Annotated in this window: 52 protein-coding genes (1 of these 52 running past the window's edge); 16 read left to right on the forward strand and 36 right to left on the reverse strand. The window is 50.5% G+C overall.

Annotated elements, in window-relative coordinates; genetic code table 11:
• On the forward strand, window positions 1–209 hold a 209-nt coding region (locus EKM99_RS16000; protein WP_225419838.1), incomplete at its 5' end, for a hypothetical protein.
• Here the strand turns inward: EKM99_RS16000 and apf are convergent.
• Together apf and adhE are read right to left on the reverse strand one after the other, a co-directional pair.
• A complete protein-coding gene (gene apf, locus EKM99_RS10745) occupies window positions 206–784 on the reverse strand; it encodes an aggregation-promoting factor (protein ID WP_125583422.1) in 579 nt (192 codons plus the stop codon). The two genes, EKM99_RS16000 and apf, sit on opposite strands and share 4 nt — an antisense overlap.
• Window positions 785–1,774: 990 nt before the next feature.
• On the reverse strand, window positions 1,775–4,393 hold the full coding sequence (gene adhE, locus EKM99_RS10750; protein ID WP_125583423.1) for a bifunctional acetaldehyde-CoA/alcohol dehydrogenase: 2,619 nt from the start codon (window positions 4,391–4,393) through the stop codon (window positions 1,775–1,777).
• A 1,141-nt stretch (window positions 4,394–5,534) separates the two neighbouring features.
• On the opposite strand from adhE, the gene EKM99_RS10755 reads away from it, so the two are divergent.
• Window positions 5,535–7,328 carry a glycerophosphoryl diester phosphodiesterase membrane domain-containing protein gene (locus EKM99_RS10755; protein WP_125583424.1) on the forward strand — a complete coding sequence of 598 codons (1,794 nt, stop codon included), beginning with the start codon at window positions 5,535–5,537 and terminating at the stop codon, window positions 7,326–7,328.
• A 156-nt stretch (window positions 7,329–7,484) separates the two neighbouring features.
• Entirely contained in the window at window positions 7,485–7,760 is a 276-nt protein-coding gene (locus tag EKM99_RS10760) for a YlcI/YnfO family protein (protein ID WP_125583425.1), read from the forward strand.
• Between the two features lie 68 nt (window positions 7,761–7,828).
• On the opposite strand, the gene EKM99_RS10765 is transcribed toward EKM99_RS10760, so the two are convergent.
• Together EKM99_RS10765 and EKM99_RS10770 are read right to left on the reverse strand one after the other, a co-directional pair.
• Window positions 7,829–8,353, reverse strand: a complete 525-nt coding sequence (locus tag EKM99_RS10765; RefSeq protein ID WP_125583426.1) for a DUF1836 domain-containing protein — start codon at window positions 8,351–8,353, stop codon at window positions 7,829–7,831.
• Between the two features lie 89 nt (window positions 8,354–8,442).
• On the reverse strand, window positions 8,443–10,788 hold the full coding sequence (locus EKM99_RS10770; protein WP_125583427.1) for a cation-translocating P-type ATPase: 2,346 nt from the start codon (window positions 10,786–10,788) through the stop codon (window positions 8,443–8,445).
• 693 nt (window positions 10,789–11,481) lie between these two features.
• Between EKM99_RS10770 and EKM99_RS15845 the strand changes: the two genes are divergently transcribed.
• A complete protein-coding gene (locus EKM99_RS15845) occupies window positions 11,482–11,643 on the forward strand; it encodes a hypothetical protein (RefSeq protein ID WP_164511591.1) in 162 nt (53 codons plus the stop codon).
• A 199-nt stretch (window positions 11,644–11,842) separates the two neighbouring features.
• A complete protein-coding gene (locus EKM99_RS10775; protein WP_125583428.1) occupies window positions 11,843–12,691 on the forward strand; it encodes an aldo/keto reductase in 849 nt (282 codons plus the stop codon).
• Window positions 12,692–13,626: 935 nt separating this feature from the next.
• Here EKM99_RS10775 and yjeM read toward each other — a convergent pair.
• From yjeM to EKM99_RS10850, 15 genes are all read right to left on the reverse strand, one after another.
• The gene (yjeM, locus tag EKM99_RS10780; RefSeq protein WP_125583429.1) at window positions 13,627–15,120 is read right to left on the reverse strand and encodes a glutamate/gamma-aminobutyrate family transporter YjeM; all 1,494 of its coding nucleotides are present in this window, start codon (window positions 15,118–15,120) and stop codon (window positions 13,627–13,629) included.
• A 256-nt stretch (window positions 15,121–15,376) separates the two neighbouring features.
• Window positions 15,377–15,802, reverse strand: coding sequence for an Hsp20/alpha crystallin family protein (locus EKM99_RS10785; RefSeq protein ID WP_125583430.1), 426 nt, complete (start codon window positions 15,800–15,802; stop codon window positions 15,377–15,379).
• 314 nt (window positions 15,803–16,116) lie between these two features.
• Window positions 16,117–16,452, reverse strand: a complete 336-nt coding sequence (locus EKM99_RS10790) for a type II toxin-antitoxin system Phd/YefM family antitoxin (RefSeq protein ID WP_125583431.1) — start codon at window positions 16,450–16,452, stop codon at window positions 16,117–16,119.
• A 266-nt stretch (window positions 16,453–16,718) separates the two neighbouring features.
• Window positions 16,719–18,443 (reverse strand): hypothetical protein, encoded by a 1,725-nt coding sequence (locus EKM99_RS10795; protein WP_125583432.1) that lies wholly within the window; start codon window positions 18,441–18,443, stop codon window positions 16,719–16,721.
• Between the two features lie 76 nt (window positions 18,444–18,519).
• The gene (locus EKM99_RS10800) at window positions 18,520–19,086 is read right to left on the reverse strand and encodes a hypothetical protein (protein WP_225419839.1); all 567 of its coding nucleotides are present in this window, start codon (window positions 19,084–19,086) and stop codon (window positions 18,520–18,522) included.
• A 19-nt stretch (window positions 19,087–19,105) separates the two neighbouring features.
• The gene (locus EKM99_RS10805) at window positions 19,106–19,987 is read right to left on the reverse strand and encodes a hypothetical protein (protein ID WP_125583434.1); all 882 of its coding nucleotides are present in this window, start codon (window positions 19,985–19,987) and stop codon (window positions 19,106–19,108) included.
• 12 nt (window positions 19,988–19,999) lie between these two features.
• Window positions 20,000–20,569, reverse strand: coding sequence for a hypothetical protein (locus EKM99_RS10810; RefSeq protein ID WP_125583435.1), 570 nt, complete (start codon window positions 20,567–20,569; stop codon window positions 20,000–20,002).
• Between the two features lie 73 nt (window positions 20,570–20,642).
• Complete coding sequence (locus EKM99_RS10815; protein ID WP_125583436.1) at window positions 20,643–21,008, reverse strand: hypothetical protein; 366 nt, start codon at window positions 21,006–21,008, stop codon at window positions 20,643–20,645.
• 58 nt (window positions 21,009–21,066) lie between these two features.
• Window positions 21,067–21,432 carry a hypothetical protein gene (locus EKM99_RS10820; RefSeq protein ID WP_125583437.1) on the reverse strand — a complete coding sequence of 122 codons (366 nt, stop codon included), beginning with the start codon at window positions 21,430–21,432 and terminating at the stop codon, window positions 21,067–21,069.
• Between the two features lie 109 nt (window positions 21,433–21,541).
• Window positions 21,542–22,015 (reverse strand): hypothetical protein, encoded by a 474-nt coding sequence (locus tag EKM99_RS10825; protein WP_125583438.1) that lies wholly within the window; start codon window positions 22,013–22,015, stop codon window positions 21,542–21,544.
• Window positions 22,016–22,128: 113 nt separating this feature from the next.
• Window positions 22,129–22,644, reverse strand: coding sequence for a hypothetical protein (locus EKM99_RS10830; RefSeq protein ID WP_125583439.1), 516 nt, complete (start codon window positions 22,642–22,644; stop codon window positions 22,129–22,131).
• 11 nt (window positions 22,645–22,655) lie between these two features.
• Window positions 22,656–23,102 carry a hypothetical protein gene (locus EKM99_RS10835; RefSeq protein ID WP_125583440.1) on the reverse strand — a complete coding sequence of 149 codons (447 nt, stop codon included), beginning with the start codon at window positions 23,100–23,102 and terminating at the stop codon, window positions 22,656–22,658.
• Between the two features lie 19 nt (window positions 23,103–23,121).
• The gene (locus EKM99_RS10840) at window positions 23,122–23,943 is read right to left on the reverse strand and encodes a hypothetical protein (RefSeq protein ID WP_125583441.1); all 822 of its coding nucleotides are present in this window, start codon (window positions 23,941–23,943) and stop codon (window positions 23,122–23,124) included.
• A gap of 81 nt (window positions 23,944–24,024) precedes the next feature.
• Window positions 24,025–27,561: an SEC10/PgrA surface exclusion domain-containing protein gene (locus EKM99_RS10845; RefSeq protein ID WP_125583442.1), complete on the reverse strand. Its 3,537-nt coding sequence runs from the start codon at window positions 27,559–27,561 to the stop codon at window positions 24,025–24,027.
• Between the two features lie 161 nt (window positions 27,562–27,722).
• A complete protein-coding gene (locus tag EKM99_RS10850) occupies window positions 27,723–28,160 on the reverse strand; it encodes a hypothetical protein (protein ID WP_125583443.1) in 438 nt (145 codons plus the stop codon).
• A 376-nt stretch (window positions 28,161–28,536) separates the two neighbouring features.
• Between EKM99_RS10850 and EKM99_RS10855 the strand changes: the two genes are divergently transcribed.
• Complete coding sequence (locus EKM99_RS10855; protein WP_125583444.1) at window positions 28,537–28,719, forward strand: YlcI/YnfO family protein; 183 nt, start codon at window positions 28,537–28,539, stop codon at window positions 28,717–28,719.
• 592 nt (window positions 28,720–29,311) lie between these two features.
• On the opposite strand, the gene EKM99_RS10860 is transcribed toward EKM99_RS10855, so the two are convergent.
• Complete coding sequence (locus EKM99_RS10860) at window positions 29,312–29,674, reverse strand: hypothetical protein (RefSeq protein WP_125583445.1); 363 nt, start codon at window positions 29,672–29,674, stop codon at window positions 29,312–29,314.
• A 560-nt stretch (window positions 29,675–30,234) separates the two neighbouring features.
• Here EKM99_RS10860 and EKM99_RS10865 point away from each other — a divergent pair.
• Both EKM99_RS10865 and EKM99_RS10870 read left to right on the forward strand, forming a co-directional pair.
• Window positions 30,235–31,641 (forward strand): hemolysin family protein, encoded by a 1,407-nt coding sequence (locus EKM99_RS10865; protein ID WP_125583446.1) that lies wholly within the window; start codon window positions 30,235–30,237, stop codon window positions 31,639–31,641.
• A gap of 110 nt (window positions 31,642–31,751) precedes the next feature.
• A complete protein-coding gene (locus EKM99_RS10870; RefSeq protein WP_125583447.1) occupies window positions 31,752–32,750 on the forward strand; it encodes a LacI family DNA-binding transcriptional regulator in 999 nt (332 codons plus the stop codon).
• 125 nt (window positions 32,751–32,875) lie between these two features.
• Here the strand turns inward: EKM99_RS10870 and EKM99_RS10875 are convergent, their stop codons facing one another.
• Together EKM99_RS10875 and EKM99_RS10885 are read right to left on the reverse strand one after the other, a co-directional pair.
• Window positions 32,876–33,649 (reverse strand): SDR family NAD(P)-dependent oxidoreductase, encoded by a 774-nt coding sequence (locus EKM99_RS10875; protein ID WP_125583448.1) that lies wholly within the window; start codon window positions 33,647–33,649, stop codon window positions 32,876–32,878.
• 406 nt (window positions 33,650–34,055) lie between these two features.
• The gene (locus EKM99_RS10885; protein WP_125583450.1) at window positions 34,056–34,253 is read right to left on the reverse strand and encodes a hypothetical protein; all 198 of its coding nucleotides are present in this window, start codon (window positions 34,251–34,253) and stop codon (window positions 34,056–34,058) included.
• 628 nt (window positions 34,254–34,881) lie between these two features.
• Here EKM99_RS10885 and EKM99_RS10890 point away from each other — a divergent pair.
• Window positions 34,882–35,811: an AEC family transporter gene (locus EKM99_RS10890; protein ID WP_125583451.1), complete on the forward strand. Its 930-nt coding sequence runs from the start codon at window positions 34,882–34,884 to the stop codon at window positions 35,809–35,811.
• Window positions 35,812–36,004: 193 nt separating this feature from the next.
• Here EKM99_RS10890 and EKM99_RS10895 read toward each other — a convergent pair whose 3' ends face one another.
• Together EKM99_RS10895 and EKM99_RS10900 are read right to left on the reverse strand one after the other, a co-directional pair.
• Window positions 36,005–37,438: a DHA2 family efflux MFS transporter permease subunit gene (locus EKM99_RS10895; RefSeq protein WP_125583452.1), complete on the reverse strand. Its 1,434-nt coding sequence runs from the start codon at window positions 37,436–37,438 to the stop codon at window positions 36,005–36,007.
• A 132-nt stretch (window positions 37,439–37,570) separates the two neighbouring features.
• Entirely contained in the window at window positions 37,571–39,088 is a 1,518-nt protein-coding gene (locus EKM99_RS10900; RefSeq protein ID WP_125583453.1) for an ABC-F family ATP-binding cassette domain-containing protein, read from the reverse strand.
• A gap of 578 nt (window positions 39,089–39,666) precedes the next feature.
• On the opposite strand from EKM99_RS10900, the gene nrdI reads away from it, so the two are divergent.
• A complete protein-coding gene (nrdI, locus tag EKM99_RS10905; RefSeq protein ID WP_125583454.1) occupies window positions 39,667–40,137 on the forward strand; it encodes a class Ib ribonucleoside-diphosphate reductase assembly flavoprotein NrdI in 471 nt (156 codons plus the stop codon).
• Window positions 40,134–40,892, forward strand: coding sequence for an NADPH-dependent oxidoreductase (locus EKM99_RS10910; RefSeq protein WP_404819781.1), 759 nt, complete (start codon window positions 40,134–40,136; stop codon window positions 40,890–40,892). The genes nrdI and EKM99_RS10910 overlap by 4 nt, the downstream gene beginning before the upstream one ends.
• A 57-nt stretch (window positions 40,893–40,949) precedes the next feature.
• On the opposite strand, the gene EKM99_RS10915 is transcribed toward EKM99_RS10910, so the two are convergent.
• A complete protein-coding gene (locus EKM99_RS10915) occupies window positions 40,950–42,050 on the reverse strand; it encodes an AAA family ATPase (RefSeq protein ID WP_125583455.1) in 1,101 nt (366 codons plus the stop codon).
• A gap of 259 nt (window positions 42,051–42,309) precedes the next feature.
• On the opposite strand from EKM99_RS10915, the gene EKM99_RS10920 reads away from it, so the two are divergent.
• On the forward strand, window positions 42,310–42,669 hold the full coding sequence (locus EKM99_RS10920) for a hypothetical protein (RefSeq protein WP_225419840.1): 360 nt from the start codon (window positions 42,310–42,312) through the stop codon (window positions 42,667–42,669).
• Window positions 42,670–42,681: 12 nt separating this feature from the next.
• The gene (locus EKM99_RS10925; protein WP_125583456.1) at window positions 42,682–43,104 is read left to right on the forward strand and encodes a helix-turn-helix domain-containing protein; all 423 of its coding nucleotides are present in this window, start codon (window positions 42,682–42,684) and stop codon (window positions 43,102–43,104) included.
• Between the two features lie 40 nt (window positions 43,105–43,144).
• On the opposite strand, the gene EKM99_RS10930 is transcribed toward EKM99_RS10925, so the two are convergent.
• Entirely contained in the window at window positions 43,145–44,311 is a 1,167-nt protein-coding gene (locus EKM99_RS10930) for an MDR family MFS transporter (RefSeq protein WP_125583457.1), read from the reverse strand.
• 268 nt (window positions 44,312–44,579) lie between these two features.
• On the opposite strand from EKM99_RS10930, the gene EKM99_RS10935 reads away from it, so the two are divergent.
• Window positions 44,580–44,807, forward strand: coding sequence for a heavy-metal-associated domain-containing protein (locus EKM99_RS10935; RefSeq protein WP_125583458.1), 228 nt, complete (start codon window positions 44,580–44,582; stop codon window positions 44,805–44,807).
• A 35-nt stretch (window positions 44,808–44,842) separates the two neighbouring features.
• Window positions 44,843–45,394 (forward strand): ferritin-like domain-containing protein, encoded by a 552-nt coding sequence (locus EKM99_RS10940; protein ID WP_125583459.1) that lies wholly within the window; start codon window positions 44,843–44,845, stop codon window positions 45,392–45,394.
• Window positions 45,395–45,980: 586 nt separating this feature from the next.
• Here the strand turns inward: EKM99_RS10940 and citG are convergent.
• The 8 genes from citG to EKM99_RS10980 all read right to left on the reverse strand — a co-directional run bounded on the left by citG (window position 45,981) and on the right by EKM99_RS10980 (window position 53,761).
• Complete coding sequence (gene citG, locus EKM99_RS10945) at window positions 45,981–46,847, reverse strand: triphosphoribosyl-dephospho-CoA synthase CitG (protein WP_125583475.1); 867 nt, start codon at window positions 46,845–46,847, stop codon at window positions 45,981–45,983.
• Window positions 46,837–47,406 carry a citrate lyase holo-[acyl-carrier protein] synthase gene (citX, locus tag EKM99_RS10950; protein ID WP_125583460.1) on the reverse strand — a complete coding sequence of 190 codons (570 nt, stop codon included), beginning with the start codon at window positions 47,404–47,406 and terminating at the stop codon, window positions 46,837–46,839. Before citX ends, citG begins: the two co-directional genes overlap by 11 nt.
• Before the next feature lie 285 nt (window positions 47,407–47,691).
• The gene (gene citF / locus EKM99_RS10955; protein WP_125583461.1) at window positions 47,692–49,230 is read right to left on the reverse strand and encodes a citrate lyase subunit alpha; all 1,539 of its coding nucleotides are present in this window, start codon (window positions 49,228–49,230) and stop codon (window positions 47,692–47,694) included.
• Window positions 49,220–50,134: a citrate (pro-3S)-lyase subunit beta gene (gene citE / locus EKM99_RS10960; RefSeq protein WP_125583462.1), complete on the reverse strand. Its 915-nt coding sequence runs from the start codon at window positions 50,132–50,134 to the stop codon at window positions 49,220–49,222. The genes citF and citE overlap by 11 nt, the downstream gene beginning before the upstream one ends.
• A complete protein-coding gene (gene citD, locus EKM99_RS10965) occupies window positions 50,134–50,427 on the reverse strand; it encodes a citrate lyase acyl carrier protein (RefSeq protein WP_125583463.1) in 294 nt (97 codons plus the stop codon). The genes citE and citD overlap by 1 nt, the downstream gene beginning before the upstream one ends.
• A complete protein-coding gene (citC, locus tag EKM99_RS10970) occupies window positions 50,417–51,487 on the reverse strand; it encodes a [citrate (pro-3S)-lyase] ligase (RefSeq protein ID WP_125583476.1) in 1,071 nt (356 codons plus the stop codon). The genes citD and citC overlap by 11 nt, the downstream gene beginning before the upstream one ends.
• A 124-nt stretch (window positions 51,488–51,611) precedes the next feature.
• Window positions 51,612–52,592, reverse strand: a complete 981-nt coding sequence (locus EKM99_RS10975; RefSeq protein ID WP_125583464.1) for an AEC family transporter — start codon at window positions 52,590–52,592, stop codon at window positions 51,612–51,614.
• 26 nt (window positions 52,593–52,618) lie between these two features.
• Complete coding sequence (locus tag EKM99_RS10980) at window positions 52,619–53,761, reverse strand: NAD(P)-dependent malic enzyme (protein ID WP_125583465.1); 1,143 nt, start codon at window positions 53,759–53,761, stop codon at window positions 52,619–52,621.
• A gap of 617 nt (window positions 53,762–54,378) precedes the next feature.
• Here EKM99_RS10980 and EKM99_RS10985 point away from each other — a divergent pair.
• Window positions 54,379–55,332, forward strand: a complete 954-nt coding sequence (locus EKM99_RS10985) for a sugar-binding transcriptional regulator (protein WP_125583466.1) — start codon at window positions 54,379–54,381, stop codon at window positions 55,330–55,332.
• A gap of 78 nt (window positions 55,333–55,410) precedes the next feature.
• Here EKM99_RS10985 and EKM99_RS10990 read toward each other — a convergent pair whose 3' ends face one another.
• Window positions 55,411–56,193 carry an alpha/beta fold hydrolase gene (locus tag EKM99_RS10990; RefSeq protein WP_125583467.1) on the reverse strand — a complete coding sequence of 261 codons (783 nt, stop codon included), beginning with the start codon at window positions 56,191–56,193 and terminating at the stop codon, window positions 55,411–55,413.
• Between the two features lie 398 nt (window positions 56,194–56,591).
• On the reverse strand, window positions 56,592–57,671 hold the final stretch of the coding sequence (locus EKM99_RS10995) for a DEAD/DEAH box helicase (protein ID WP_125583468.1). It continues 1,695 nt past the right edge of the window; 1,080 of the gene's 2,775 nt are visible here — the last part of the coding sequence; the start codon falls outside the window, past its right edge; its stop codon occupies window positions 56,592–56,594.

The raw sequence follows: 57,671 nt of genomic DNA on the forward strand, positions 1-57,671 counted from the left end.
CATTCTTTGATTATACAAAAATATCCGTTGCCAGTAATCAAATTCATTTGATTACCAACAACAGATATTTTAGAACCGTTAATGCTCAGGACCTAAGCGGCTCGCTCCGCACTCTTTTACCACAAAAAACGCCCCCAGACCTGCATCCGGGAGCGTTACTTGATTTTAAACGTAAATTAGTTGGCTTATCTAAGCTATTTCTAGTTTAGTACCAGCCGTTTGCTTGCCAGAAGGCTTGGGCTGCTGTCCATGAGCCGTAACGGGAAGCAACGTATGAGTTGGCTACCTTTTCTTGGTTGGCAGCTGAGTAGTCGCCGTTCAAGTAGGAAGAGCTCAATTGGTACTTGCCAATGTATTGGCCATTAGTTGCTGAGTATGAACCGCCAGATTCCTTGTTAGCGATCCAAGCCTTAGCACTTGCGTCTGAACCAGACACGCCAGTTGAAGCAGTCGTGCTGCTTGATTGGGTCTTGTTGGTCGTTGCTTGGCTAGTTTGGTTGTAGCTCTTAGTAGAAACGCTTGCTGAACTCGTGGTTGCGGCTTGCGTACTGTTAGGCACGTTCAAGGTTTGACCCACGTAGATCAAGCTGGAGTTGCTGAGGCTGTTAGCCTTTTCGATAGCACTAACGGATGAATCGTACTTGTTAGCTAATGACCAAACAGAATCCCCCTGCTTGACCGTAACGTTTGAATCGGCGTTGGCCGTTTCGTTAGTGGCGAAGATACCGGCGCCGACAACAGCAACCGTTCCTAATGTCGTAACTAAAGCTTTTTTGATATTCATAATAGATGAATGTCCTCCTTTGTTTGCTTAACGGCTTTTAGAATAACCGATGGTTGTGTCATTTAGGTTGGCGTTACGTTACGCCAGTATTAAGAAAAATATTACAGTATGACATTTCGTAATATTTGTAACCCTGCTGTCATATAAAGCGCTTTTTCGGCCCCTTTTTTGCCCATTTTGGTCGAAACGGGGCTGGTTTTTAAGTGCTTCTTGCACTGAATTTCCCCAAAAATTTGTCATATTTCATGAAAATTCGATGAAATTCTGACTTTTTTACGACGATTTTCATGGTTCTGCTTATTAACAGTTAAGTAAAATCGGTCGATTCACCTCCAAATTCCGTCGCCAAATCCGGAAAATTTTAGACAATTCTGGCCGCAAAAATAAAAGCAATACTCACCAGCCATCAGTGAGGTAGAAAATAAATTTCGTTATATTATAGTAGAAACTGATCAATTACCTTGCCCTTAACCCAACAATTAACCGCTCCCAACTACCGCAAAGACGCCTGCCCTAAGTAGCCAACTAAGCTCTCGCACTGTCTCAGACGCTAATTTAAGCTGGAACGCTGTGGGTACTCTAAATTGGCCTCACTGACCCCCACCTAGACCGTGCCTCATTTTAATAGACAAACGTTGCCAGTCCAGCGATGGTTAGGGCAATATCATGGTAAAAACCAGTTGTAACCGGAGGAGGCCAGAGATGCAGGCAGCTGTGACGACGGCGTTAGCTGAGTGATCTGCTCAGGTTACGCCGTGGGACGCGTTTGGAGACCGGTGCTCTTTACCGGGCTTCAAACCGAGCCGGAGGACCGCTCCTCAGGCCGCAGGCGGTCCCCACAGCAGCCGGAATCTCTGGCAGCCGCAGGTGGCAAATTTCGCCTAATTTTATGGCTTGAATCTCTGTTAGCTGGGCCGTGCAACTTCTTTGGGATTTTACGTAAAAAAGCTAGCCGGCAGTGATGCACCGGCTAGCTTCACAGGTCAGACGTTATTTTTCAACGTTCTTCCCGTCATATTCATCAATCATGATTTGCTTCAATTCGGAAACGAGTGGTTCGCGTGGGTTAGCGGTCGTGCATTGGTCTTCGAAGGCCAGTTCGGCTAATTTGTCGACGGCTTTATCGAAGTGGGCCTTGTCTACGCCGTTCGCCTTCAAGCTCAAGGTAACGTCAACTGAGTGAGCCAAGTCGATAATCTTGTTGACTAAGGCTTCCTTCAGTTCTTCCTTGGTCGTTCCTGGCAAGCCGAGGTAGCGCGCGATTTGCGCGTAGTCTTCGTCAGCCCGGAAGTATTCGTACTTAGGCCACATGGTCAGCTTCGTTGGTTCCTTGAAGTTGTAACGGATCACGTGTGGCAAAGTGATGGCAATGGCTAAACCATGAGGCAAGCCAAATTCCCCACCCAGTTTGTGGGCGATTGAGTGGTCAACCCCGAGGAAGGCGTTGGCAAATGCCATCCCGGCCAGCGTTGACGCGTTGTGCATTTCTTCTCTGGCAGTGATGTCGCCGTTGTAAGAGTTGGTCAGGTTGTCCATCACTAATTTAATAGCTTGCAGAGACCATGGCCGCGTGTAATCTGACGCCATGTTTGACACGTAGGATTCGATGGCGTGGGTCAAGACGTCCAGTCCAGAGTAAGCAACGGTCTTCTTAGGAACCGTTTCGATAAACTGGGAGTCCACGATTGCCACGTCAGGGGTCAACGCGTAGTCGGCCAGTGGGTATTTCACGTGGGTCTTGGAGTCGGTGATCACGGAGAATGGCGTGACTTCAGAACCAGTCCCAGAGGTCGTTGGAATCGCAACGAATTGGGCCTTGTGTGGCTTGTTAAACTTGTAAGCCCGCTTCCGGATGTCCAAGAATTTCTGCTTGGCGCCGAAGAAACTTGCTTCTGGGTCTTCGTAGAATAACCACATGTTCTTGGCGGCATCCATGGCGGAGCCCCCACCTAAAGCAACGATCGTGTCAGGCTTGAACATCCGCATCTGTGTGACCCCACGGTTAACCGTGTCGGTCGTTGGGTCGGGTTCAACGTCGGAGAACAGGGAGTATTCGATGCCGTCTGGTTGGCGCTTCAGTTCGTTCAGCACCGTATCGATGTAGCCCAATTCAACCATCGCTGGGTCGGTCACCAGGAAGACACGCTTGATGCCAGGCATGTCGTCGAGGTAACGGACGGACGTCTTTTCAAAGTAAACTCGAGGTAATTTAATCCACTGCATATTATTTCGCCGCTTTGCAATCGTTTTGATGTTCAACAGGTCAAATGAGGAAACGTTATGGGACACGGAGTTCTTACCCCATGAACCGGTACCTAAGGTCAATGAAGGCACCATTTCGTTGTAGAGGTTCCCAATCCCACCAATGGCGGATGGCGTGTTGACCAGTACCCGGCTAGCCTTCATCTTGATACCAAATTCGGTAGCTAAATCGTCGTCCATGGTGTGGATGGCAGCCGTATGGCCCAGCCCACCGAAGTGTAGCAGTTGGTCACAGAGGTCAAAGGCATTTTCCTTGCTGGTCGCCTTGTAAACGGAGATCATTGGGCATAACTTTTCTTGAGACAGTGGGAACTTAGGACCAACGCCGGTGATTTCAGCAGCGAGCACCTTGGTGTCAGCTGGAATCTTGATGCCGGCCATGTCAGCGATTTTCTGAGCGGACATCCCGGGAACGGGGCCCTTAACGCCGCCTTCTGGCTTGAACATGGCTTCGGCTAAGGCCTTTTCGTCACTCTTCTTAATGAAGAAGACGCCGCGGTCTTGCATTTCTTTCTTGGTTTCCGCGTAAATTTCGTGGTCGATGATGGCACTGTTTTCAGAAGCACAGACCATCCCGTTATCAAACGTCTTGGATAAGACGATGTCGTAAACGGCCCGCTTGATGTTGGCCGTCTTTTCAATGTAGGCTGGACCGTTACCAGGACCGACCCCTAAGGCTGGCTTCCCGGTTGAGTAAGCGGCCTTGACCATGCCAGGACCACCGGTAGCCAAGACGCTGGCAACCATGGGGTGGTTCATCAAAGCAGTAGTGGCTTCGATGCTGGGCGTTTCAATCCAGGAAATAACGCCTTCAGGTGCACCAGCGGCGATGGCAGCGTCGCGAACAACTTTGGCAGCCATGACGGATGACTTCTGGGCTTGTGGGTGAAAGGCGAAGATGATTGGGTTCCGCGTCTTCACAGCAATCAGCGACTTGAACAACGTGGTTGACGTTGGGTTGGTAACGGGGGTAACCCCAGCTAAGATCCCCAGTGGTTCAGCAACGGTAATCAGTTGACGTTCGTGGTCATCCTTGATGATGCCGACCGTCTTATCTTTCTTGATTGAGTGCCAAATTTCTTCGGTCGCAAACATGTTCTTGATGGCTTTGTCTTCCATAACACCCCGACCAGTTTCGTCGAAGGCCGCCTTGGCCAACTCCATGTGGTGGTCCAGCCCAGCAATCGCCATTTGATGAACGATGTGGTCAACCTTTTCTTGGTCGAAGCTGTCCATCGCACATAAAGCGTCGTGGGCTTTAGCAGTGAGGCGGTCGATCATTTGGTCCACCGTTTCATTGCTTTCTACTTTTTTAATTTTTGAATTTTCTTTCACGTCTTTTAACATTCTTATGCCTCCATTTTTGAAAACACCTTGTTAACTTCTTCACGAGATATATCATATCATGATTTTGAAATTCCGCAAGCCCTTTTTGTTAAAATTATCACAATTAATTCGTTCGCCTGCTTAACCCTATCGCAGCAGTACTTACAGCTGTCTGAAATGTAAGCGCATACATGCTCGTCAAAACTTTTTCACGGTAAATAAGGCTGTGAATTAAATCACGACCCAACCTTTTCATTTTCATAGTTAGCCGTAAAAACAGGCTAACCACAAGAAATTTTATGCAGCGGTTCCGGCAGTTAACGAAGCAGAAGCAAACATTCAGCTATTTTCTTGCCTGGCATCCCCAGGATTATGCTAAAGTAGTAGTTATGGAAGCCCTTTATTCTTTCAGGCATAAGTATAGAAAGTTTAAGGCGGCGAGGAACATGGTAACCTGCAAATCACATTACTCAGTGGTACGAAGCAAGCTTGAAGCCCGCCTTAGGTTCCGGGCGGCCACCACAGCCTGACGACCAACACAACTACCATAACCATCCCCACCAACCAAGGACCAACGGCAGAAAACGTTCAGAAACAAATATCCGCCACGGTATCATCAACGGATCCGTGTCAGCCGCAGGGGTGTTGAAAATAGGTTAAGCCGTGGGAGTTATCTTAGCGGCGGGGGCTTGGCCGCTTAGATAACTGGTAGCTTTGTGACACGCCCCTAAGTGGCACAAAGCTAAGCCTGAAGACCGCCTTCCAAGCTTCGGGCGCCCGCCCACAGCGTTCCGACCTATTTTCAACGCCCCGGAGGCGGAAGCCGCCATCAACCAAACACACCACCCTAAGGACCAACGGCAGAAAACGTTCAGGAACAAATATCCCCCGCGGTATCAGCAATGATCCGTGTCAGCCGCAGGGGTGTTGAAAATAGGTTAAGCCGTGGGAGTTATCTTAGCGGCGGGGGCTTGGCCGCTTAGATAACTGGTAGCTTTGTGACACGCCCCTAAGTGGCACAAAGCTAAGCCCGAAGACCGCCTTCCAGGCTTCAGGCGTCCGCCCACAGCGTTCCAACCTATTTTCAACACCCCGGAGGCGGAAGCCGCCATCAACATAACCAAAATACATAAATATTTGTTACTGAAAGGAGTTGAGGACTGTGCAGGCATGGCAGTTCTGGCGGGACGCAACCCGTCACTTTTTCCGACACTGGGGCAGCTACGTCACCCTGGTCTTCGTCACCAATCTAGTCATAAGCTACTTAGCGGTACCCGCCTTCACCTGGCTGACGGCGGCGCTGATGCAGTGGCAAAACGTGCCCTACGTGTCGTACACCAACATCGGCGCGATTGCTCTGAACCATCCCATCGCCATCATTGGCTTATTACTAATTTTATTAGCGGTCGTCACCCTGATCTACTGGCAATTTGCCTACCTATTGCTGGGGATCATTAACATTCGGAACGGCCGGCCAGAAACGACCCGGGCCGTGCTGGGCGACACCGTGCGCAGTATCGCCGGCGCTTCACCGAGCACGTTCCTCTTCTTTATTGGCTACTTCATTATTATCATTCCGTTTGGGAGTGAATTGTTTACGACGCCGCTCCTCAACAAGGCAAAAATTCCGGCGTTCATCGTCAGCTACCTGATGGCCAATCCCATCTGGGCGGTGCTCATGGCCATTTTTTACGTGGTTGCGGCCTACCTGGGGATTCGACTCATTGCCGTGTTACCGTTGATGATGATCGACCACTACCACAGCCGCGAGGCCATTCGCCTGAGTTGGCAGCGGACCCGCCGCAATTTTTGGAACTACTTTAGCAAAATTATTGTGACGTTGGTGCTGGTCAGTATCGCCGTCTTTATCATCTACGCGGCGCTGTACCTGGGGCAGTTGCTGTTTGATAAGACCCACTTCGGCCTGATTGCGGCGACCGCCAACCTTTTCTTAATGGAAGTTATTACGGAATTTATCGTCTGCTACTCAACGGTGCTGTTCATGATGGTCATCCTCAGCAGTCACGACGCCCACCAACGGACGCCACTCTCCCTGTTTAGTTTCCGCGAGCCAGCGAAGACCAAGCTGCGGACCCGACTCCTGATTACGAGCGGACTGGTCATCATCAGTGCCGCGTTGGTTGGGTTTAACCTGATTTATCTAAATGGCCTCGCCATGAGTAAGCCCCTGACGATTGCGCACCGGGGCGTCGACAACGGCAACGGCGTGCAGAACACGATTCCGGCCATGGTCAAGACCAGCAAGGAAAAGCCAGACTACGTGGAAATGGATATCCGGATGACCAAGGATCACCAGTTTGTGGTCATGCACGATGCCAATTTGAAAGCCCTGGCCAACATCAATAAGTCCGTGTCCAAAATGACGCTGAAGCAGCTGACCCAGGTGACCGTCACCGAAAACGGCTACCAGGCCAAGGTTCCCAGCTTCAACCACTACCTGAACACGGCAATCAAGCACCACCAGAAATTACTGATTGAAATCAAAACGGGCGGTGCGGATACCAAGGACCTGCCCGAGCGCTTCTACCGGCAGTTTGGGAGCCGGATCATGGCCAACGGCGAGCAGGTGCACACGCTCAGTTATAAAATTATGAATAAACTGAAAAAAGAGCACCCGCAGCTGTTTGTCAGCTACATCATGCCCTACAACCTGACGTTCCCGCAAACCCGGGCCAACGCCTATACCATGGAATCCACGACCTTGAACGACACCTTTATCGATCAGGCCGACCGCGAGCATAAGAAGGTTTATGCTTGGGATATTGATACCGTCACCAATTTGGACCAAATGATGTTCATGGGTGTCAACGGCGTCATCACCAACAACCTGTCCGTGATTCAACAAGAAATCAAGGACAACACGGATCATCCGAGCTACGCCAACTTACTTTTGACGTTTATGAATGATTTGTCGTTGGAGACGCAGACGCAATAAGCACAGTCATATAAGCGCGTAACGACTTGAAATGCGGGTCGTTGCGCGCTTTTGGATTGCTCGGCAGTAATTGTCTCGTGGTAAGCGCAGGCTATTCCTTCGACAATGCCTGGCCAAGCCAGTATGCTTAGCTTATTTATAGGAGGAGGTTTCAGGATGACACCCAAGACGCGCACAATTTCAGTTAGAGTTACCGCCGATCTCAAGGAACGGGCCCAAAAACAGTTAGCCAGGCAAGGACTCACCCTATCAGCGTTCATTCGTCAATCCTTGATTGTGGCGGCTAACAATGAAGTGGTTAGCTCTGATTTTTACGACTCACCCACAGCCCTAGCAGCCAAAGCGGAAGCCGAGGCCGGTGAAACTGAAACTATCGGCTCTCTGCAAGACTTAGGCGACTGGCTGGCAAGTCTTGATGACGCACACGACTAGCCACACTTTAACCTCACAGGCCCCGTCATGCAAAAAACACCACTCCCCAATCAGGAATGGTGTTTTCATTATTTCTTCTCAATTTTACGAATCGGCCGCTTGATCAAGCGTAACAGCTTTTCCGATTGCAGGCGGGAGACAACGGCGTCCACCGCGACCTGCATTAATTTTTCGTTCAAATCCTTGGCCGCTGGCTGAACCTGGTCCTCGCCTAAATGGTGGAGGCGGTCCTCCAAGCTGTCGATGAAGTTGTCGTAGGCCTGCTTGGGATAATCGCCGGCCGTAATCTGGTCAATCCCCGAGCGAACCGTATCCGTCTGAAACATGGGCTTCAGGAGGCTGATCATTAAAATATCGGTCAGCTGCATGGTCTGATACTTCTTCTTCACTGGTGCCAAAATGACGTTGTGTTTCACGTAATTGTTGATCATCGCTGGCGTAATCGTGTCGACACCCAGCGGTCCCAACACGTCGTTGATCAGCGCCGTCACTTGGTCCATATACAGGTCAAACTTCGGCAAATCGTCCCACCGAGGTAACTTAACGCCGTGCATCTGGTGTTCCCACCGGGTATATTGATTGAAATCAGCCATGTCTTTTCCCTACCTTCCCGTTTCTACTTTCGATTATAACATATAATCTAGTCCTAGCGACTAGCTAAAACATAAAACCGGCAATTGACCTAGCGCCAACGTATGCGACTGAGAATGCGATGGCCCAAACCGTCCTGAACCAGGACAAAGACCGGCACGACGCTGGCCATTAGTGGCAAATATAACAGAGCTAATTTCCAATTTAACAGGCCGACCAGTGAGAAAATTGGCCCAAAGAAGATGAAAATCACGGCGAACAATCCCGCCATGAGGGCCACCAAGCCCACTTTGAAACGGTTGAGCGGCCGCGCCACCATCACCAGGGCGTTGAGACTGATCAATCCCGTCATCAGGACGCTCAACGTAGACGTGGTCGCGAAGCTCAGGTTGAATTGGGTGCCGAACGCCATGATGACGAGGATGTAGCCCACGACACAGACGGCGGCCGGTGCGGCAATTTCCATAACTTGTTTCATAAACCGCCCGGCAATCCGCGCATAGTTGGGCTGTAGCGCCAGGAAGAACGTGGGGATTCCGACCATCAGGGAGGAGATTGGCGTGAGCTGAATCGGTTCAAACGGGTAACTGCGACTCATGAAAATGAAGATCAACGTGAGCGCCACGGAATACATGGTTTTGATTAGGAAGAGTGACGCCACCCGCTCGATGTTGTTGATGACCCGGCGGCCTTCGTTGAGGACGTTGATCATCGCGTCAAAGTTGGAGTTGACCAGCACGAAATCGGCCAAACTCTTGGTGGCTTCACTCCCGGAGGCCATCGCGATACTGCAGTCGGCCTGGCGCAGCGCCAACAGATCGTTGACCCCGTCCCCGGTCATGGCCACCGTGTGCCCCGCCGTTTGGTAAGCCTTGAACAGCTGCTCCTTTTGTTGCGGCGTGACCCGGCCGAATACGTTGTAGTCCGCTACCAGTTGGCCGTAGTCCGGATGCTCGCCCACCTGGCTCATATCGACCAGCTGTTGGGCACCAGCGATCCCCGCCCGGTCGGCAATGCTGGCTACCGTAACGGGATTATCTCCAGAAATGACCTTTAACGCCACGTCCTGGTTGGCAAAGAAGCCAAAGGTATCCTTCGCCCGCGGCCGCAGTTCATCGGTAATCAAAATCAGGCCGCAAGCCCGGGGATTGGTCGGCCGTGGGGAGGTTAGCGTGTCGGCCGTCGCCAGCAAGAGCACCCGGTAGCCCTGTGCCGCCAGCGCTTGAATCCGTTGTTTCACATCCGTTGGGACCGTTTCAAAAATGAATTCTGGCGCACCCATAATCGTGGGCTGGCCGTCCAGAATGGCGCCACTCCATTTACGACCCGAGGAGAATGGCAAGACGTCACTGGCCGTCACCGTGGGCGTCCCGTAGGCGTTCTGCACTGCTTGGGCCGTTTCGTTATCGTCACCCGTGGCGGCGACCAATTCGGCGAGGCGCGTCTGCAGCGTTGCCTCAGCGGTGCCATCGAGGGATTCCACCCGGTCGAGTTGGAGCTGGCCGTTGGTGATGGTCCCCGTTTTGTCTAAACACAACACGTCGACTCTGGCGAGCGCTTCAATTGCGGGCAGCTCCCGGACTAAGACGTTGTGCCGTCCCAGGGTGAAGGCGCCGGCCGCCAACGCCACGGACGTCAGGAGGACCAGGCCCTCCGGAATCATGCCGACCATCGAGGCCACCGTTCCCAAAATAGCACGGTTCTGGCTCTGTCCCCGTAGCATGGAGGAGATGAAGAGCGCGGCACCCAGCGGGATAATGGCAAACGTCAAAACTTTAATAATCCGATTAATAATGTGGAGTAGCTGACTGGCGCTCCGCCGTTTTTGCTTGGCCGAGTGCGCCAACTGTTTTACAAAACTGCCGTGGCCCACCGTGGTGGCTTGCACCAGGGCCCGGCCACCGAGAATCACGCTCCCGGAAATCAGGTCATCGCCGGTCGCCTTTAAAATGGGCGTGGCTTCCCCGGTAATTTGGGATTCATCGACTTCTAAGCCCGCAGTATCGCGGATACAACCGTCAACCGGCAACTGATTGCCGCGGTGTAACTCCAGGAGGTCATCTTGGACAATTTCATCTTGATGGCGCGCCGCCACCTGGCCTTCCCGCAACACATCGATGGTGCCTTCGGACAGGAGGGCGAGCTTATCCACCTGGCGTTTGGACCGGACTTCTTGGAAGATCCCAATCCCGGTGTTGACCACCACGACGCCTAGAAACAAAAGGTTTTTATAGCTCCCGGTGAACAAAACCAATCCACCCAGGAGGACGTTGATTAAATTAAATAAGGTTAATAAATTGTCCCGAAATATTTGTTTGACACTGCGAGTCAGCGGGGGTAAGGGGTCATTCTGTTGGCCAGCTGCCACCCGTTGCGCAACTTCAGCCGCCGTTAATCCCTGGTCTGCCGGCGTTTCATAACGTTCTGTTGTGGTCATCTTCCCCGTTACCTCCATTTCCTTTGATTTGTTCTTGTGGGTTAAAACCGTCCGCCTCCGGGAGGGTGAAAATAGGATCGGATCGCTGTGGGCGACCCGAAGCCTAAACTGATTGTGCTGACCGTTCCCGGCGGCGAGTTCAAGGTGCCCTGCTGTGGGGCCCGGCTCCAGCCTGGGGTGCGGTCTTCCACCTCGACTTGAAGTCTCACTGAGAACCGTGAGTCTCCAAGGTCGTCCCATGGCCTAAGCTGAGAAAATCACTCAGCTAATGCCATCGACACAGCTGGGCACCTTGACTCGCCTCTGGTCACTCACAGGGATCATGCCAATTTTTGTCGAGGTAACTGGCGCTGATCCTATTTTCACCTGCCCTGCGGCTCACGCTTATTTACCCCCCAACGACGCCAAGTATGTGTCTATCTTCAGCTTTTTCTGTCCGTAAATTGTGACAGCTCGCAGCCTCGCAAGCGACACGTGAACAGAACACTTCACTCCCACGTGATTACACCCCTATTGTACTAGAAAACCAGGTGTCCCGGCCCCTAATTCGTTCAGTTCTGGGCAATCTTTTAGAGAAACGCAAGTATTTTTGCTGCGGGCATCAGTAACCCTTTGGGCGCTAGAAGACTACAATGGACCTGAGAGGTACCTGCTTAACTGATTTATTTCAAATTCTTCAAAGGGAGTAATATTTTGAATCACAAATCATCAGCAGTCATTCTATTTATCCTTTACCTGATTCTTCTCGGCTGCATGCTGGCCAAGCAAAACATGTTGGCGATGTGGCTCATGACGTTTGGCATGTTGCTGGAGGCCAGCATCAACCTCTACGACCAATTCCACCAGCATCGGTAAGCGTTGTCATTTGCGGCTGAATAGCCTAATATAGTAGATATACGCTGGTTGCGGGTTTCGTCGCCACCTGGACCCTTTTGGTGGCTAAATCTATGTGATACCGCAACTATTCGCGACGACATTTTCCACTAATCAGACCATCATTCACCTACACAAATGCTATGACGGCGGCCCCGGTCGCCAAGAAGGAGAGTTTTTAATGACACCCACCAAGATTACGAATACGATCAAACTGGCCGATGGCAACCGCATGCCGGTCATGGGCTTTGGCACTTATAAAATTGGTGATCAAGCAACCATGAACACCACGATTGACGCGGCCTGGAACGCTGGCTACCGCATGTTTGATACGGCCATGATGTACCGCAACGAAGACATTCTCGGCCCCGCTTTGCAACAGGTCGGCATCCCCCGCGAAGGCGTCTTTCTAACCAGCAAGGTTGCCGAAGTGGTCCAGGGTTACGACCGGACCATGAAGGCCGTGGAAGGCTCGCTCAAACGCCTGCAGACCAACTATTTGGATTTACTATTGGTGCACTGGCCCGTCCGCGAGTACTTTTTCGACACCTGGAAGGCCATGGAACAGCTGAAGGCCGATGGGCTGGTCAAATCGATTGGCGTGTCCAACTATACCATCGCCCACTTGGAATTGTTGGCGACGCAGGCCAAAGAAATGCCGGTCGTCAACCAAGTGGAATACCACCCCTACCTGAACCAGCAGGCGCTAAATGATTACGATAAAGAAAAAAACATCGTCACTGAAGCCTGGAGTCCACTGGGTCGCCGGGCCGTCCTGGACGATCCAATGATTGCCAAAATGGCCAAGCACCACCAGAAATCCGTGGCGCAAATCATCCTGCGGTGGGAACTGCAACACGATTTGATCACCATCCCCAAGTCCACTCATCCCGAACGCATCACCGAAAACGCCGAGATCTTTGACTTCGACTTGAGCATTGATGAAATGACCATGATTGATATTTTAAACAAGAACGAGCGGACTGGGAACGAACCCGAAATCGTGTACGAAACCGGGAAACAGTACTAATCGTTGCCGTGGAGATTAAACTAGTCGTTGATGGCGCCTCCGGGCTGGTGAAAATGAGACCGTAACGCTGTGGGCGAACTGAAACCCAAGTTGGGCGGTCATTGCCGTTCCCGACGGCGAGTTCAAGGTGCCCTGCTGTGGGGCCCGGCTCCAGCCTGGGGTACGGTCTTCCGCCTCGACTTGCTGGGCACCTTGACTCGCCTCTGGTCACTCACATGGGTGGCTTGAGTTTCTTTGAGCTGATAGAGGAGCGGTTCTCATTTTCACCAGCTCTGCGGCTCTCACTTGTTTAATCTGGGGCAACGCTAACTACTGTCAGTCAAAGTAAATTCGATACCAATTAAAAATAGTCATCAACCTTTCCGCAACAGGAGAGGTTGATGACTATTTGTTTACATATCATTTTATAAATCTCGTCATGTCGGCTAGACGCAATCCCACTTGTCCAACCACACCACGGTGCAATCCGCCAACTCAAACAAGTGCTGCCACCAACGCACAGTCATAGCCGCAGGAAGCCAGGGACGGAGCCAGCTGTGTCGAGGGTGTTAGACCGAGCGATATTCTCGGCCTTACAGCCTGGGGCAACCTTTGAGACGTGGTTTGTGGCTCAAAGTTGAGATGGAAGCTCGCCTCTCAGGCTGGAACCGACCTCACAGCAGGCGGAGTCCCTGGAAGCCGGAACCTCAGCAACCCCCACTTCAGGAACAGCTATTGCGTTCACCACAAGCTGCCAGACTAGCACAACATCAGCCGTGAGGGCGAGAAAAATGGACTCAGCCGGGGGATTCTGCGAGTGTTCTGCTTGCAGAATGGCGACTTTGAGACGTGCTTTTCGGCTCAAAGCGAGCTGGAAGACCGCTTCTCAGGCTTTCAGCGTCCTACCCCCAGCGTTCCAGACCATTTTTCTCGCCCGGTAAGGCGCACGCGGAGAGCTAGTCTTGCGCTTGTTTGTGTTTACGGATTTGGTACCAGATGACACCCATGAGGCCGAACAGGATCGGCCCCACCAGCATCCAAACCGTACTCTGCACGTCGCCATTTTCCAAGATTGGTTGGAGCAGCGTGAAGACGTTGGCGCCCAAGACCACGATGAAGACGACCCAACTGATGACGGTCGTCCAAGCCGGTGACTTGTAGACTTCGAATGGCTTCATGATGTCGCGGTTGTGCTTGAATTTTGGAAAGGCGTAGACCAGGAACAGGTACGGCAGCGTCATGGACACGTTGGCCATCAGGGTCAAGATGTTGTAGAACGCTGAGGCATCGCTCGAGGCAAACGAGGCGACCAGGATAATCACAATGACGACGGCACATTGCAGCATCATTGCGTAGCTTGGCATGTCGTTATCGTTCAGCTTGGTAAACTTTTTCGGCCACATTGATTTTGGCGTCCCCATGATCAACGTTTTCAATGGTGAGTACGTTAACGTGAAGAAGGCCCCGGAGTAGGCTAAGAACATCCCCAGCCCGGTGTAGCGCGCGAACCACAGGCCAATCGTGGTGCTGGTCGCGGCGCTCAGGCCCATGGACTCACCCAGTACGTCACCTAAGTTCCGCATCATAACATAACTAATATTACCCATGTTCGTGGTTGGGTCGGACAGAACCTTTTGCCAGTTCGTGCTAATCCCCCAGCACAGAATTCCGATGGCGTAACCCAGCGTGATGACAATCGCGGAAATCACAATCGCTTTGGGGAACGTCTTTTCCGGGTTCTTGGTCTTATCAACCATACCACCCAAGACTTCCAGCCCACCGTAAGCAAAGATAGCAAATACAGCGAAACTCATAATGCCCATCGGTTGTTGGTACCCGGGATGCGGTGAGTGGAGGAACGTGTTCAGTGGTTGGGCAAATTCGCCGTGGCGTAAGGCCAACACGACACCGGAAACGACTAACAGGATGGCATTTAAACTCATAACCGCGAGCCCACCCAGACTGGTGATCCGCACGATGCCCTTGACCCCTTTGATTGAGACCCAGGTGACGAGGACCATCCACAGACACGACAGAATCCCAATGACTTGGGTCGCATTTAGCCCAGCAATCGCGAAATTCTGGGTCTGGTCGCTCCCGAAGAAGGTCGTGGTAAACGGAATCCAGACCTTCGCTGACGTGGAAACCAGCCAGATGATGTAGGACGCGAACCACATGAAGGTCCCAATGAAGGCGAACTCGGGATTCACGCTGCGTTCCAGCCACTGATACATCCCACTTCCTTCGTCGGATTTAATCGCAGCCCCATATTCCGCCATCATTAACGCAAACGGAATGAAGAACAGGACGGCAGCAGCTAAGTAAAATAGAATCGATGAATACCCCATCAAGAAGTATGCCACCGTACTATTGGCGAAGCCGAAGACGGTCGTAAAGATCATCATGACTAAGGCCATTAAGGTGATTTTACTGTTATTATTATCAGCCATTATTCTCTCCCAAAATATTTTCTACCGCCCACTTGAAGGCGCTTTATTTATTTTAGATGAGAGACAATACATTCCCGTGGTAATTTACTAACAAGAAGATAAATTTTTCGTGTGATAAGTTGGCTTTTTCTCATGTATCACCGTTGTTTCCCGCAAAGCCGCTCGTTTTCCGGCTACTTTGTGGGGAACCTTTAAAAGCAAAAAGCTCACCAACCACGTCATCCGTGGCTAGTGGGCTTCATTAATGTCGATTTAGTTAGTCGATGCTAATCTTATGGTCACCGGCAACCTCTGTTTGCTTAGGCAACGTCAAGGTCAGAACGCCAGCATCGTACATTGCCTGAACGGCTTTCAAGTCAATACTTGGCAGGTAGAAGGAACGCGCAACGTTTTGACTGCTGCGTTCTTGACGGAGAATCCGGCCATCGTCATCCTTAGTGGATTGGTTGACTTCAGACTTGCCAGAGATTCGCAACGTGTCATCGCGGTAATCGACGTGGATGTCATCCTTCTTGAAACCAGGCATTTCCGCCGTAACCACGTAGTCCTTATCGTGTTCCACAACGTCGGTCTTCATACTACCGTCGCCATTAAACATATCGTGGCCCAAATTGCCCACTTCGTTAAAGAAATTCGTTGGATCAAAGAAATCAAAGTTCCGGTTCATAACATCGTTAGTCATAATCAATAACCCCTTTCTGCTTTGCTTGATTACATTTTCTATAATAGTCAGTATTGGTCAGAATTGCAAGTAATTAGCACTCACACTATTAGAGTGCTAATTACTTGGCTTAATCACTGATATACCGGCTTTTATATTGAAAATATAATAGTCTTCATCCGCAGAAAGGTCAATTTATTTGTTCAAAGGTCAAAGGATGTCGTTGTCGCGTAACTTTTTTAGTCGGGGTACTATGATTGGCTTCAATTTTAAAAGGATTGCCATCTAGCAGCAATCCTCCGGTTATAATTTCTTTTATTCACGCGTCTCCGGCTTCACAGCCAACCGTCATTATCAGTCAGGGGCATCGTATTATCTATCGATGTACCGCGAACGACCTGATCGGGTACCAGTGGCTGATGTTCACGTTCTTGCTTGTCTAGCCTTTGTGCAACCAACTCGTCCTGTTCCAGCTCAAACAGCTGATCCTGCAAGGCTGCATTCTCATTCACCAACGCCTCATAATCCGCAACGCCCAAAACCACGCCCACTGGCTGGTCATGGTTAAAAATATAGACCCCTGTTCGCTCACGTTCGGCCTCTTCAAAAAGCTTAACCGGTGACTGCTTCAACTCAGCTAAACTACTGACTGGCACCTTCATTGTACGCATCCAAGCACATCCTCTCCCCGCTATTATCCTGCATCCCCGGCAACAGTCACAGCAAAGTGCCTCACCCCAACAAAAAAAGAGCAACCGGCGCCTGCCAGTTGCTCTCCCGTAAGATATTAGTAAGTTTCTTGTTGAACCTCTTGGAATTCCCTCTTCAATCCACAAATTTTACAGTGCCAACTGCCATCTAAACCGTTGACCCACGCTACAATCTGTGATGTTCCTGATGACGCTTAACCCCAAAGACCATCTCACTAATACTAAATCTAAGCTCGAGAATGCCACCACCAAATAATCATGCCGAGCCAACCAATTGCAGTAACCCACAGGAGTAACCGTGAAATTAATCGGGGCTGATAATGAAAGGTAAACGTATTTTGACCAGTACGGCTCTGAACCGTTGCTAGTCTGAGGGTTTGCTTGGGATTGTTGCGATACTGAAAGGCGTGCCCGTTCAGCACAGCTTGTGTGTTACGGTACATGGCGACCGGCAACGTTAATGATTGTGCCTTCGTCCCCGTCCACCGAAGCGTTGTGCTGTGCCGCCCAATGGTTTGGTGTAGGTGCGGACCGCCACGGTGGTAAAGCACATGGTCCAGTTCCTCGTACGCCGCAAAAACATTATCAGTCGGTTTGTAGTTTGGCTGAAGCGGTAAATAGTCTGGCGTTGATTTTGTCGCGAGCGTTAATGGCTTAGCGAGATTGGAACTGTTAAAGGCTGTCCGCAGGTTTTCGAGTTCCTTGGTGGCATACTTCTGCGCCGGATAGATAGCTCGGGGGACCGCAAAGATTTGTTGTGTATGTTGGGTGGTCGAGTACCCGTTGACCCCTATCAAAAGTACCCCCAGTCCGGCAATTCCCAGTCGCAGGAGGTTATTCCAACCGCGACCCAAGATCGTCGTTGATAGCAACTGACCGTCAGCGACCAACAACAGTACCGTCCCCACCGCCATGAAACGTGAGGGAAACTGAATGAAACTGATGACTGGCAGCAAGCGAAAAATGGTGTCCCAGGGCAACAGTACCGACGAAAGTACATAGAAACCGGTACCGAGACTAGCCGTCACCTTGGTCGAAAAGCTTAATTTTCGCCAGCCAATCAAGAGAATAACCAGACTGGCTACCAGCACCACCAGAATCAGGTAGCGCGAGCGGTGTAGGACCAACACGTTAAAGGCATTTTCACCTGGATATTTGACCTGACCGACACCTAAGATCCGGTTGCCCATAAAAATCTCTACCAGCCCAGCAATCACGTTGGCACACAGGACCAGGTACAACAGAATAGCCTGCCCTATTTTCAAGAGAAAGTCGCGGCGATTCGGTAACCGGCGAACCGCAATGATTGCGTAGAGCAACAACATCAGCGCAATCTGGGCAGCCGAAATCAAATGCGTCTGTGTCAACAGCGCCATCACGACCGCCGTCTGCCAAATGTTAATTGGGTGCTCACGATTTTCAAGCATTCGGACGCCGACCATCACCCCTAGAGGCATCAGTGCAGCACCCCAGCTCATGAAGGATTGGCGGATATTCCACATAATAATTTGATAGGTAAACGGGTAAAGAATGGCAATCGCCTGCGCTGTCAGGTTGGTCACCCGGCACCGTCGCAACGCAACGTACATGCACTCGGCAGCGACCACGCTGAGAATGACGCGGGAGAGGACTTGATACTTCACGTAACTTCCCGCTAGCAGGAGCAAAACACCATTCAGTCCCGCAGCAAACGGACCATAGATTGAATTGACCATCCGGCCCATCCCCTGGTACTCATAGGGTGCAACAAAATAATGAAAATTCAAATGTTTTAGCTGCATGGCGATGTCATAGAAGCGGTTAAAGTGAAAGAGTCCATCGACACCCAGAATGGCTGATTGACTGGTCAGTTGTGGTAGAGCGGCCAGAAATGATAACGCAATCACAATTAAAATAAAGATGTGGTGCCACAACCAGGTTCGGACCGGATGTTGGGCTGGTAAAACTGACATAGAAATCCTCCTTGTTGAGCGGCTAGCGGCAAAGAAAAAGAGGGCCTTCACCCTCTTCTTTGCGTCTTCTTTCCAACTAATCTGGTAATTTATAATTCAGCTTATCGCTAAACGAGACCTTACCACTACGCAGAACGACCGCATTACCGGAAGGAATATCCGTCAGATTATCATTCATCGTATTCCACCACCAAGTAAAGTTAGCTAATGCATGGTGATACCGTTTCCCCTTTAAATTACCGTAGTAATCAACATTCATGAAAATGCCCTCCGTCACATCTCCAACTTCACCAATTTTGGGAGCAGTCTGAACACTAGCGTACTTATGCCCTAGGATCTTCGGTATCGTCTTCTTGTAGGTTACCTTGCCGTGCTGATTCTTCCGTACAAGGTAGGCACGGGTACCGCCTTGAGGGGTCAGTTTCGTGTAGAACTTGGTCGTAGTCCGATACCGCTTATGAAAGGCCTTCCCTGTCTTCAATTGATAAACAATTGCGGTGACTTTACCTTTCTTCTTAGTAACCGTCACCGTGGCACGCGTCGTTTTATCCTTGTACGTATGCGTGCTGGCCGAAGCCGTGGTTACGACCAAGAAGAATCCTGCCATAACGGCCAAACTGGTCAGCAATAGTTTCCTTGTCATCCGTTTCATCATTTCGACCTCACCCTTCGTTAGATTCGACCGTATACTTTAATTTCTGCCCGTCGAATCGCGTAACACCTTTACTCGTAATCGTATAAGTATGCTTTTTACCTTTTAACTTGTACGAATAGGTTAACCACTTACCTTTGACATTATTCTTGATCGTTGTTGGCACGTTACCATACTTATTATCGTAAATCGTATAGTGCTGCGTCCGGCCGTTCTTGATATGCTTCACGACGCTGTGTTCTCCTTTTTTTTGAGACGAATAAGCCAGCTCTAATTCATCATTTGTATATCGAGAGGCCTCAACCCCCGTGTATGAATAATTTCCATCTGATTCTCTCTCATACGAACGCAAAACAAAATCAGCGCTAGTCACAAAGGAAAAAGAATGTCCCGCATTTTCCGCCTGAAATTTGATTGGCTGTCCTAAAATCTCATTTATCCACATAGCCTTGGGCAAATCACTGTCGCCAAAGTTCGCTGAGTAAGTGTAGAACATGGCAGAAGCGTACGCAACGCTACCAGGTTGCTGTCCAAAAGCAGACGTACGCATCCATCCGACTAATTTATGCGTCCCCTCATGATTAGCCCGGTATGAGTATTTATAAACGCGATAATACTTACGACCGTTAATCTTAGCTTCAGCCAACGGCCAATAATTAGCCGTCACCTTGGAACCATTCACCCGTCGCAATAGCTTTCCTTTGCTAGAATAAACACCGGCAAGATTAGGTTTACCCGTATCTTCGCGGTAGTTCAGTAAATCAATTGGGTAGGGATGCTGCCACTTGTGTATGTAATGAACTGCAGCGTTTGCCGTCGTTGGTGTTTGAATTAGGCTACCACCTCCAACTAAACCCATTAAGCACAAAGCTAATGGCCAAAATTTTTTCACGATATCCATCTCCTAAAGTTTTTCCTGATTACTATAAGCCGAGCCTGGTGACTTAATCACTAGTGAATACTGGTAAGAATACCAACGTTGGTACGGTGCAGATGCATTGTGCGAGAATTGTTCCATGACTCGGTAAGTCCTGCCTCGCAGCTTGTGGTGCGTTGGTCGACCGATAAAGACGGTGTTAATAATCATTCGCTTATAATGGTAGTTCTGAACCGGAAATTTAATATACTTGGCCTTGCCCTTTGTTAACTCGTAGAATCCTTGTTCTACTTTGTAGACATGCAAGCGTTGACTCTTCTTACCATGATTAAAACTGTACGTCCGCTTCTTCGTTCTGAGCCGACCATCTTGCCCAGGAACATCTCCCTTAGGCCCTGATGACGTATAGACATGGTACTTGGTGACGTGCACCTTGATGTAATACTGTCGATAGTTTTTTTCGTTTGAATTGTCATACCACGTTCCCCGAATGGACTTAGGATTGTAGTGATAGACCTTTGCCGACACCGTTTGTGGGAACAGATAGAACCCACCCACTATTGCAACAACTAGTGCGAACCATTTTAACCGCTTCATGAAGTTGCCTCCTGATTTTTTAAACCGAGTACTAATAAAAATCACTCCGAGCTTTGTCTAACCTGCGTAACCGCTAATACCGTTTGAGAATCATGCCTTGATACTTAATTCTATTCTTGGAAATATAAGTAAATGAGTTTGTCGTCCAGTGCCCAGCTAGCGCATAGGAATAGATGTGGATCCGATACTTATGGTGCCCAAGTGCTTTAACTCGTGGCTTGCCATACGCAAAGATCCAGCCAGTCGCGCCTATCACTGCTGAATCATAACCATTATTTTTGACACGTATACGAACCTGTTTATTTCGCCAGTGACCCCAAAATTTCTTCGGCATTCCTGAATGATAACTAGAAGCCTGAGCAGTCATTGGCGTTAACGCCGTCGTTGATAACGTCAGGGCTGCTAACAACGCAGCCGTCCATTTTAATCCAGAGCGCATTAGAAAAACCTCCTACGATTTCATTTAATCTACGGACAAAATCCCCAGTTGCTTAACGTTACCGATGCCAAATCGTCAAAGGATCATTCGCATCCCCTCGCATACCGTGATACATCTTGTGCCCTTTAATCCAGTACGGCGTCTGCTCGAATAGATCAAGTCGGTTAACGGTATATTTCTGGCCGCTCTTAAGCACCTTTTTGAAAGAAATGTGCGTGGTATAGTGCGTCCCCTTGGGCGCCCAATAGATGTGATACTTCGTAATTTTGGTTTTATACCGACCCCGAATCCAAACGTGCCGCAACGCTTTAGGCATCCCGTTGACCGTAGTATCCGCATTGGCCGTGGTGGGTGTTGTGTTAATCAGTAATACGGCAACACCTAACATTAGTAATGTAGTTAGTAACCATTTAATTTCTTTCATTGTCGTGCTCCCTTTCATTTACCAGTATCCTAGCTGTTCCGTCAGCTTTGCGCGCTCGATGTTCCGTTGCGACAGAACTCCAGTGTCTATCCCTCGATTTCCCGTACGGCTAATAGTGATAGTAGTAGCTAGACGAGACTTTTTTACCTGGTGCGACTGGTGAGACTGGCTCGCAGCGTAATGCTGTTTTACCATTCCGCTTGACCCGCTGCCAACTTGGCCACATATCTGAATAGCTCTGACCCACAACATAGGTCTGATGCTTACCAAACTTTGTGATTGATAAGTCGCTATACCAAAGACTTTTCTCTTTAACTCGTTTGGCCACCTTAAACGTCTTACCCGATAGACTAAACCAGTTCTTTTTACCAGCTACCTGGCTCTTAAACTCCCATTTAGTAAAATTAACCTTATCGTAACCCCTCTTCTTTTTATCATAATGCCGCCAATGCCCTCGCAAAGTCTTCGGAACGACCGTGTAATGCTTCGTCACTGCTTGTGCTGTCACCGGATTGGCATTAATTAGCGTTAGTCCACCAACCATAGTCAGCATTAAAGTCAATGTTATCCAAAACTTTCTCATCAGATCAAATCCTCCTTATCACCGCAATAGGTTCACCATCTTTGCGGCTTTATCATTCACACAAATAAGTTGGGGACAACTCGACTGTCATCCACCAACTCTTTGTGTCTTACTTAACGCAAACCTTTAATGGCAACCTTCTTGATGTACACGTGTGCCCGGTCCTGATGCATGGCCGCGGCAAACGGTGCCGTTTTACCCATCGGACCCGCCACACCAACCATCCCGGTGTACAGTGCCGCGTACCGGTGCCCCTTGAGGGTGTAGGTACCCCGCTTGTAGCTCTTCCACATATTACTGTTGGTCCAGCTGACCGTGTACCAGCCATGACCATTGTTAGTCAGGTTCACGGCATGCTTCGTCGTCGAGCTCTTAACCAGCTTGTAAGTTGACGTTCCTTGAGACTTCCCGTAATGCCAAGTGATCTGTTTCATCGCTCGCTTGGTAAAGGTCGTCTTGTAGCGATAGTGCTCGGTATCCCGGTAATACCAGGTGCCACGCATCTTCTTGGGAAATGTCGTCGCGGTTTTAGCAGCCGCAGCCGTCGTTGAAACGTGGGTCTGCATCGCCACCACGCCGAAGCTTAGAGCGGCTAAAATGAGTCCACTCTTAATCACTAAACGGTTCATGTGCTTGCCCCCTACTTAACGCGCTGATAGCGTAGGCCGGAAAGACTGCTATTACCTTTAATACTTAACAGGCCCTTCTTCAGAACAAAGTACATTTTAACGTTCCTTTTGTCTTCGAATACCCGCCCCTTGACGATGGTACTAATGTTCTTAAAATGAGTTAAGACCGTGTAATGGCCCTTAGACGTCTTCTTATATCGCGGAGACAAGTAGGTATCATTGCTGTCCATCTGCTTGATAATAAATTTATTATTCGTCGCCTTGAAATGCTTCACTAAGCCAACGCTCTCGTTGGACAGCTTCCAGTGATCCTTCTTGGGAACAACCCACTTTCCCCGAACGGCTTTGGGCATCCCCTGATGGTATGTTGCAGCTTGCGCACTGGTCTGCGGTTGCGTGACAGCACCCAAGGTCAGTCCCAGTATGACGGCTACTGTTGTAGCAAATACTTTCCTCATGGCAATTATCTCCTAACGTTTACCGAACTGAGGCTTTGACCGTCTTGGTAATCGAAGCATATTTACTACCATTCATCCCACCAGCATTGACCTTCAACGTCTTAGCTTTAGGAGCATACACCTTCAGCTTAAACTTGTGTTGTCCATTAATTTTCACGATTTTTTTGCCACGATATGTCGTGATTTGGGCACGATTAAAGTTCTTTGTCTTAGCTAGGGCAGCATTCGTTAATCGGTTATTCGTGACCTTACCGAAGATGATGACATATTTACCAGACTTCTTAGCATCAATGCCATAGACCTTATTTGCCTTTGCGACCGGTTGAACCTTAGTAACCGTCCTACCATAATCACTAACTGCTGTGGCAAGGCCATCTGCGAGTTGAATTGCAGCTGCAGCTCGATCATCCATATTGGATGTTTTTGATTTTGCTTGATAGTTATCTAATGAATCCTGAGCACTACTACTTAATCGACTTCTGAACTGCTTGTAGATACTCGTTAAGCCATTGTAGTCAGCTTCAAAATCTGCCGGCAGAAAGTTGCCGTCATCGTCTTCCTCGTTAGAAAGACTATAGTGATAACTGCCAATGGCCTCAGCAAATGACGTAGCGTAATCATTACCTGTATAGGCTCCCAAAGGGTCAGACTTATATTGACTAACAGTATCCAAGTCAACCTGATCCTGCATGTTCGATGACCCATTAAGGGCGGCCTTACGTATAACTTCAACATCACTCAAGAACTGACTACGACTAACCGTCTTCGCCTGAGCCACAACGGTTTGCGTCAACGGTACATTGCCATTAGTTAAGAGATCTGCACCACCAAATAAGGCCAATGCAGTTACTGAGGTTAAAGCTGTTCTTACGATAAATTTATTCATGTCTATTTCCTCCAAAGTTTATGTCTAAAGTGAACACTAGTTACGCCGCCGAAAAGCTGCCCGGAACCAAGCAAACGCCGCTGCTGCAACAATGATGAGACCACCGATGATAAACAGTTGGTGATGGTAATCACCACGTTTAGCCGTCTGCCGACTCGTCTGTGGAGCTGCTGTCTGCTTGGTATTCCCGTTGGTCTGAGTTGTCTGCTTAGCCTTAGAGCGCTTTGCATCAGCCGTCTTAGATGCGTCCACCTTCTTCGTAGACTTGGCTGGTTGCTTCTCAGACGATTGCTTGGTTGAACCCGGTCTAGTTGCCGCCTCAGCAACCGTCTCTCCCGTCGCTTGGCTGATAGCCTTTGTAACGGCTGGAATAATAACAGTCAGTGCTTTGCCATCTGTCACATTCGGGACAAAGCCCATTACTGAGGTGCCCCGGTAAGCCTTTGAGTGGGACGTTTCTAACGTAAAGTCTCTTGCCGTCTGTTGCTTAGTGGCCAATTGTTTAATTGACGTTGCTTGTTTCCGCGCCAATTTTTTCTTGGCCAAACGATTCCGCTTGGTCGTGGTCTTGGCGGTAGTTGGACTCTTTTTAGTCGCTGCCTTCCGCTTGGTTATCTGCTTCGTACTTGGCAACGTCTCTGGTGTTCCCACGTCGCCAGCAGGTACTGGTTCTGTCGTAGCCGTTGTCGTGGGACTAGTCGGACTCACCGGTGTCGTGGTCCCGGTTCCAGGGTTATTGCCCGCAATCAATTTGTCCAAAACTTGTTGCCGCACCGTGTCAATATTCTTCGTTGCCTGTATCTCAGCCTGCTGAGCAATTGTCAGCTTACCATTGGCTACTTCCAGGTCTGCCTTAGCCGCTTTCAAATTCTGATTGGCCTGATCCAAGTTCTGCTGGGAAGCGTCAGCCTTTGACTGTGCGACAGTTAAATCTTCAGCGGCCGATTTCGCCTGGTCTGTCGCCTGATTCAAGGCCGCCTGAGCTGCTGTTAAGACGTCTTTTGCTTTATCAAGAACCGCCTGTTGCGCCGTCACCTTTTGAGCTAGCTGGTCTTGCGCGGATTGTGCAGTCGATGCCGTAGCATTAGTCGCTTGGCTCTTCTTCTGCGCCGCGTCCAATTGACTTTCAGCGTCCGTAACGGCGCCCGCTGCATCCGTGTAGGTAGCTAGTTTGGTCTGCAAACTAGTCAACTGATCATTGTCGCTTACGACGGTTGCTTGCTGGGTGGCCAACGTCGTGTTCAGGTCGCCGAGTGTCTGGTTAGCGGCAGTCAGCGTGGTTTGGGCGGTCGTGACAGCCGTGTTGGCAGTTGTCGCTGCCGCCGTTGCCGTGGCTACCAAACCGGATTTGGCTGTCGCATCGCCCTTTTTGCTTACCAATTCTGTCTGCAAACTCGTTAATTTATCGGTTGCTGTGGTTAACAAAGCCTGCTGCTCAGTAACGGCTTGCTTTGCTGAGGCGACCGTATCAGTGGTCGTCGTAACTTTACCCTCAGCCGAACTCACTTGGGCGTTAGCGTCTGTCACTGCCTGGTCAGCTGTCTGCTGGTCAGACTGTGTCTGGGTTAAGTCTGCCTGTGCAGCCGTCACAGACGCTGTCGCTGTCGTCAACGCTGCCTGTTGGCTACTCAAAGCTGTTTTTAAATCATTAACCTTTTGCTGAGCTGCAGTGGCGTCAACCACTGGATTGGCAATGATGGTTGCTGCTGACTTGTCAAAGGTAACAGCACCGCCAGTGGGCATGTATGCCTGACTATCAATTGCCAACTCGAAATGAAGTTGACCAAGAGTATCAATCGAAATGCCAAAGTATTGGTTCGTATATGCATTTTTGGAATCGGCCCCTGCTAGGGTAATCAAATGGCCTTGTCCAGATAGACTATCGTTAAATACCATGTCTTTGATACAGTTGTAAATACTAGCCTTCACATCATCTAAACTGGTTGCCCCAGAAAGATAGCCTGCACTCCCAGCGCTCTCATAATAATTACCACCGTCATTGAGTCCGTATTGCTTTGCAGCGGCTTTAATCGCGGAATCATCATGGGCCTTACTGGCAATGTTCCAATTGTCAGCGTCGTACCCCGCCGCAATATCCTTAGCAAAGCTCATCATCGTCGTGTTGATTGTTACTTGTGGTTGCCCCAACTGTGTTCGAATCTGATTAATCAGGGTTGCCGTGTATTTAGCTAGATCTTGATACTGAGCATCAGTCAATGATGCCGAACTCGTGTATGGAATTGCTTTATCTACCGCGCTCGACTGATACTTATTGCCCTCAGCTGCCGGTTCCATAGTCGCTGCAATGGCGTCCAAAGCGGTGGTCCTCGCCGCTTTGGCATCCGTGTAAGCCTTCAGCTTGTCGGGCGCGGCACTACTAAGCTGATCATCCGGTATATAGTTTTGGCCATAGGTATCATTGAGCTTAGCCATCTGCTTAAGCTGATCTGCCGTCAAACCTGCTGGTACCGTAATCGTATTGACCACTGGCACACCAACTTGAGCAGCATCCAAGTCTTTCTGAGCGGTATCAACCGCAGTCTGCGCTGTCTGTTGGGTCCCTTTAACAGTCGTGACAGCTTGTTCAGCGGTCGTGACGGCATCCGATTTAGCCGCAGCGTCTTTCACTGCAGCGGCAGCCGCCTGGTGTGCGGTTGCTAAGTCAGTTGCCGCTTGCTTGGACGCAGCTTCGGCATCCGTGACCGCTTGTTGGGCTGTCTTTAAGTCTGTGGTTGTACCGCCAACGCTAGCCTGTTGATTGCTAACGGCCTGCTGAGCCGCGTCAACTGCTTTATTGGCGTCCTCAAGTGTCTGCTGGGCTGCGGTGACGGCAGCAGCCTTATCCTTTGCTGTTTGCTGAGCGGTAGCTAAATCACTAGTTGCCGAATCAACTTTTCCGGATTGGTCTTGGATTTGGTTCTGCATATCCGTAACTGCCGCTTTGTCTTGGTCCAGTTGCGTCCCTTGTGTCGCAATATCTTGCTTAACCTTGTCGATATTCTCTTGGGTCGCATCGGCGGCGTTAGAATTGGCCGTATCCAAATTCTGTTGCGCTTTAGCAGCCACATCGGCAGCGTCTTTAGCTGCTTGCTTAGCAGCATCCGTTTGTACTTGGGATGCTGCACTAGTCTCCTCGGCCTGCTTTGTTGCCGCATTCGCCGCATCCACTTGGGACTGCGCCGAATCGACAGCTGGCTTAGCGCCGGTGACCGCAACGTCTGCAGCAGCCTTATCCTTGGCGGCCTGTTCAGCTGCCGCTTGAGCGTTTTGGGCTGCCGTAGTCTGTTCATCGACTGATGTCTGACCGGCATCTACGGCTTGTTGACCAGTCGTCACAGTAGTCTGAGCATCTTTCGTAGCTGCTGTCGCCTTCGTGGCCGCATCCTTTGCCGCTTGAACTTCCTTAGAAGACTCCACCTGTTGATTCAAAGCATCCTGGGCCGCTTGATCCTGACTTGTCTTATCATTCGTAGCTGGCAGGGTATCGGCTTTGACATCGACACCGCCCGTCAACATCATTCCTGCTAAGACAGCTGCGGTCCCAGTAATTACTTGAGTTGTTTTTTTAATCAAATTAATCTCCCCATATCGTGAAATTTTAATTTAATCAACTTATTGTCCGCTTATGCACTATGTAAAATTAACCAGTGGTTTTAAAGCTGGGGCACTCAGCCCCGGCTTCTCCCTTAATCGCTAGTTAACGGTTTAACCATGAATCGAATCATTCACGCCAATCATTTTTTAGGCAACCATGCACCCAGCTTACCCATCTGACTGTAGTGTCCTGCACCAGTGTCATAATATTCCACATACTTCAGACGCTTGCCAACCTGATGGACTCTAACTCTATAAGGCCTCAGCGAGTTCACCATTTCAATTCCTCTGAGCATATAATCGTGTTTACTAATCTTCTGATGCTTAATCTTCCCCAGCACAAATGGATCGCCGACATAGTAAGCGTTCAGCCCACTCTTAGTAATTTTCACGCCATCCCATGCCTTATAGGCCCACTTAGTTCCCTTGCCCACTGTCACCTTACGTTCCCAAGTCCCACGCAACACCTTGGGCGTACCTTGGTGCCACTTAGCCGCGTGGGCCGTGGTTGGCGTATTCATGGCCAGGGGCAAGCCAACCGACAGACTCACGACAGCCAGCGCTAATACCTTCTTCATAGGTTCAGCTCCTTTACTTTAACGAATGGCTTCTAGCAAAATCTCATCCGGAATCACGGTCAAATCAGACCGGTCCAGGTGGTCGACCAACCAGTTCTTGTAGTTGCTGATGGCGAATTTCCTCCAAATTTCAAAATCTATGTACGCGCATTCTCTTCAAAACTTCCATACGTCATTTCATTGTCACCTGATTCCGCTAGAGTTATCCCAGCCTCAGCGTTCATCAAGTCTTTTTGTCCACTGACGCTTAACTGTTCAAAAACTAGGGCTACTTTTCAAGGGACATTCCCACAATAAAGACAAAATGTAGTGCTTTATGCAGTGCATATTATCTGAACTTTTTTACTTAAAATTGTCTTCCAGGAGGTGATTAAAAATGGCATTCAAAATTCGAAAGGATCGCAAAGAAACTGTTAACAAAACTGTTCGATTTCCGCTGGAACTGGTAGAAAAGATTGAACACGCTATCGAAGGTGAGGACGTCACTTTTTCAACCTTTGTTATTCAGGCTTGCGAATATGCACTTGATAACATGGAAGACGACAAAGACAAACAGTAAGAATCAATTGTTTAAAGGCTTATACAAATAATATCGCAATACAATTAGCAATGCAATATGTATCACGCCTTATTTTTGTATTTTATAGTCTAAATCTTTGCCTATTCCGTTAATTAAGACAAAAAGTCATCTAAATTAAGCCTAGATGGCTTTTTACATATAGCTTCAGGACATTCATTTTTGCTCCGAGTCGGGCACGCGATAGCTATTCTTAGACCACAAGCGCCTGGCGGTGTCCAGCGGCTACTCAGCTTAGCTGACCGGAAACAACATCCAAGTTAACTTAAGAAGATAATTACCAGCGGAATTTTTATGCCGCCCTCTTAGTGCTTTTCAAAAAAATAAGAATCCAGACCTGGTATTTCTCCAGACTTGGATTCCTATTTTGCTTGATGCCCGATTTACAATTGAAGTTGATGCGCATGAGTTCCTTGAAGCGTCAAGTCTTCTAAACTTTTGGACGGACTTTTTGAACAGCCATGTTCCCATATTATTTCTGCTAATTTTCTCGTCTCTGCTTCAGCTCAGCAAAACGCCTCAGCCCAACAAAAAAAGAGCAGCCAGCGCATGCCAGTTGCTCTCCCGTAAGATATTAGTAAGTTTCTTGTTGAACCTCATGGTTGACGATCTTTTCGTCCAAGACTTCAGCCAACTTTTGTAAGCCGGCGTCACGGGTCTTGACGATATCCATGTTGAAGATGATGGAGTCAATGTCGCCGCCATCAAAATCAAATTGTTCGAAATAGACGTAAGGATCGTGGTCTTCATCGTCTTCTAAGAAATGCTTCATAACAGCATCAGATAAAGCGGTTGCCCATTCTAAACCTGCCATCTTTGGTAAATCTTTCTTCGTCACATACCCCGGATCAAGAACCAGCTTAGCCGCTTTTTCCACGTCTTCTTTAGGAATTACTACGGTCGGTTTCTTTGCATCTTTCTTTGGTGTATCTGCCATAATCAAAATCTCCTTTGATGTTTCTGACTTCAGTCTAGTCCTTTTTGGGGCAAACGTTAAGTATTCCATGCCACTTGCGTTAGTTATCTGGTCAAATGGTCCGCCGGTAAGGTCACTTTTGGCCAAAACTGTTCGGTGGGGGTTAGACTGAGTGAAACCGATGTCCCCGAATTCGCGGTCGCAGTTGTTTGCCGCGCCGACTGATTGCGGTCATAGTCATCGTAAACGAAGACGTTTTCTACTATAGAATTAGCCACCCCACCAGTAACTTCGTTCGCAAGTCTAATTTGCCTGGGCCTTCATTTAAAATTCGCGTCAGAACAAGCTTTTCCGTCGGTCACTGACCAATTCCCCCGCCACTGAGCAACCAGTACCCCGGCGTCACCGTCCGGTTAAATCCCGCTGCCACGCAAATTTGGTGGAAATCGCAATAATTTTGTCGTGTTCGGTTGCGTCGGGCCGCCAGAAAGGGTAAAATTTGCTTCAATTCACCCCCTGTGAAAAGGCGGTGAGACGCGCTATAATGAAGAGATAGAAATATATGAAATGAGGAATGATGTGTGGATAGCGGTCAGATAGTTGTAAATCTAATTATTATTTTAATTACCTTCTTTTTTGCAGCTTTCTTTGTTGCCTGCGAGTTTGCTTTGGTCCAAACCCGGCCTAGTGCCCTGGAGGAAAAAATTGCCGAAAGAGACAAGCCCTCGGCCAAGCTGAATCGGGCCATGAAAATGGTCACCAATTTAAATGAATATTTATCGACGACTCAAGTGGGGGTTTCCCTCGCCGGAATCATCTTAGGGTGGATTGGGGAAACGTTCTTCGTTGACCTCCTGCTCGGCGGGATCGCGCCCGCCCACCTGAACAACGCCACGGCCCACACCATTGCAGTGATCGTTGGTGTGCTCGTGTTGACTTACCTCGAAGTGGTCTTCACGGAAATCGTGCCCAAAAACATTTCCATCGATATGCCAATGAAGGTCTTAATGTTAGTGGTCACGCCGCTGCATTACTGCCACGTCCTCTTCTACCCGTTCGTTTGGCTGCTCAATAGCAGTGCGACCGGCGTGGTTAAATTGATGGGCCTGAAAGTGGCCAACGAAAGTGACGAAGTTTTCTCTCAAGCTGAAATTTTAAACCTTTCCAGAAGCGCCGTTGCCGGTGGTGAGCTGGAAAAGAATGATTTGATTTATATGCAACGGGCGTTTGAGCTGAATGATAAGGTTGCCAAGGATATCATGATCGACCGGACCCAACTGATCGTCATCGACATCACGGCCAACGTCAAGGAAGCCCTGAACGTTTACCTGCAAGAACGCTTTAGCCGGTTGCCGGTGGTGGCCGACGGCGATAAGGACAAGATTCTGGGTTACGTGTACAATTACGACTTGATTCGTCAGCAGCAGGTGGATTCTCACGTGCGGATTGATAAATTAATTCGAGATATTTCCACGACACCAGAAACGACGCCGATTACCCAAGTGCTCCAGCAAATGATCAAGAAGCGGACCCCAATCGTGGTCGTCGTTGACGAATACGGTGGGACGTCTGGGATCATTACGGATAAGGATATTTATGAAGAACTGTTCGGAACCGTCCGTGATGAAATCGACGACGCCAACGATCAGTACATCTTCAAGCAACCCAATGGCACGTACCAGGTCAACGGGAAGATGACGACTTACGACTTTGAGCGCTACTTCAACACCGACATCAAAGGCTTTGAGGCCTCCGATACGGTCACGATGGCTGGGTTTATCATCGATAATTACCCGGACGTCAAGGTCAACGACGTCATCCAATTGAAGAACTTCGACTTGAAGATTCTGGATTACGAAAACTCCTTTATCAACTGGCTGGAAGTCACGGTCAACCCGCCACAGAAACAGATCACCACGACGGATGACGATGATGACGACAGTAAGAAAAAGGACAAACACGATAAACACGACAAGAAAGATAAGTAACGTGATAAAGCCAGCACTCGAGAAATTTGTGCGCTGGCTTTTTTCGTTTAGTGGTAACGGCGATGGCGTTTATGCTAAACTACAGGTATTCGAGTCAAAGGAGTGCCGACATGAAAAATATTACAATCGCTGATGTCGCCAAGGCCGCTGGCGTGTCAGTCACGACGGTTTCGCGCTACATCAACGGCAATTTTAAAAAAATGAGTGATGCGACCAAACAGCGCGTCCAGCAAACCATCAGTGACCTCAACTACGCACCGAAGGCCTCGGCCCGCAAGATGCGCCAGGAACACAGCCACATGATTGGTGTCGTTGTAGGCGATATCGCTAACGTCTTCTCTTCCCTATTGTTCAAGGGCATCTACGACGTGCTCCAACCGGCCGGTTATGACGTGTTGCTCATGAACTCCAACAACTCACTGGAAACCGAACAGGCCGAATTGACGCGGCTCTTCACCCAACAGGTGGACGGACTCATTCTCCAACCTAATGCCAAGTCGTTTGCGCCCTACGAATCCATTTTGACAGCGCAATTGCCCATGGTCCTGGTCGACCGGGAAACGTTGGACCAGCCGGATACCGTGGCCAAGGTGGTGTCGAGCAACTTCGATGCCAGTTACCATTTAGCGTTAGAGCTCGCCCAAAAAGGCTATCAGCGCGTGATTACGGTCAGCCGGACGCTGGCTGAAGTGTCTGGTCAGTCCAAACGAATTGCCGGCTTTTCTGCGGGCGCCGAGCAGTCTGGCCAACAATTTTTCAATCTGGAAACCGCCCACCAAAGTCGCGAGTGGCTTGAAGAACATCTCGTCCAGCAAATAGAAGAGCATCCGGAAAAAACCGCCGTGATTTCTTTGATGGGGCCCGTTCTCTTTGACCTGTTGGCGATTATCAAGTCAGATAAAATCGTTATTCCCTATGACTTTGGCCTCGTCAGCTTTGACGACTGGAGCTGGTCGCAGTACGTGAACGATGGCATCTTCTTGCTGCACCAACAACCGGAACTCATGGGTCAGGTGGCGGCCGAGAAGCTCCTGCAACAGATTCAGCGCACACCGATTAGTACGGCCACCTATATTCCGGTCGAAACGATTTCCAAACCTTCTATTTAGATGACAAAACGGTTTAGCCTGCTTTACGCGCGCTAAACCGTTTTTATTCTTTTTCAGCGAAAGTTGAATAGGTAGGAGCACTTAGTTGTTGCCGTGATCCATGTAGGCGTACGGTAAGCCGGCAATTACCGCAACAAATACCCGCCATCCACTGGCAACATCACGCCGGTCACGTAATCCGACGCCGCGCTGGCCAAGAAGACCATCGGCCCCATCAACTGGTCGGGAACGCCCCACTCGCCGGACGGAATGTGGTCCTTAATTTCTGGCCCACGCACGGGATCTTCCTGCAGCGGCTTGGTCATGTCCGTGCTGATGTAGCCCGGCGCGATGCCGTTGACCTGAATGTTGTAGGGCGACAGCGCGTCCGCGTACGCCTTGGTCAAGCCCATCACCGCGTGCTTGCTGGCGGTGTACGGGAAGATGAATTTACCAGCCCGGTAGGATTGCATCGACCCAATGTTGATGATCTTGCCGGATTTTTGCTTGGCCATTTCCTTAGCCGCCGCGTGGGATAGAAAATACAGCGCGTTCAAATTCAGGTCAATGACCTTCTCCCAGTCCGCATCCTTAAAGGCCAAAACGTCATTGCGCAGCTGCATGCCAGCATTGTTGATCAAGATGTCGAGGTGACCAAAGCGCTTCACTGCCGCCGCAACCAGTTTGTCCGCACAGCCGGTCTCGGTAATGTCCTGCTGGCAGAATTCCACCTGCTGGCCATTGGCCGTCACCGCCTGCTTAAGGTCGTCCCAGCCATCTGTCGAATTGCTGACAACGAAAATATCAGCTCCATATAGGGACAGTGCCAACGAGTAGTACTTCCCCAAACCATGGGCGCCGCCGGTAATCAGAGCGACCTTACCTTTTAGTGAAAAACTGTTTGCGTTAAATTTTGTCATTATTTTAAACTCCTTAGTTAGGCTCAGCATCGCTAGTCGGCCGTTGACTGGCAGCGATTACATTTGCATTTTTAAAAGTGGTGTATCGATACACCCAAGAGTATACCCACACTTTTACTACCTGTCAAACCGGTCACCACGCAAAATAAAACCCGTAAGCCAGACCGCTCACGGGTTAATGCACCATTATTAATTTTATGTACGTCCTCACTTCACCCTATTTAGACCGTACGAGGCCCTTAACCAAGTAGAACACGCCGCCCCAGAACAACAGGAAGCACGCCCACCAAAAAACGCTGGTCAGCCGAAAAGGTAGAATATTCCAAATCATTAAAAACATAATTAAGAGTCCACTCCAGAAATCCAGTGAATGGACAAAACGTCGATTAAATTGCATGAGTTCCCCCTATTTTTGCCGATGCCCGGTCGTCAGAAACATGCCCCGTGACAGTTCGTAAACCCCAACAATGACCAAAACGCCCGAGATAATCCACTCAAACACACTGGACCCGGTCAACGGCGAAAAGCCCCAGCCACTCAAAACCAAGGCGACGATGCCACCCCAAAAATTTGAAGAACGATAAAATTCTTTATTAAACGTCAAACCAATCCCGCCTTCCCAACTTACTACTAAGTTCTATTCTATCACTAATGGTCAGGGGATTAACTAGCAATCATTGACACGTCCGCGAGATAGCGGCAGACTGGAGAGTGGGACAAAAGGCGGTTAGCTGGCGAGCATTAAGGCTGATAGCCGAATAATCCTGGTTTTGGATTGTTCGGCTATCAGTTTTAAGCGGAGCCAGCTGCCTTTTGTCCCACGTTTCGGCAACGTAGCTTCGAAGAGAAAACAGTTTGACTTTTAACCGTCTGGCTTACCATTCGCGGACTACATCAATTCCTCCATTGACAACTACATACGGACTCGCTACAGAGGGATTAGCCACCAGTCAAAATTCCCACCATCCACGGGCCAACGCCGTATCAGCGAAGGGCTGGTGAAAATAGACTCAGCCGTGGGAATTTCCTAAGTGGCGAGCCCTTCGCCGCTTAGGAAATTGGTCGCTTTGAAACTCGCCCCACAGAGGTTCAAAGCGAAGACCGAAGACCGCCCTTTGGCTTCGGGCGTCCGCCCACAGCGTTCCGGTCTATTTTCACCAGCCCGCAGCACTGCGACCACCAATTTAGCCGTTAAAACAAGCAAAACGAATTTTGAAAGGAAGCTAACCCGCGTGGATATTGCGCAGCTATCGAATCAAATCATCCTCATGTTCATCCTGATGGCAGTCGGCCTGTTGACCAACAAGCTGGGCTTCATGCACGGCCAAACGGCGACCGACCTCACCAACATCTTGCTCTACATCGTGTCCCCCTGCCTGATTGTCAACGCCTTTGAACAGCGCTTCTCGACCAGCCGCCTGCAGGCCCTCGCCATCGTCATGCTGGGCATCCTCCTGACGTACGCCATCATGGTCGTCACCACCAACCTGGTCTTTAAACGCGTGGCCGACGCCAACCTCCAGCGGATCATGCGCTTTGGCTCGGTGTACTCCAACGCCGGCTTCATGGGCGTTCCCCTGGCCAGCGCGCTCTTTGGCAGCACCGGTGTCTTCTTCGCGGTCGCCTCTTTGGCTGGGTTCAACCTCTTTTGCTGGACACACGGGATTGCCCTGTTTACGCCCAAACGCCCAGGCGACCACCACATCAACTGGCGCCAAATCCTACTGAACCCTAACATTGTCGCGATTGTGGTCGGCCTGGCCATCTTTGTCAGTGGCGTCCACCTGCCGAGCCTGCTCAACCAAACCATCACCTACGTCAGCTCGATCAACACGCCGCTGTCGATGATTGTGATTGGCAATAGCTTGGCCGCCGTCAAACTCAACCGCCGCACGCTGGACCAACGCCTGTTGTGGCCGCTCCTCTTACGAAATTTATTATTTCCTGTTATCAACATCTTAATTTTAAAGGCGTTCGGCGTCAGTGGCATTCCGCTCTACACTACCGTCTTGATGGCGGCCTGCCCGGTTGCCGGCAACGTTGTGTTGTTCACGCTCAAGGACCACGGCGACACGAACCCGGCAGTCACGTTGATGAGTCTCTCGACGATTCTGTGCATGGCCACGATTCCTTTGGTGTTTGCCTTAAGCAACTTTATTTAAAAAATGAGAGTGGGACAGAAGCCGGTTAGCTGGTGAGCATTAAGGCTGATAGCCGAATAATCCTGGGCTTGGATTGTTTGGCTATCAGTTTTAAGCGGAGCCAGCTGCCTTTTGTTCCACGTTTCGGCAATATAGACTTGGCGATAAAAAATGAGTCTGGGATTTTGTCCCAGGCTCATTTTTGCATACATTTTTAACGTTCAGGCTTCGGTAACCGCAGCGCCAACAAGAAGCCGGCCAACGCCAGGATAAACGTGAAGTAGAACCCGTAGTGGGCGCCATTCACGAAGGCCCCGGCGGCATTGGTCGTGCCGTTGGTTAGATAAGCGGCCTGGCCGATACCGAGCAGACTCGTCGCAATCGCCGTGGAAATGGCCCCGACAATCTGTTGCAGCGTGTTCATGATGGCACTGCCGTCAGCGGCGATTGGCCCGGTCAAGGCGTTTAACCCATGCGTTTGTGATGGTGACATCGCGAGCGGCGCCCCAATCATCAAGATCACGTGGGCCAGGATAATATACCAAATGGCGGAATGCGTCGAGGTCAGGGCCAACATTAACGCCCCGACCATCGAAATGATAAAGCCGATTCGCGCTGGCATTTGCGCGCCGACGTGGTCGTACAAGCGACCGGAAACCGCGGAAACGATGGCGTTCATCACCCCACCGGGAAACATGATGATCCCGGTCAACGCCACGGGCACCAGCAATCCCTTTTGAATATACATCGGCAAGAGGTACATCGCCGACAGGATAATCCCAAAGTTGATCATTACCAGGACGGCCCCGATGCGGAACCCGGGGATGGCAAACGCGCGTAAATTTAAGACGGGCTTGGCCACCGTCAACTGGCGGTGCGTATACCAGGCCAGGATTAAGACGCCGAGAACCAACGCGGCAATGACCACGCCGGAACCCCAGCCCCGGTCGCTGGCCAGGCTAACGCCCAACACTAGGCTCCCGAAGCCTAACGTGGACAGGATGATGGAGAGGAAATCCACCTTGGGCCGCGTGACTTCGGCGATATTTTTCAGGGACGTCACCGCGAAGATGAAGGCGATGATCAAGAACGGCACGAACAGCCAGAAGATCCACCGCCAGGACGCAACGCCCAAGACGATGCCGGCGAGGGTTGGACCGACGGCTGGCGCAAACATAATCACGAGTCCGACCATCCCCATGGCCGCTCCGAGCTTATACGGCGGGAAGATCTGCATGGCCACCGTAAACATCAGTGGCAGAATTAGGCCGGTCGCGATTCCTTGAATCATCCGGCCAAACAACAACATCCCAAAGCCCGGTGCGGAGGCGGAAATGACGGCGCCGACCGCGAAATCAACCAGGGCAAACAGGATGACCTGCCGTGTCGTAAACCATTTCGTAATAATACTGGACAGCGGTAAAACCACGCCGACCATTAACATATATCCGGTCACCAACCACTGAATCGTGGCCGTGGACACGTTTAACTGCGCCATCAATTGGGGCAAAGCAATGTTCAAGGACGTTTCTGAAAACATACCGACAAACCCGCCGATGAGCATTCCCATCATGGCAAGCATCGGGTGCGCCACGTCCACACGCGCTTTCTTTGCCATTTCTGGCTGGCTACTTTGTGCTGAATCCATTTGTTTTCACACTCACTTTCATAAATGTTCACAATGGATTACTGTAGCAGAAAAAACGCGTCTTCGTAATAGTAAACTTGGAAAAAGTTGAAATTAACCGATTTTGCGGCCGTTATTTGGCCAACTGCGGCCCTACTTAGCGGCTTTTACCGCCGCAATCTGGTCGCGGAGTTCTTTCAACCGCTGGGTATCCAACTCCGGTGCCATCATGGCCTGATCGTACTCAAATTGCAGCCGCGGCAAATCCGTAGCGGGCACGCCCTGAGCCGTTTGTGCCGGATCCGTCAAGTGGTGGTCCGCCAACACGAGGGTCCGCGTCGCCACCTTTTGCTGGAATTCCTGGTCGTGGGCAACGAATAAGACCGTCCCCGGGTAACCGACCAAGTAGTCCTCTAAGGCACGCAAGGCCGGCAAGTCCAAGTAGTTAGTCGGTTCGTCCAGGATCAACAGGTTGCTGGCACTCACCAGAATGGCCAACAGCTGTAACTTCACCTGCTCGCCACCACTCAGGTCCCCCACCAGCCGGTCGTAAAACACCGCCGTTAAGCCAAAGGCGCCCATGACCTGTCGCGTCCGGTTGCCATCTAAGGCTGTGACGGCCGCCATGACCTGCCAAACTGTTTGGTCCCCAGGCAACTCGGTCATGTCCTGATGGAAGTAGCCGACCCGCGCACTCGGCGCCAGACGCGTCTGGGGGGCGTGGGCTAAAATGGCTTCAATCAAGGTCGACTTGCCACTCCCGTTGGGGCCAGCCAGAGCGACCCGCTCACCCGGCGTAATGCTAAAGCGGGCGTGTGCCAGTAAATCGTGCTTGCCCCGCGTCAGATGCAGGTCTTCCACCGCAATCAGCCGTTTGCCAGTCACTGGCGGTAAGTCCGTTGCGACCAGCTTCAAAGCGGCCGTTTCGTGCGGCTTGTTCGTGGTCGTCTGTCGTTCGGCGCGGTCCCGTAACGCCCGGGCACCACGTTCCATCTTCCCGGCATTCTGCTCGCGCACGGACCGCGAGTTGGCGCGTTCGCCCTCACTCATGCCGCGACTGCCCTTACGAATTCGGTCCGCCTTTTCGTGGCGCGCCTGCACGGCCAACTTGAGTTTCCGGCGCTCACTCTGCTCATTTTGATACTGACTCATCTCGTTCTCCCGCCGCTGGTCACGGTAGGTTTCAAACTTGGCAAAACCACCGTTGTACTGGGTGTAGGCCCGGTCTTCCAGCGACCAAATCTGGGTGGCGACCGCCGTCAACAGTTCCCGGTCATGCGAAATAATCAGGAGAAGGCCGTTAAAGTGCTGTAGCTGCTGGCTTAACCACCGCTGATGCTCATCGTCCAGATTGGCGGACGGTTCATCCAAAATTAAAATGGCTGGCCGTTGCGCGAGCGCTTGGCGAATCCGGTCGAGCATACTTTGACCGCCGGAACGTCCCGCCGTGGGGGCAATCTGCGGTACTAAGACCACGTCGTCCGTCACGGTGCGTTGCCCGGAAAAATCGGTGTCCGTGCCCGCAATGATGTGGGCCAGCGTACTCTTGCCCGTGCCGTTGGCGCCAATGATGCCGACCCGATCACCGGCCTGGGCGGTTAAGTGTCCGCCGACGAAGAGTGTTTCGCCCGCGATTATTTTGGTTATATTGTTTAACGTAATTTGTGTCAAAAAGTCGTCCCCCTTTTGCTGCTTGCTTCTCGGCCGACGCCTGGTCTTTGACCGGCGTGGTGTCGTCAACGTGTGCCTGGCCTTGGTCTCGCTTATGAGATTCTCGCACCAGCGCTTTTAATTGTTTCTTTGATTTTTTAGTCAAAAGGTTGTCCTCCCTTTTAGAAAACAGGGATTGAGGGTACGAAAAAAGTGGTCGCATTTCCCTTCCGGAAATGGCGCCCACTGGTTGCGTTTGGCAACTCAGTCGGTGCACCATCAATCCCACTTGCAGGCCCACTCCACCCCTTGAGAAGGGTGAAGCTGACTAACATTGGTGGATTGATTAGTTGCGCATCGGCTGAATACCTCGTTCTTTCTTAGATTATCAACAGAATAGCACATCGTTTATTTTTTGACAAGGGGGACGATTTTTTTACCCGTCACTTAAAATTGAAAGTCCTAACTGCTTAACGGCGCGTTGTGCAACCAATTTGGCAAAGATAACCACCGCAAACCGCGCTAAAATTTCACAGCATTTCACGTCAAATCCGCGTACACTAGGAGTAACTAGTCTAGTCGAAATCGGAGGGAACTTTATGCAACCTTTACGTATTTTATTCATTTCTATTGAGGGCAACACTCGCAATTTCGTGGAAAACCTGACCGCTTACGCCGAGCAACAACACGCAGCTAACGCCAGCCTCCCGACCATTGAAGCCACCGAAATCAGCGAGGTCAGTGACTTTGTGGACGAGACGCGCCCCTACTTTTGTTTTGTGCCCACCTATCTGAACGGCGGCAACGGCATTGATAATGGCGTCAAGGAATTGATGACCAACGTCATGGGCGAGTACATCGCCTACAACAACAATGCCCGCCAGCTGATTGGCGTCGTCGGCAGCGGTAACCGGAACTTCAACGAGCAGTACTGTCTGACGGCGAAACGTTATGCGGCGACCTTCAACGCCCCCTTCGTAGCCAACTACGAACTCCGCGGCGTCCCACGTGATGAGACCCGGGTCTATGACGCACTGGTCGCCCGTGCAAAGGAAGTGACCCCAGCTTGATTAATCCAACCTTAACCACGCTACTGGATCATCGCAGCATTCGTAAATTCACGGGTGAAAAACTGACGGCGAATGAAGTCTCTACGCTCGTCAGCGCTGCCCAACACGCGGCCACCAGCACCTTCTCCCAGCAGTACAGCATCATCAGCGTCACCGATCCCCAAAAGCTAGCGGTGCTGGCAGAAATCACCGGTCACAGCTGGCTTGAAGGCGCGGGCCACTACTTTATCATGGTCGCTGATCAGTACCGCAACGAACAACTTACGCCACCCAACGCCACCACCACGACCAACCTCCACAGCACAGATAAGCTGTTGGCGGGAATCTTTGACGCTGCGATTGCCACGGAAGCTATGGTCACGGCCGGCGAAAGTCTGGGCCTTGGCAGTACCGTGATGGGCAGCATTTTGAACGATACGCTACGGGTCATTTCGCTTTTCAATTTGCCAGAATTGACCTTCCCCGTCTTGGGCTTAGCGGTCGGCCATCCGGCGGAACAACCCGAACAAAAGCCGCGCTTACCCCAAGAATTGATTCATTTTAACAACGAGTATCAACCGCTGATGGCCAACGACCCCATTTTAACGGCGTACAATCAACTGATTACCGCCTACTATCACGAGCGTGGGGGAAACCGGCGGGACGAAACCTTTACCCACCACACCATTCGGGAAATGAGCCGGGACCCGAAGCAACGGGAAGAAATCCTGGTAGCGTTGATCCAACAGGGATTTTCGTTAGATGATATGCACTAACTTAGCGGAAGCGGGTCACGGAAATTTAGTGCGCCCGCTTTTTGTGTGAACCGCGACTCAATCCGTCAAAAAGGCGGTTCGCAACGTTTCGCCGTCGACCACTGGCTGGGTGAATAAGGCCGGCTGATCCGCCTGTTGGAATTGGTGCAGGGTACTTTCTCCCCGATAGTTCTTCTCGGCCACGCACCGTTGTTCTGGTACCGTTTGACTCTCCAATAAGGTCTCGTGAGCCGTCGAAAAGAGTAGCTGACTGTGGTTCACGTCGGTCGCCACCAGCGCTAGTAAGGCCGTCGCGACTTCGGGACGCACGGCGCTGGCAAATTCGTCGGCGAGCACCGTTTGCGGGTTCCTGGCAATTTGCGCGGTAATGAAGGCTAGGCCGGCCGCGACCAACTGTTGCGTACCAGTCGACGCTTGCCGCAGCGGTAGTTCAACCACGTCCTCGATTTCGCCTTCCTCGTCGTATTTTTCATAGAGTAACGCCAGGTCCGGCCGGGTAAAGTTGGACCCATCCAGGAACTGGACCGCCATCTGCCGCTGCCTCACGCCGGCCACTTCACTTCCGACGGCGTGCAGGAACTGCGTCAGCTGGGGCACAACCCACTCGTTTAAAATTAGGTCCGTGCGTGGCCGATCATTTAGCACGACCAGGTCTTCCGCAAACCAGGTAAAGACGGCGATTGCCGGCTGGTAGTTTGCTGCCTGTAGGGTATTTAAGAATAGCGCGTTGGGCCTGGTGTGAGCCGCCGCTAGCCGTTGTCCGGCTGGGACCTGGACGATGCCGCCATTTTGCCGCGAGAACAGCCGCTGGGACTGGCCGCCGGGCAAAAGGACCGCCAACTCCTCACTCAAAATGCGCGTGGCGTCGTAGCTCAGCGCATAGCGGTACTGGCTGCCACCCCGCTCCAGCGTGACGGCAAACCGCGTGGGCACCAGGTGGCTGGTCGTGTCGAACCGAAATGGGTCAAACGGCAACGGGTCCGTAATTTCTTCCGTGGGGGCGACAACCAGTTGTTGAAACAGCGTTAGTCCGGCAATAATGGCGCTTTTTCCAGCACCGTTGACCCCACACAGGGCCACCCATTTCAAATCAGCAAGTGAGAGCGTAGCGGCTTCCTTATACGACCGAAAATTTTGTAACGTGAAATCAATAAGCATGGCGAGACCTCCCTTTTTCTAACAGGTTACCCTACTTGAAAAATTTCACAACGATTTTCACTTAGAATTGGCAAATTCGCTATTACGTTTTCAATAATCCTTTCAAAAATGACTTTAGGCTTAAAAACAGCGCTATCACAAGGATTTTAATTTACCGCCACGCGAATTCTTTCAAAAAAGACAAGCACTTTTGTTTTTCCTGAGATACATTTATGCTATACTTCATGTGAATTTCAAATCAGTTTTAGGAGTTGGCCTAGTGGTTAAAAATTGTGACCCAGATACGATTAATTCTGTTCTAAAGAGAATCAAGCAACGTCGATCACAATGGCGTTTAAGTCCACGCCGTAAAAATCTCCTGATGCTGTCACGACTAGGGATCAAACATTCACTTGTTTTTGACATTATTAACCAGCAGCTCACTTGGTACAATTATATTTCAGGTCCCGAAAGCGACAATCATGAGCCACCCTTCCCAGGTGATATTTGGGTTTTTGGAATAGTTATTCAAGGTTACGAATGCTACCTTAAATTTCAGGATAAACCTAATGGGATCGTTATGTGGATATCTATTCACTTGGCTGAACACAAACTTATTTTTCCATATACCAAAAATTAAGGAGGACTTCCCATGCCAAATCAGCAAGCATTTTTCAATCCAGAAACCGAACGCACAGAAATTTACACTGAAAAGTGGCTAGAAGAGACCTGCACAGTAAAAGAACTGACCGATTTGTCCGTCCGCCATCACTACTGGGAAGGCCCTGACGGTGAGCTGTGGGGGGACTTCAATGATCCCATGGAAAATGTCCGCCGCGACTTTCAAGCGTATCGTGAACGTCAGCATTTTTTAACACCACCAGAAATTATTCACGTTCGCCAGCGGCTAAATTTAACCGTGCGGGCATTTGCCGCAGCCTTGGGCCTAGGCGTTTCGACCGTGTCCCAAATTGAGAACGGGGAACGGCTCCAGACTAAATACCAAGATAACCTGTTCCGTTGGGCGCAGGGCGACCGCTTTTCACCCACCCCACACCTCAAAAAACGCGCATAACAAAGGGCTGAGAAACTAATCTCAGCCCTTTTCGTAAACACTACTCCGAAAGCTTCGTCTGGTGCCGGTGGTTGGCGAGCATAACTGCCCCCAACGCCAGCAGCATAATCGCCGTCACCGACCAGAACAAGGAGTGGTAACTGCCGTACTCAATAATCATCCCACCGTACAGCGGCCCCACAGCTCGACCAAAGGAAATCGCCATGTTGTAAATTCCCTGGAACTTCCCTTTGTCATTATCGCCGGCCAGGCCATCGATCCACGCGGGGATCCCCGGGAAACCGGTCATTTCGCCTAGCGTCAGGATGATCATGGTCACCACGAACATCGCGTAACTCTTGGCGAAGACCAACAGGAGAAACGACAGGATGAAGATCAACGACCCCACCCAGATCTGCGAACTCAATTTAAAATCAGCCGCTAGCCGGTTCACAATCGGTTGGCCAAAGACAATCATCAAGCCGTTCAGCGTCCACAACAGACTGTATTTCTCAAACGAGATCCCCAGCCCGGTCATGTGCACCGAAATCACACTTTCCCATAAGGAATAACTCATATAGAGGGCAAAAACCAGCGCGCTGATCAGCCAAATAAGCTTTAACTGTGCAGGCTTGGCCGGTCCCTTGGCGTGAGTGTACGCCTTCTTTTCAATCTTCGCTCTGAAGTCAAAAATAAAGATCAGTAACAATGTCAAATAACTCAAGGCCGCCACAGAGAAAACCAGCGTGACACCATGTTTCATCAGCAGGCCGACCATCAGCGTGCCGACAACCACCCCTAAGTTCATGCCGATATAGAGGTAATTGAAGACGCGCCGACTCTCAACCGTCTTCACCGTCGCCGCAAATGAATTGACGACCGTCATCACGATCCCATCGCCCAACCCAATCAACAGCAGCATGACGCCGAAGATCGGCCAGCCATGGAAGAAAATCAGCAGCGCCATCGGGATAAAGGAACACAGTGTCCCCACGATGGCCGAGTAAAACGGTGACCAATGATCGAAGAGCCAGCCCCCGAGCCAATTTCCTAAAATCATACACAGCGACATCCCCAACAGCGCAATCCCGGCCAGCGTCAGCGTTTGATGCAGCTGATCATGCATGTAGACCGTCGTTAATGGCCACATACACGCAGCCGCGGCGTTAAGGAGTAGGGTCGCCGACACGATGCCTGCCATACTCACTTCTCGTTTGGTTTTCCACATTTAACGTCCCTCACTTAATTTCAATCTACCTTCATTGTCGCACACTTAAAATTTTTCCGAAACTCCTACCCACTGAAAAGGGGATTAAACCGCTGTTTTATGAGCAAGTTGCTCATTTTTCCCGTTAAATATAAAAAGAATTATGCCAACTTGATTTGAGTCAAGTTCTTTCCGCCTGGCCGCCCGTATACTAAGTCATGTAATCAAGGCAAGCAACCAGCCGACATGAAAGTTAATAACCACACGAAATTACTAGGAGGTTTTCATTATGAGTAAAGTAACCATGAAATTAGACGCACTGACCTGCCCCTCTTGCATGACCAAGATTGAAGGCGCGCTGAGCAAACGCGATGGCGTGGAAAACGTCAAGGTCCTCTTCAACGCCAGCAAGATTAAAGCCGAATTCGACGACAGTACCGTCACCGCCGAAAGCCTCGCCGACACGGTAACCGACCTCGGCTATACCGTTCAAAGCAGCAAAGTTAAAGCTCTTTAACCCCTCACCCCTAAATTTGAAAGGAAGTTCATCTAATGACCACTACAACTATGAGTATCGAAGACCGTTACGCCGCAGAACAAGCACAGACCGATCACGACCACCACGTCCCAACGGCGGGGGCCATGACCAACCACATTTTGGCCAACCTGCACATCTCGATTGTGAAATTCCACCAAGTTCGCTGGTCCGTGAAGGGTCCGTTGGCGTTAAGCGTGCGGCAACTGTTGACGGGCTACACTGCTATTTACCGGCAGCAGTTCGATGCCTTAGGTGAGCTCCTGTTGGATGAAGGCGAGACGGTTTCCACGACCACCAAGGAATACCACGACTACAACATGTTGCAAGAGGGTGGCGACAAGAAGTACCTCAGTGCCGAAGACCAAGTCAGTGAGCTGGTCCACGACGCGGACACCCACAACCTCTTCATCGACCGGGCAATCAAACTGGCAGAAAAGGAAGAACGCCCAGCCTTGACCAGCTTCTTAACGGAATTGCGCGGCACCAACAACCACATCATCCGCGAACTACAAGCCGTTCTGGGCAATGACGCTCGGGAGGGGTTGGATGAGGAGGATGAAGATTAGAGTGCGGAACAGGGCGGTTAGGTTCTGAGCATTAACATCGGTTCAGTGATGACCCCGGGTTTGGGTCATTGCTGAACCGGGGTTAAGCGCAGGAACCTGCCCTGTGGAGCACGTTTCGGAGGCTGCCAGGACCGGGATCTACTGGCGAGAGCTAGTCAAATGACCTAACACAAAGTCATTTGAAACACGTATCCCCGGGTTTGGGATATTTTCTTAGCCGGGTTAAGCGGAAGGAGCTGGCTCGTGGAGCACGTTTCGGAGGCTGCCAGGATTGGGATTTACTGGCGAGAACAAATCAAACGATCTAACACAAGGTCATTTGAAACGAAAATCTCGAACTAAGCCAAACCCTAAGCCAAGCCCCCAAAAACCAGTACCAAATTCACTTACAACTAAAGTTTCACCCTGCGAGAAAAACGGGCATGCTAGGACACACTGCGAGGTGCTGGCATGCCCGTTTTTTATTGGTCTCAGAGCAAAAAAACTAGCAACCCTCAAAGCCAAACGGATGGCTAAAGGATTCCTAGTTTCTCGATAAACAATTCAAAACAACAACTTCACCCAAACCGTCAGCCGGAAACACTCCTTAAAGGTTAAAGCTGTCGTTCTCAATAACCCCTTCGCGTAGGCCCAGAAAGACGGTTAAGATCAGCAGGTCCGCAGACCCACCGAGGCTTAAATTGTCACGTTCAAACACTTGGTTCAGCTCTACCAACTTCGCCCAGCCGGCCGTGGTCTTACTGCCGCCAAGCGCAAGGTAATCTTGTGCCTGCTGGTGAGCCCACGGAACGATGTCTGCGCTCCCCGCCCGTTTGACCAGGTTGGTATCCGTAGAGTTGGCGACGATGGTCAGCAGCGTATCTAATAGCCGCTGATTGAGCGTTCCCGTGCTCTGACGTAACGCCGGTAGCGCCATGTCAAAGACCGTGGGATAGCCGGCCTCGGCCTCCCCGCGAATCCCGGTAATGCCGTCACGCAGGTACAGCTTCTCGCCAGCCGTCAGTTGATCGGTAGACTTATCGGCTAACCCGTCAAAGTCGTGGGTCGTCAGCCCTTTAAGCATGGCCTTCACCGTTTCTCGCAGGTCCAATTCATTTTTCGCGGCATACGCACTGGCCGTGACTAAAATTCCGAGCGAGAAAATCGCGCCCTTATGCGTATTCACGGCGTTAGTCGCCGCGCGCATCGCGTGTTCCGCGGTCACACCGAGTGGTCGAATCTGCCGAAACAACTCGGTCAAATCACTGCCGGCAAACGCCGCCCCAGCCCCCACGCACTGCGTGAAGTAGGGGTGGAGACTCAATGCGCTGTCAATGAAGGTAAACACTGTCATGTCCGGGTGCGGTCCCTGTGACGCAGGATCCACTAGCCCTGGCTTGGGCGTGACGGACACCTCATAGAGCATTGCCCGCAACGCATCCATCGCTAACGTTTCAGTTGGTTTAGTGGTCATCACGAGTCATTCCCTCCTCTGGGTCAAAAGTCTGCTGATACAGCCCATCAATATAGGCCTGGAGCTCAGCGACACTGTGGCGGCGGGACCGCGCACATTCCTTCGCTGGTCGATTGCAAATGAAACAGCGCCGCGACTCTGCGCCCAATTCGGTTCGGGACCAGGAGTGGCCCGTTCCGTCCAGCACATCGACGTCAAAGATACGGCCCAGGTCGGTCGTATCCTCAAATGTCGCGGCCATTTTTTTCACAATCGCCGCAGCCGTGGTCGTCCGTAAAAACAGTTCGTTACCGGCAACGGTGCCCCAACTAGCCAGTTGTTCCACGGAAATTTCATTAGCCGTTAAGGCCGCCCGCAACTCCCGTACACCGCGATTAAAGAGTTGGGTAATGGCGGCATTATTTTTTATTGGTCCAGGAATATTCAGTTTGATGGCCAACAGTGTCTGGCTGGCATCGGCCCGTAGCGTTTCCCGTTGAAAGGCCGCCCGCCGATCCTTATTTGCCAGTACCTCAGCGATATCCACCGGCGTACCCGTTTCAAAAATAGATGTCGTCATCACAAACGCCTCCTCGTTATCTTTGACAACAATAGCCATTGTAGCTAGCCACGTAGCCAGCCGCAATGGCTATTCTCATTTATCTGGTAAATCTATTCGCCTGACGAGTCTGGGACAAAACCCCAGACTCACATTGTATCTCCACAACTATATTGCTGAAACGTGCGACAAAAGGCAACTGGCTCCGCTTAAAACTAATAGCCAAATAATCCAAACCCGGGATTATCCGGCTATCAGCCTTAATGCTCACCAGCTAACCGCCTTTTGTCCCACTCTCATTCAGAGCTAGTCTTTAACTTCCTTAACTGTATCAATGATGGTACCGTCGCGGTATTCGATCAGGGCAACGGTCCGGTCGGTGAATGCCAATGGCTTTGGCGTACCAACGCGCTTTTCAGCCATCTTCTGCAGGTCTTCAATCTTGTAGACGGGCAGACCAGGAATGTTGCTCAAAACAGCGATTAAGTCGGTCCGCTTCGGGTTGATGGCAATCCCAAATTCAGTAACCAAGACATCCACGGAGTCGCCGGGGGTGACCACGGTCGTCACGTCTGGCACAACGGTTGCGATCCGGCCCCGAACTAACGGTGCGGAAATAATGGTTAACTTACCGGTAGCGGCATCCTGGTGACCCCCAATGGCCCCCCGGATGACCCCATCGGAACCGGTCATGACGTTGACGTTAAACTTGGTGTCAATTTCCAAGGCACTGAGGATAACGACGTCCAGCTGGTCAACCATGGCACCCTTGTTGTCGGGATCGGCGTACCAGGACGCATCGATTTCCTGTTGGTTGCCGTTGGTGTGCATGGAATCTGCGGCGCCCTTGTCAAAGTCTTGGACGTCCATTACCTTCTTGACCAGGCCTTCGTTTAACAGGTCGGTCGTTGGCTTGGTAATGCCACCCAAGGCAAATGAGGCAGTGATCTGGTTATCGATCATGGCTTGACGCAGGTAACGGGTAACGGCCAATGCGGCACCACCGGAACCGGTTTGGAATGAGAACCCATCCTTGAAGTATGGGGAGTGGGTGATGACATCGTTCACCATGGACGCAATCTTTAATTCCTTCGGGTCCTTGGTGAAACGAGTGGCACCGGAACCGATCTTGTCGGGGTCCCCGACCTTGTCGACCTTAACCACGTAGTCGACTTGCGTTTGCTTGATTGAAGCTGGCGTGTTCGGGTAGTCGACGATGTTGTCGGTCAGTAAGACAACTTGGTCAGCGTATTGGGCGTCCATCAACGCGTAACCCAATGAACCGAAGACCGCGTTACCTTCCATCCCGTTAGCGTTTCCTAACCGGTCGGCACTTGGCACACCTAAGAAGGCCACGTCGATCTTGATGTCGCCGTGTTCGATGGCCCGGGCCCGGTTACCGTGTGAACGGAAGATGACAGGATTCTCTAAACCACCATGAGAAACGAAGTCCCCGAGGGAGCCCCGCATCCCCGAACTGGTGATGTTGGTGATGGTCCCGGCCTTGATGGCTTCGATGACCATGTCGTTCATCACACCAGTCAATGAGGATGGTGCCAACGTCAAGTTCTTAATGCCGGCGTCAATGATGACCCGCATCACTTGGTTGAAGACAAAGTCCCCGTTCCGAAAATGGTGGTGAAAAGAAATGGTCATGCCGTCTTTAACAGTGTCCGCAACGACTTGCTTGATGGAGTCGACAATCTTGTCGTCCCCAGTTGAAACGTGAACCTTAGGCGCTACCCGTTGAATTTCGGGATGGCCGATTTCAGTCGTTTCAAATGGCTTGTAATCAAGCTTTTGCATTAACTCATCTGGTAACTCGCGATTTACTTTACTTTTCAAGATAATTGCCCTCCTCATCAACTAAGTTGGATGCTTTGGCTAACTTCATGACCCGTTGTGCCCGAAGAACGACTGGCCGGTCGACCATTTGGCCGTTCATGGAGATCACACCGGAGCCCTTTAACTTAGCTTCCTGAATGGCGTTGATCACGTTCCGGGCGTTCTTAATTTCTGCTTCGGTTGGTTCGTAGACCTTGTTGACCATTGGAATCTGGCGAGGGTTGACTAAGGACTTGCCGTCGAAACCAAGTTGGTGAATGTATTCCGTTTCGCGGTAGAAGCCTTCCGTGTCGTCCATGTTGGTGAAGACCGTATCGAAGGCAGCCACACCAGCGGCCCGAGCGGCATGCAGCACCATGTTCCGGGCAAATTCAAGCTCACGACCATCGGGGTAACGGTGAGTCTTCATGTCCGTCGTGTAATCTTCAGCGGATAAGGCAATCCCAATCATGCGGTCGGAAGCAGCGGCAATGTCGGCTGCCCGCAAGACGCCCTTGGCGCTTTCGATAGCGGCCATCAGGTGCGTTGAACCGGCTTCACGGCCGAATTCTTTTTCAGCAGCGGCGATGTCGGCGTCCAGCTTTTCCACCATTTCTGGTGATTCGGCCTTGGGCAACCGAATAACATCGATACCGGCCTTGACCATGGCCTTCACGTCGTTATCGTAAAATGGCGTATCCTGGCCGTTGACCCGCACGACCATTTCAGCCGTACCGTAGTCTTGCGTCTGTAAGGCTTCGTAAACCAGCAAACGAGCGGCGTCCTTTTCAGGTAAGGAGACTGAATCTTCCAAGTCAAACATGATGGAGTCAGCACCGTAGATACCAGCGTCCTTAACCATTGCTGGGTTGTTCCCAGGAACGAACATCATTGTCCGGCGTAAACGTTCTTCATTCTCAGCCATTAGAGTACCTCCCATGCTGGTGTGGCGGTCGTCTCAGCAGCGCGTTGCACTGCGGCGATGGTCCGCGCCTTGATGACACAGTCCAAAGCACCCTTGTCGACTGCCTTGACCTTAGCGGCCGTGACACCCATTTCGTTTAGCGTGGTCGTAATGACGGCCTCGATTTGATCGCCAAAAACCTTTTTTACGTCTGATTGTAAGTCGATAGCGATGCCGCTGTCGGCTTGAGAAATCATTAACTGAATGTCGGAGGATTCCAATGTTCCGGCAATCGCAGTCTTTTTAATTTCCATTAATGTTCATTCCTTCCTGAATTCTAGCTTGTAACGTCGTTAAGTGCTGCTGCATAAATTGATAAGTGGTTGCGGGGACCCAGTCACGAACGGTGGCTAGGTCGTCAGCCGCGAGTGCCCGGCGAACCTGCGTGGCGGTGATCACATTGTCGCCACTAGTCTGGCGGTCGATAACTTTAACGGTTACGGCCGGTGGGAGCTCCGTTTGGAGGACCTGGTTGTAGATACCCGTGGTCCGCGAGAACGGCTCACTACCCAGGTAACGCGTGGTGATGTGTAGGGCTGACGCAATCTGATCACGGAACAAACGGGCGTCCAGCGTCGTCTGGTAACGAATCGCGTCGTCTTGTGTGGGCAAGAAGTACGCGGGGAACGTGACGTAGCTGACCATGTACTGATCCCCGCTGACGACGACCACGTTGGTCAGGTCTGTGGTGCCGGCCTTAACTAACGCCAGCCGTTCAGCCGTGGTAAATAGCGACACATCGTCGTTGACCACGAAGACGTAGACCAGCTCATTTTCACGTGCCGCCTGTTCAACCAAGTAGCGGTGGCCCAGGGTAAACGGATTGGCGTTCATCACGATGGCCCCCACTTTGCTAGCGGGCGTCAAGTCCTGGTCGGTCGCCACTTGGGCAACGCGGCGGACGTAATCGGTGATACCCGTGTCCCCCGTCTCGAGGATGACGCCTAAATCGGTCCGCGCCAGCTCGTGAAAGCCCACGTGTTGAAAACTAGTGGCGTACTTGACCTTGGTGAACACGAAGAGGTGAAAGACCCCCCGTTGTGCCAGCAGATTCATCAACGCTGACACGATTGAATTGAAGTGACTGCCCTGCGTGGAAAACTTGTTGCACACGCCGACGTACTTCAGGACGTTGCCAGCCACGGACCCGGTCGCAATTAAGCTACCGCGTTCATTGTACATCCCCAAGGTCGTGTCGATTTGCTGGAGCTCGTTGGCTTGAAAATTGGTAATGCCAAGCGACTCGAGAAATGCTTGCCACTCCTTGAAAATGGCTGGATCATTTAGGTTCAACGTTTGCACTGCCTGTTCGATGAGCAATCACCCCCGTTTCCTCTTGATTTGAAATTGTTGTCAGGATTATGATAATTCGTCTTGTCTGCGACCATCATACTAGTTAAAGGTAGGTGATGACCAGCAAAAGACGATTACCCAGCGACTAAAGGTTCTGTAAGACCATGATAATTGGGACGACGATGATGAAGAGCACAGATGTGGAAACCACGATGTTCGTTGCAAACTTCACGTCGCTGTGGTACGTATTTGCTAAGATTGGCAGTACGGCCAAAGATGGTGTTGCGGCTTGAATAATCAGCGTTTGTTGGAAGACCCCGCCAATGTGAACACCCACGTGGAGGCCACAGAAGATGATGATTGCCATAATGATTGGGGAAACGACGAAGCGGCCCAGCAGGGTGCTGATCACGTTGCCGTCAAAGCGCATGTTGAGAATCCCAAAGCGCTTCAACATAATCCCAATGTAAATCAATGATAGCGGTGTTACCAGCGCACCAATGTCCGTTAAGGCAGTGGTGGCGAAGGTCAATTTCATCAGGCCACTTTCCCAGCCCGGAATGTAAATGAATGGCAGGGAGATAATGAAGCCCCAGAGTGGCGTTGGAATCAAGTGGTGCCAGTCAAAACTGGCTTTGTTACCGCCGTCACGGTCAATTGTGGGGTCATCCCCAGCAATTACCCAAACACCTAACGTCCAGATAATAACCGTGTTAACGATGTAGTACGTCAGTAAGTAAGGCACGGAGACTTGGCCAAACAGTGCGACGTTCAAAGGCATCCCAATGAACACGGTGTTGGCACCGTTAATCGCCGTCATCATCAAGCCACGGCGACCACGAGGAACGTGAACGACCCGAACGAAGGCCCAAGCAACCAAGTAACCGACCAGAATGGAGATGATCGTGTAAATAACCCCGGTTGACAGCGTAGCCAATTTCGATGGGTTGAAGAATTTCATCATTGCCATGAAGATTGACGCTGGCAAAGAAATTTGCATAATTAATTTTGACAGTGAGCCGGAGAATTTTTCATCGAACCAGCCCTTTTGTTGGCCGTAATAACCCACAGCGATCATCAGAACAATTGCGAGGACACTTTGAATTGACGTTAAGAAAATACTCATAAGACTAAACTTCCTTTATCAGCAATTTATTTTGCGGCAGCCATGATGGCTTTGGTAACGGTTGCGACAACCCCTTCGTCAAAGACGCCTGGCACGATGCGGTCAGCGGTTGGTTGGGCAACGAGGCTGGCCAATGCTTTGGCAGCTGTGGCTTCGATGTCGAGATCGACGCGCTTCAAACCACTTCTGAGCAGGCCCTTAAACAATCCAGGGAAGACTAAGATGTTGTTAACTTGGTTGGCGTATTGGCTAGAACCAGTAGCGATGACCTTGGCACCAGCATCAGCGGCGACTTGGGGGTCAATTTCTGGCTTAGGATTTGCTAACGCGAAGATGATGGGATCCGCGGCCATCCGCTTGACTTGGTCGGCAGAGAGCACGTCGGCGTCGGACAGGCCAATGAAGACGTCCTGACCGTCGATGATGTCATCGAGCGTGGTGCCGGTCACGTCTAAGCCAATTTGCTTGGCCAGGCCGGTTTGATAGGCGTTGTAGCCGGTTGAATCGGGTTGAACGACCCCGTCGATATCGACTAAGGTAATGTTGTTCATCCCAATCCCGTTCAGCAGCTTGGCGGTGGCAACCCCAGAAGCGCCAACACCATTTAAGACAACCTTCAAGTCCTTCAGAGGCTTGTTTACAACCTTGGCGGCATTGATCAACCCGGCAAGAACAACAATGGCTGTCCCCTCTTGGTCATCATGGTAAACGGGGATGTCTAACTGTGCGGCCAGCTGCTCTTCAATTTCAAAGCAACGGGGTGCGGCGATATCTTCCAGGTGAACCCCGGCAAATGAAAGGGATAAGTTCTTGATGGATTTGACGAAATCGTCGACTGGCACCTGGTTGACGGCCAATGGTAAGGCATTGACGCCAGCTAAGTCCTTGTATAAGAGTGCTTTGCCTTCAACAACTGGTAGCCCACCGGCAGGACCGATGTTCCCCAGGCCCAAGACGGCTGAACCATCGGTGACGACGGCAACTAACTTACCGCTCATGGTCAATTTATCCTTCAATTCAGGATTCTGTTCAATGGCCTTAGAAATCTGGGCAACACCTGGTGTGTAAGCCTTTCCGAGGTCGGTCTTGTTCTTGACGGCCATTTCGGCGCCAATCTCAAGTACCCCCGTATTTTCCTCATGGAGCTCAACAATCTCATCCTTGTCCATTAAGTTCATTCCTTTCTATTTCCACATCTAAATTTTACGTAATGACTATCTCGTGTATCTTTTAACAAGGCTCATCTTACTCGCATTTTTTAAATATTGCAAATTTTTATTTTATTTTTGACATATTTAAAAACATTCGTTTAAAATGTTAAAATAAGTGAAGCCGTTTTAAGCAAAGTTGGCCTATTTAACAATTTTCACGATAATTTAGCCACCGTTTCACCGGTTTTGACGTCAATCAGCCAGTCACTTCACGAGTTGCCCAGCTAAATCATAGTTGCTTGCAGGGTTGGCGATACCCAAAGTACTCGCCTTAGTTCCGCTTCCTGCCAAACCAACTCACACCCCAGGTTAATTGCTAAAATGGTATACTTACTTTTGTGTAGGCTGGAGAGCGTAACCTTACTCTGAAGATTTCTTTCATCTTACTCGCAGATATGAGCTGAAATGGTACTGAGCCATGTTTGCTGGCCTTTCGAGTCACGCTGACGCTCTCGTAGTAGCGTGTTCTTGGCGACCGCAGTGCGGACCAACGCAACTCGATTAACTAATAATGACTGTCATAAATCACTTAACTTTTCACATAAAAATTTGAACTCATAGTGGAGGACTGCAGTATGGAAAATAATTTAACCCATGAGGAACTGCTCGTTTTGATTGCGCAGGATTACTACTACGGTAGCCTGCCCATCTCGGATATTGCCCGTAAATATAATCTGAGCCGTTACCTCATCACCAAGGACCTCGACGAAGCGCTCAAGGCCGGCATTGTTTCCATCCAAATCAACGCCCCCGTGGCGCGAAACTTTCAATTGGAAACGGAATTTAAAAAGGCGTTTGATATTCCCCACGTCGCCATTCTCCGCGGCGATGGTAATTCCGACACGAACGCCAGCAACATCGTCGTTTACGCAGCGGAACGCATCGAACAGCTGATCACCGAAAGCCACGTGGTCGGCCTGGCCTGGGGCAGCACGGTCCACAGTATCATCGACCATTTCAAATCGAAACTACAAGAGGACCTAACGTTCACCCAATTCGTCGGTGAGAATATGAAATACAACTCGCGGACTGGTTCCACCCGGATGGTCGAACACGCGGCCTCGCGCTTTGAGGCTGACTACGTGACGTTGCCGGCCCCGCTGTACGTGACCAACCAAACGGTTCACGACCTCCTGCCGAAAGAGCCCGCCCTCCAACGGACGATGGTGATTGCCTCACGGATGGACATGTTATTCTGTGGGATTGGCACGATTTCATCGATCGACTCGATTCCCATTTGGAAGACGGCCAAGGACCAGATTTTCCCCGGCGTTGATACCAGCCAGATTGCGGGTATGCTGTTCGGCCGGCCCTATGACATTCACGGAAACTTTTTGATTCCGGAAAAGGACACCGTCGTCGGCATCTCAATCGACGAAGTATTAGCGACTCCCCGCCGTTTTGCCGTGATCAAGAGCAAGTTTAAGACCTATGCGGCACTGGGCGCGTTGCGAGGAAAATTGTTGACGGATCTCGTGATCGACGAAGGGATCGCCCAACGGATTTTGACTGCGAACAAAGAAGTTTAAGCGCAAATGAAAAAGGTATCAGGTGACGCCCCTATTCCTGGGAAATCAGCTGATACCTTTTCTGTTCAGATAACATTTTTAAAGTGTCTTCAAAAAGTCCAATAGAATCTGGTTGAATGCCGCTGGCTGTTCCGCCATGACCACGTGACCGGCATGGGGCACCACTTTTGCCGTGCCGTTGTGCGCCATGCCCGCACTGGCCGCCGCAAAGTCACTGTTAAAGTACGGCGACTCCTGCCCAGCCACGATTAGGAGTGGCGCCTGCAAATGAATCAACACATCTCGCCAATCCTGGGCGGCGTGGTCAATCAATAAGGGCACGTTCATTGCTGCATCATACGGATGGGCCGCACTGGCCGCCTTAACCTGGGCGTAGACGGCATCGTCAATGGGACCCGCTGTTGATTTTCCAAGTGGTGCCATCAACAGGGCCGGGAAGGTTTCCCATGTGAGGTCCTTAAAACCGTATGACCAGCCCTCTTCCGCCACCATTTTAGGACTCTGGTCAACGTCGATGACGGCCTTGACCCGCTGCTCACCAAATAATGAGAGGTAGGCAAAGAAGGTCGCTGCACCCAACGAATTGCCCAGTAAAATAACCTGATCCAACTCAAGCTCATCCATGAGTTCCGCCACGTCCATGGCATGCCGAGTAATTCGCCGACCATAAATCGTGTGCGCCGAGGCCCCCTGGTTACGGGCGTCAAGGTTGATGACCCGATAACCGGCCGCGATTAGGCGGGGAATCTGGGCCGCCCAAATGACACGACTGCCACCAATCCCGGTCAGAATAACAATGGGTACGCCCGTCCCTTCATCGTCATAACTTAAGGTCACACCATCATTTGTTTTAAACTGCATTTGTCGCCGCCCCTTTTCAAATTGTCATTTAGTTTACGGCTAACTGCCGTGGGGGTCAAGCTGACGGTGTGGGGTGATGGGATTACTATTTTTTTGAGTAGGCATCTAATTTTCACTCTAGCTCATCAACTCTACTTCAAGCTCACCAATTCTACTTCAAGCTCACCAATTCTACTTCAAGCTCACCAATTCTACTTCAAGCTCACCAATTCTACTTCAAGCTCACCAATTCTACTTCAAGCTCACCAATTCTACTTCAAGCTCACCAATTCTACTTCAAGCTCACCAATTCTACTTCAAGTTCACCAATTCTACTTCAAGCTCACCACACCGTACTTGTCATCATATTCACCACAAGTCTCTTAGTTCCACTTCCACTTCACTTCCCCAACCATTCCTTAAAACAACCGCGGTTCCTCATTCAAAAAGACTTTCAAAAATCGTTCCGCCAACTGTGAACTGTCAAATTCCAGCGCGGAACTTTCCTGTGCATGAAAGAGGAGTTGCTGGTAATCGTACCAGACTGCTTTACCATCAATAATTAACGTGTTTAACGCCTGCGAACTTTCGACAATTTTCACATCCCGCAAGTCTTTGCATGCCTGCAAAACCTTCGGCAAGCACACTACTGTCACCTTTGGCCCTTGCAATTTCTTCAAAAAGCCAATGATGGCTGGATGATCTGACGTTACTCCCACAACAATTCCAGTCGCGCTGTTTTGAATGTCGGCTTGTAGTTTCCCTAAACCTGGTTTTCCACTTCTGAATTGTACAACGGATTGCGCTTCATTGGATTTAATTTGATAGTGAAGTTCACGGTAGGTTTTTTGCCGCTTCTGATACATTTTCGCCAGCATCGGAACAAATAAATCGACGTAGTCATAAACAATCAGGTCGGATTTATTTTCTAAATCCCGATTCAACCGTCCTAAATACTGCTCAACGCTCCCCTTCCAGGAAACTGGCATTGCCAACAGTAACGTATCTATTGTATGAACGTCAAACCCCTCACCCACGTAACTTCCTGTCGCCAAGATTACGTAGGGTGTCTGACACGCCTTGATCTCTTGAATGTTTTGTTGATTGATCTTAGGTTTCTGTCTACCAGACAACTCAAAAACCACTAACTCTGACTGTGAGCTTAATGCCAACTTCAATATATCAATTTGCTCCAGCCGTTGCGTCAACACCAGTTGGTGCTTCCCTTGTTTGAAGTTAGCTAGAATATCTGTCGCAATCAATTGATTGCGATCACGGTCATTAATCATTGCCTCATAGTTGTCCTGCATGCTATTTTGATTCATCACACCCCCGTTTAACTCACCCATACTAGTCGTTCGTAAGACAACGGTTCGATTCGTTTTAAGCAATTGCTTTTCATCGGTTTTCGCTGTTTGATAAGCAATTTTTCCCGCACGCATAAAGATGATTGGGTCCCAACCATCCCGACGATACGGCGTGGCAGACAATCCATAGAT

Source organism: Levilactobacillus cerevisiae (assembly GCF_003946245.1).
Taxonomy (GTDB): domain Bacteria; phylum Bacillota; class Bacilli; order Lactobacillales; family Lactobacillaceae; genus Levilactobacillus; species Levilactobacillus cerevisiae.

What these genes read in the sequence shown, in the direction of transcription:
- apf (WP_125583422.1), bottom strand. Translation starts at nt 784, where the DNA reads ATGAATATCAAAAAAGCTTTAGTTACGACATTAGGAACGGTTGCTGTT.
- adhE (WP_125583423.1), bottom strand. Translation starts at nt 4,393, where the DNA reads ATGTTAAAAGACGTGAAAGAAAATTCAAAAATTAAAAAAGTAGAAAGC.
- EKM99_RS10760 (WP_125583425.1), top strand. Translation starts at nt 7,485, where the DNA reads ATGACACCCAAGACGCGCACAATTTCAGTTAGAGTTACCGCCGATCTC.
- EKM99_RS10765 (WP_125583426.1), bottom strand. Translation starts at nt 8,353, where the DNA reads ATGGCTGATTTCAATCAATATACCCGGTGGGAACACCAGATGCACGGC.
- EKM99_RS10770 (WP_125583427.1), bottom strand. Translation starts at nt 10,788, where the DNA reads ATGACCACAACAGAACGTTATGAAACGCCGGCAGACCAGGGATTAACG.
- EKM99_RS10775 (WP_125583428.1), top strand. Translation starts at nt 11,843, where the DNA reads ATGACACCCACCAAGATTACGAATACGATCAAACTGGCCGATGGCAAC.
- yjeM (WP_125583429.1), bottom strand. Translation starts at nt 15,120, where the DNA reads ATGGCTGATAATAATAACAGTAAAATCACCTTAATGGCCTTAGTCATG.
- EKM99_RS10785 (WP_125583430.1), bottom strand. Translation starts at nt 15,802, where the DNA reads ATGACTAACGATGTTATGAACCGGAACTTTGATTTCTTTGATCCAACG.
- EKM99_RS10790 (WP_125583431.1), bottom strand. Translation starts at nt 16,452, where the DNA reads ATGCGTACAATGAAGGTGCCAGTCAGTAGTTTAGCTGAGTTGAAGCAG.
- EKM99_RS10795 (WP_125583432.1), bottom strand. Translation starts at nt 18,443, where the DNA reads ATGTCAGTTTTACCAGCCCAACATCCGGTCCGAACCTGGTTGTGGCAC.
- EKM99_RS10800 (WP_225419839.1), bottom strand. Translation starts at nt 19,086, where the DNA reads ATGACAAGGAAACTATTGCTGACCAGTTTGGCCGTTATGGCAGGATTC.
- EKM99_RS10810 (WP_125583435.1), bottom strand. Translation starts at nt 20,569, where the DNA reads ATGAAGCGGTTAAAATGGTTCGCACTAGTTGTTGCAATAGTGGGTGGG.
- EKM99_RS10815 (WP_125583436.1), bottom strand. Translation starts at nt 21,008, where the DNA reads ATGCGCTCTGGATTAAAATGGACGGCTGCGTTGTTAGCAGCCCTGACG.
- EKM99_RS10820 (WP_125583437.1), bottom strand. Translation starts at nt 21,432, where the DNA reads ATGAAAGAAATTAAATGGTTACTAACTACATTACTAATGTTAGGTGTT.
- EKM99_RS10825 (WP_125583438.1), bottom strand. Translation starts at nt 22,015, where the DNA reads ATGAGAAAGTTTTGGATAACATTGACTTTAATGCTGACTATGGTTGGT.
- EKM99_RS10830 (WP_125583439.1), bottom strand. Translation starts at nt 22,644, where the DNA reads ATGAACCGTTTAGTGATTAAGAGTGGACTCATTTTAGCCGCTCTAAGC.
- EKM99_RS10835 (WP_125583440.1), bottom strand. Translation starts at nt 23,102, where the DNA reads ATGAGGAAAGTATTTGCTACAACAGTAGCCGTCATACTGGGACTGACC.
- EKM99_RS10850 (WP_125583443.1), bottom strand. Translation starts at nt 28,160, where the DNA reads ATGAAGAAGGTATTAGCGCTGGCTGTCGTGAGTCTGTCGGTTGGCTTG.
- EKM99_RS10855 (WP_125583444.1), top strand. Translation starts at nt 28,537, where the DNA reads ATGGCATTCAAAATTCGAAAGGATCGCAAAGAAACTGTTAACAAAACT.
- EKM99_RS10860 (WP_125583445.1), bottom strand. Translation starts at nt 29,674, where the DNA reads ATGGCAGATACACCAAAGAAAGATGCAAAGAAACCGACCGTAGTAATT.
- EKM99_RS10870 (WP_125583447.1), top strand. Translation starts at nt 31,752, where the DNA reads ATGAAAAATATTACAATCGCTGATGTCGCCAAGGCCGCTGGCGTGTCA.
- EKM99_RS10875 (WP_125583448.1), bottom strand. Translation starts at nt 33,649, where the DNA reads ATGACAAAATTTAACGCAAACAGTTTTTCACTAAAAGGTAAGGTCGCT.
- EKM99_RS10895 (WP_125583452.1), bottom strand. Translation starts at nt 37,438, where the DNA reads ATGGATTCAGCACAAAGTAGCCAGCCAGAAATGGCAAAGAAAGCGCGT.
- nrdI (WP_125583454.1), top strand. Translation starts at nt 39,667, where the DNA reads ATGCAACCTTTACGTATTTTATTCATTTCTATTGAGGGCAACACTCGC.
- EKM99_RS10915 (WP_125583455.1), bottom strand. Translation starts at nt 42,050, where the DNA reads ATGCTTATTGATTTCACGTTACAAAATTTTCGGTCGTATAAGGAAGCC.
- EKM99_RS10925 (WP_125583456.1), top strand. Translation starts at nt 42,682, where the DNA reads ATGCCAAATCAGCAAGCATTTTTCAATCCAGAAACCGAACGCACAGAA.
- EKM99_RS10930 (WP_125583457.1), bottom strand. Translation starts at nt 44,311, where the DNA reads ATGTGGAAAACCAAACGAGAAGTGAGTATGGCAGGCATCGTGTCGGCG.
- EKM99_RS10935 (WP_125583458.1), top strand. Translation starts at nt 44,580, where the DNA reads ATGAGTAAAGTAACCATGAAATTAGACGCACTGACCTGCCCCTCTTGC.
- EKM99_RS10940 (WP_125583459.1), top strand. Translation starts at nt 44,843, where the DNA reads ATGACCACTACAACTATGAGTATCGAAGACCGTTACGCCGCAGAACAA.
- citG (WP_125583475.1), bottom strand. Translation starts at nt 46,847, where the DNA reads ATGACCACTAAACCAACTGAAACGTTAGCGATGGATGCGTTGCGGGCA.
- citX (WP_125583460.1), bottom strand. Translation starts at nt 47,406, where the DNA reads ATGACGACATCTATTTTTGAAACGGGTACGCCGGTGGATATCGCTGAG.
- citE (WP_125583462.1), bottom strand. Translation starts at nt 50,134, where the DNA reads ATGGCTGAGAATGAAGAACGTTTACGCCGGACAATGATGTTCGTTCCT.
- citD (WP_125583463.1), bottom strand. Translation starts at nt 50,427, where the DNA reads ATGGAAATTAAAAAGACTGCGATTGCCGGAACATTGGAATCCTCCGAC.
- EKM99_RS10975 (WP_125583464.1), bottom strand. Translation starts at nt 52,592, where the DNA reads ATGAGTATTTTCTTAACGTCAATTCAAAGTGTCCTCGCAATTGTTCTG.
- EKM99_RS10980 (WP_125583465.1), bottom strand. Translation starts at nt 53,761, where the DNA reads ATGGACAAGGATGAGATTGTTGAGCTCCATGAGGAAAATACGGGGGTA.
- EKM99_RS10985 (WP_125583466.1), top strand. Translation starts at nt 54,379, where the DNA reads ATGGAAAATAATTTAACCCATGAGGAACTGCTCGTTTTGATTGCGCAG.
- EKM99_RS10990 (WP_125583467.1), bottom strand. Translation starts at nt 56,193, where the DNA reads ATGCAGTTTAAAACAAATGATGGTGTGACCTTAAGTTATGACGATGAA.